General features: G+C 73.4%; 16 protein-coding genes (2 of these 16 running past the window's edge). 3 read left to right on the top strand and 13 right to left on the bottom strand.

The features are described 5' to 3' along the window. Positions 1-575 carry the beginning of an MFS transporter gene (locus tag OG242_RS16340; RefSeq protein ID WP_405898863.1) on the bottom strand. It extends 1,057 nt beyond the left edge of the window, so 575 of the gene's 1,632 nt are visible here — the first part of the coding sequence; it begins with the start codon at positions 573-575; its stop codon lies off the left edge, out of view. Between the two features lie 241 nt (positions 576-816). Here OG242_RS16340 and OG242_RS16335 point away from each other — a divergent pair, with 241 nt between their 5' ends. Both OG242_RS16335 and OG242_RS16330 read left to right on the top strand, forming a co-directional pair. Beyond that, positions 817-1,275 carry a hypothetical protein gene (locus tag OG242_RS16335; RefSeq protein WP_405898862.1) on the top strand — a complete coding sequence of 153 codons (459 nt, stop codon included), beginning with the start codon at positions 817-819 and terminating at the stop codon, positions 1,273-1,275. 59 nt (positions 1,276-1,334) lie between these two features. Next, positions 1,335-1,583, top strand: coding sequence for a hypothetical protein (locus OG242_RS16330; RefSeq protein ID WP_405898861.1), 249 nt, complete (start codon positions 1,335-1,337; stop codon positions 1,581-1,583). 12 nt (positions 1,584-1,595) lie between these two features. On the opposite strand, the gene OG242_RS16325 is transcribed toward OG242_RS16330, so the two are convergent. The 6 genes from OG242_RS16325 to OG242_RS16300 all read right to left on the bottom strand — a co-directional run bounded on the left by OG242_RS16325 (position 1,596) and on the right by OG242_RS16300 (position 5,678). Next, the gene (locus OG242_RS16325) at positions 1,596-1,901 is read right to left on the bottom strand and encodes a GNAT family N-acetyltransferase (RefSeq protein WP_405898860.1); all 306 of its coding nucleotides are present in this window, start codon (positions 1,899-1,901) and stop codon (positions 1,596-1,598) included. A 362-nt stretch (positions 1,902-2,263) separates the two neighbouring features. After that, positions 2,264-2,653, bottom strand: coding sequence for a hypothetical protein (locus tag OG242_RS16320; RefSeq protein ID WP_405898859.1), 390 nt, complete (start codon positions 2,651-2,653; stop codon positions 2,264-2,266). 122 nt (positions 2,654-2,775) lie between these two features. After that, on the bottom strand, positions 2,776-3,624 hold the full coding sequence (locus OG242_RS16315; RefSeq protein WP_405898858.1) for a helix-turn-helix domain-containing protein: 849 nt from the start codon (positions 3,622-3,624) through the stop codon (positions 2,776-2,778). Further along, positions 3,621-4,364 (bottom strand): DUF6879 family protein, encoded by a 744-nt coding sequence (locus tag OG242_RS16310; RefSeq protein ID WP_405898857.1) that lies wholly within the window; start codon positions 4,362-4,364, stop codon positions 3,621-3,623. Before OG242_RS16310 ends, OG242_RS16315 begins: the two co-directional genes overlap by 4 nt. 192 nt (positions 4,365-4,556) lie before the next feature. Then, positions 4,557-4,796: a DUF397 domain-containing protein gene (locus OG242_RS16305; protein ID WP_405898856.1), complete on the bottom strand. Its 240-nt coding sequence runs from the start codon at positions 4,794-4,796 to the stop codon at positions 4,557-4,559. Positions 4,797-4,817: 21 nt separating this feature from the next. Beyond that, positions 4,818-5,678, bottom strand: coding sequence for a helix-turn-helix domain-containing protein (locus OG242_RS16300; protein ID WP_405898855.1), 861 nt, complete (start codon positions 5,676-5,678; stop codon positions 4,818-4,820). Between the two features lie 535 nt (positions 5,679-6,213). Here OG242_RS16300 and OG242_RS16295 point away from each other — a divergent pair. After that, on the top strand, positions 6,214-6,648 hold the full coding sequence (locus tag OG242_RS16295) for an ATP-binding protein (RefSeq protein ID WP_405898854.1): 435 nt from the start codon (positions 6,214-6,216) through the stop codon (positions 6,646-6,648). 314 nt (positions 6,649-6,962) lie between these two features. Here the strand turns inward: OG242_RS16295 and OG242_RS16290 are convergent, their stop codons facing one another. The 6 genes from OG242_RS16290 to OG242_RS16265 all read right to left on the bottom strand — a co-directional run. Further along, positions 6,963-8,558 (bottom strand): AMP-binding protein, encoded by a 1,596-nt coding sequence (locus OG242_RS16290; protein WP_405898853.1) that lies wholly within the window; start codon positions 8,556-8,558, stop codon positions 6,963-6,965. Positions 8,559-8,601: 43 nt separating this feature from the next. Next, positions 8,602-24,996, bottom strand: a complete 16,395-nt coding sequence (locus tag OG242_RS16285) for an SDR family NAD(P)-dependent oxidoreductase (RefSeq protein WP_405898852.1) — start codon at positions 24,994-24,996, stop codon at positions 8,602-8,604. Between the two features lie 110 nt (positions 24,997-25,106). Continuing rightward, positions 25,107-29,975 carry a type I polyketide synthase gene (locus tag OG242_RS16280; protein ID WP_405898851.1) on the bottom strand — a complete coding sequence of 1,623 codons (4,869 nt, stop codon included), beginning with the start codon at positions 29,973-29,975 and terminating at the stop codon, positions 25,107-25,109. A 32-nt stretch (positions 29,976-30,007) separates the two neighbouring features. Next, the gene (locus OG242_RS16275; protein ID WP_405898850.1) at positions 30,008-33,361 is read right to left on the bottom strand and encodes a type I polyketide synthase; all 3,354 of its coding nucleotides are present in this window, start codon (positions 33,359-33,361) and stop codon (positions 30,008-30,010) included. Positions 33,362-33,601: 240 nt separating this feature from the next. Beyond that, entirely contained in the window at positions 33,602-43,942 is a 10,341-nt protein-coding gene (locus OG242_RS16270; protein WP_405898849.1) for an SDR family NAD(P)-dependent oxidoreductase, read from the bottom strand. 26 nt (positions 43,943-43,968) lie between these two features. Beyond that, positions 43,969-57,671, bottom strand: partial view of an SDR family NAD(P)-dependent oxidoreductase gene (locus OG242_RS16265; RefSeq protein WP_405901629.1) — the 3' portion only. 2,518 nt of this gene lie beyond the right edge of the window; only the last 13,703 of its 16,221 coding nucleotides appear in the window; its start codon lies beyond the right edge, outside the window; its stop codon occupies positions 43,969-43,971.

Here is a 57,671-nt window from a genome sequence, read left to right as displayed (position 1 = left end):
AGCAGCAGCACCATCACGGGCACGTTGATCAGGAACACCGACCCCCACCAGAACCCGGCCAGCAGCGCCCCGCTGACCACGGGCCCGAGCGCCGCCCCCGCGGCCATGCCCGTCGACCACACCGCGATGGCGGTACGCCGCTGGCTCTGCTCCCGGAACAGGTTCCGGATCAGCGCGAGCGTGGAAGGCATCAGCGTCGCCCCGCCGATGCCCTGGAACGCCCGGGCGCTGATCACCATCTCCGGGCTGTTGGCGTACGCGGCGAGCAGCGAACCGGCGCCGAAGACCACGGCCCCGATCAGCAGCAGCCGCCGTCGCCCGATGCGGTCACCGAGGGCGCCCATGGTGAGCAGGACGCCGGCGAGCACGAATCCGTAGATGTCGATCATCCACAACTGCTGGCTGCCGGACGGCCGCAGCTCCTCGCTGATGGACGGGATCGCGAAGTAGAGGACGGTCAGGTCCATGGAGACGAGCAGCACGGGCAGGAGCAGAACGCCGAGGGCGATCCATTCCTTCCGGCCCGCTCTGGCCTCCGGTCCGGTAGGTGCGTTCTCGCTCTGGGAGCTGGTCATGGAGACGGTCCAATGCTGGGGGGACGGGACGTACGTATCAGTGAACGGAAGTACTGGCGCGTAGGGGCCCCGCGCGCAAGGGAACAGGGGTGCAAACAGGGCCCCGAATAGGGGTGGGTGACGGCCGTGCCCGGGTAGGAAGGGCGCCTGCGGCTGTGTGCTGTAATCGGCGCCGGCATGCGGATGAGGGGGTACGGGGATGGGTGTCCGGGGTGCACGTGCGGCGGGGGCGGTGCTCGTGGTGGCGGCGATCCTGCCGGCGGCGTGGTTCGGTGGTGACGGTGATGCCGGCGAGGACCGCACCACGGCCGCGGTCGAGGCCGCGCGGGCCTACCAGCAGGCCCAGTTGGACATGGACTGGGAAACCGCGTGCGAGGCCATCACCGACCGCCTGCGGCGGCGGGACTGGGAGGCCGACACGATCGCCGAGTGCGTCGCCGTCAGGGGCATTCCCCGGATGAACGACGGCTCGGGCGCCAGGGTGACCACGGGCGAGCCGATCGACCTCCCGGCATCCGGCGTCCACCCTGCGGGCATCGGCCTGCGGGTTTCCCTGGGCCCCATAGGGAACGGCGTGTTCATCGAAACGGCACACCGCGTCGTGCCCGGCGAAGACGGCACCTGGCTGATCGACCAGTCGGTCAACCTTCCCGAAGGCACGGACACGGAGGCGGTACGGAAGGCGCTCACGCGCAAGTAGTCCGGCTCGGCGCGTGGCGGCCACCGAGCATCGGGCACCGGGCCTGCCATGCTCGAAGCATGTCGACCAGGAAGACGCCCATCACGGTCCGGGAGGAACTGGCGGGCTCGTGCAAGGAGCCCGCCGACCCCAGCCACCCTCCCGGCGTTGCCCAGCAGGACGCGATGAGCCGACTGCGCGCGTTGGCCGCCCGTCTCCAGGACGAGTACGGCCCTGTCACGGCCGAAGAGCAGCAGGCGGCCCTGGACCGCATCGCCGCCATCGACCGTTGGCACGACGAACAGCACGCGGCTTCGGGTGCTGTGTGAGCCGTGGCCGAGTCAGGCCCGGTGGAAGGGCTTTCCCACGAGGCGCATCGCGCGCGCGTTCGGAGTGAAGCCCAGCGATGCGTACAGCGGCCCTCCCTCGTCGCTGGCCGTCAGGTTCAGCAGCGTGCAGCCCTGCCCGGTCAGCCAGTCCACGAGCGCCCGGGTGACGGCGCGGCCGTAGCCGCGCCGCCGGAAGCGTTGCCCGGTGGCAACGGTCTGGATCTGGCCGAAGACCCCGGCGTGATCGGGGCCCGGCAGCCCTTGGTGGACCACGCCCATCGCACATGCCGCGAGACCGCCCTCCGGAGCGTCGACCACGAACGCGGCGACCCGGGCCCCGCCCAGGTGTCGGCGCAGGTGCTCGACGAGCTGGCTCCCGCCACGGACCGCTGGTGTCGGCTCCCACCATGTCGGCGTGGATACGAGCCAGTTCCTCGGCGTCGTCCGGAGAGGCCGGTCGTACGTTCACGAGGCAACCTCCGCGAGGCGATCACCGAGTTCGCCGGCAGTCGGCCGGTCGGCTGCCCATGGACGCTTCGAGGTATGGGCAGTACGCGAACATCGACATTGCATAGCCTTCAACGTCCACGCACGTCGGTCTCACCGATCTGCCTTCGACGAGGCGGAGCGCCCCGGCGGTCGACGGGGACGCTCCGCCGGTGCGCACGGCCATTAAGGGATCACCGGTCGCCGTCGCTCGGGGCCGGGGAGCAGTTCCACTCCGCGACCACGCCGGTCTCCCGGTAGGCGGAGAGCGCTCCGACGTCGAGGCTGCCGTCGGCGACGGTGAACCAGATCTCCGGCAGTGGGCCGTACGCCTCCTCGTACGCACCCACCCAGGCGATCGGACCATGCCCGGACGTCTCGGCATGAATCAGCTCCCGACCCGCGTGCTCGGCTGTGAACGCGCGGTGTGCCTCCGGGTCCTGAGCCAGTTGGTGCCACGCGGCGTCGATCGCCGTGCTGAACATCTCCGGAGCCGACTGCCCGGCGTCGAATCGGCGAGCTGTGATGGCGAAGAACTTGCCCAGTTCCTCCAGTCGCACGCCGGCTTCCGTCGCTGTGCTCATGCGTTCCTCCTGTTGGTCGATGACCTCGGCCCCGACACCACGTTGCGTGTCGACGTGGGCCGCCTGCGTAATCAAGATCGGGCAGGAAGAGGGGAAGCAGCAAAGAAATTTCTCGGTATTTCTCAGATCCAGCCTTCGGCCACCGTCGTGAGCAGCTGTCTGGCTTCGGCGTCATACAGCGCGCTCTGCGCCAGCAGGTCGAAGACCTTCCGGTACTGGGCCACTTCTTCGGGCAGCGCCAGCCGCAGCTCGGCACTGACGACCTCGACGATCACCTGATGGTCGTCGAAGACCCAGAAGCCGTGTACGGGCGAGACGGGAAGCCGGGTCCTCAGGGGAACGATGCCGAGCCGCACGGCGGGCAGGGTGCTCGCGGAGACCAAGCGGTCGATCTGTGCGCGCATCACCGGGGCAGGCGCCAGCCCGTACAGCAGCGCCGCCTCCGTCAGCAGGATGTGCCAGCGTTTACGGCCGGGCGAGTACAGCACTTCCTGCCGGGCCAGCCGTGCCGCGACGGCGGCGTCCGTGTCGGGCCGGCTTCCGTTCAAGCGGGCGTGCTCGCGGAACCGGGCGGCGGCGTAGTCGGCCGTCTGCAAGAGACCGGGAACCCAGCACGGTTCGAACGCGCGAACGGTCTTGGCGGCGGCTTCCGTCTCCGCCCACGACCGCTGGACCGCTGCGTGGCCCTCCCGCAACTGCCGACGCCACTCCGCGTACCGGCTGTCCAGATCGCGCAACAGCAGGTGAAGCTCGGCTGCTGCCTCGGGGACACCACAAGCGGCCGTCCAGGCCGTTATGTCGCCGACCGTCGGGGCCTGGCGGCCGAGCTGAATCTTGGAGATCTTGCTCGGCGGCCAGCCGAGACGCTTTGCCAGCGTGCGCCCGTCGACGCCGGCAGCCGTACGGATGGCACGCAGGCGTCCGCCCAGTTCCTCTCGGGCTTCATGGACGCCCTGTCGTGCAGTGCTCAACGCGGCGGATGCTCCTTGACGAACTCCCGGAAAGGCTGGGCGTGGTGGAAGGCCGCGTCGAGCCAGCGGGCGTGCTCCACGACGACTGCGGGATCGGTGATGATCTCCGCCCCGAGGAGATGGCCCTCGTCGGTGAAGTGGAGGACTGCGAGAGTGCTGGAGTCGAACAGCCAGAAGTCCCGGTCAGGCAGCACGAACCGGTTGGCGGTCTCCCGGTTCAGATATCGGATGTCCTCCCCCGCTGCGGTGTTGCTCTCCGCGAGGTGAAGCTCATACCGCAGGTAGTCCGTCAGCTCCGGCGGCACGACGCGGACCCGGGCCACGGTCTTACCGGCCGTCGTCTGCTCGCGCATGGTGCCGAGCCACGGGGAGAACCAGGCGAGATCGACCTCTTCGCCATCGAGGAACTGCGTGAAGGACTCACGCTCGTTCTCGATGTCGTAGTGCGTACGGGTCTCCAGCCGACGGGCCGTGTGCTCGAAGGTGGTGAACAGCTCATCGAACGCGGCGCCGCTGACGAGCCCGGTGTTGCCCTCCGCGCGCTTCGGAGCGAACCGCTCCAACAGCTCTCGGGGCACTTCGAGAACATCCTCGTCGTCGGCCATGTCCCGCACGTCTCCGTACGCCTGGTCATCAGGGTCGAGCTTCCAACCTTGGACGACCACGGTACCCCGGTCGGTCTCGTAGACCGACGGGCATCCGCCGCCGCCGCTGGTGCTGCCGATGAACCGTAACCTCATGGCGTTCTCCTCAGAGAAGGAATTTCTCTGGGTTTCTCCCCCTGCAACGGTGTCCAGATAGCCCGATTCCCGCCAACCGTTCACGCACACATGGCCGCCCAACCCTGGAGGGCACGGCAGTGGCTACGACATACCGGCGGGAGTCAGAGACAGGCCAGGGGCGTGAGTCGGCGCACGGGACACGTCAAGGATCTACCGCTGCCGCGCACCATGGACCCCTGGTCCACCAACCGACGGTGCGGAATCCTTCGCCCCGACCACGAACGCAGACCAACTGGCCCTTGTGAACGCCACCACAGGGCCGCAAGCGACCTTGCTGTCCCTCACCGGCACGTACCCAGGGACGCCGTCGGCCACCTCGACGCAGTCGCCACCCTGGCCGCTGTAGCTGCTCGTGCGCCACACTGCGGCCTCAAGACTGGGGGTGTTCATCCCTCACTACCTTTCCTGGTGTCACGTCCGTGACAGCTCCTGCCGCGCCTTGCTGATCACATCAAGGCTGTCTCTGGGACTCAACGCGATGGATCGCAAGGAGTCGAAGATAAGCGTATATTCGTTCGTTTCCTCCGGAGTCTCCATGTAGAGCGTCCCGGTCCGATGTTCGACGCAGACGACCTCGGAGAACGACGGAGTAGGAAAGCCGAAGAGGACGAACGACCCGGCCAGGCCTGCGTGAGCGCCCGCACGGTCAGGAATGACCTGAACTTCAATGTTCGGCTGCTGCGCCATGGTCGCCAGGTGCTCCAACTGCGCACGCATCACTGCTGAACCGCCCACCTGAAGTCGGAGCGCCGCTTCACCCTCGATGACACACACCCGGGGCGGTTCGGGACGCTGAAGCACTTCCTGGCGCTTGATCCGGGCCATGACGAGCGCTTCGACCTCGTCATGCTCCAGCGTGGACGGAGCCGCGGAGATGACGGCCCGCGCATAGTCGGGCGTCTGCAACAGACCGGCGATCAGGCTGTTCTGGAACGACCTTACGTAGTCGGCCGTGCGTTCGTAGTCGATGAAGTCGGTGTACGAGGGACGCGCAAGCCCCGCACGTTGCACCCAGCCGGGTTCCCGACTTCGCTGCGCCAGCGCAACGGCCTCCTCGACCTGGGCCTCATCGGTCACTCCATAGAAGGACAACAGGTCACGCAATTCGCCGAGAGAGATCCCGAGACGCGCGTTCTCAATCCGATTGATCTTCGTTCGGTGGCACCCGATGCGTTCGGCCGCCATGTCCGGGGTCTTGCCCGCCCGCTCACGCAGGCCAACGAGCAGTGCGGCAAGGCGACGTCGGCGGACTGTCGGGCGGGACGCGGCCATAACTCCCCTTTGGTCTGGCGTAGATGGCGAGTGTAGCCACCAAAAAAGATCATGGAACTAGTTCCAAAGAGTCGCTTGCGAAATGCTCTTGTGCGGAGCACTCTTGCTCCAATGTCACCAAGCGTCTCCGCCTGAAGCGCTGCGTGACCAACGCTGCGCCCTCGCGCGCAGAAAAATGCCCCCGCGACCGCTGACTCGGTCCGGGGGCACGGCCAACGCTTCAAAGGAGCGCCAGCATGTTCAACTCTATGCGCCGAGCATTAGTTCGGGTGCTCGGACACCGAGTCTGCCGGCCTGAGGGGTACGAAACAGCGCCCCCGACCGCGCTACCCGCCTGTGAGACACCTGCCCCGCGCCGATGGGTGTTGACGCGCACCGCAGGGGACGTGCGTCTGTGGCTACGCCCAGCTGAGGGCCCGTTCTCCCAGGCCGCGTACGACCGCTGGGTGCGGGCCGAGAGTCGTTGGAGGAGGGAGCGGTATCGGGCGCTCTGGGCCGCGGGGCCGAGCGTCTTCTACGGCTCGGGGGTGCGCTGGTGAGCGGTACTTCGAGTGCCCCGGTGGTCCGGCGCTGGAGCCGACATCCTCGCTGTGTCAGTAGGGCTCGTGCGGAGCTACTGGTCGCGCTGGAGGTCTGGGGACTTGCCCCGCTGGCCGACTCGGCGACCCTTGTCCTCTCGGAGTTGCTGACCAATGCCGGCCGGCACGCCCGCGTTCCACCGGGCCGCTTGATCGAAACCCGCTTCCAGGCAGTACGGGGCGGTCTGCGCATCGAGGTCCACGACGCCGCCGGGGCCCCGCCTCAGAAGCGCGATCCGGACGTGGACGCGTGCGACGGGAGAGGACTCCTCCTGGTCACCTCACTGACCGACAGCTGGGGCTTCGGAGAGCGCAACGGCCCCGGCAAGGTCGTCTGGGCGGAACTGGGCACCTGCGAAGCCCCGGGTGAAGGTGATGGGGATGCCCCGTAGGTTCCACGCATGCGCCGTCGTGGTGCGGCGGGGGGACCTGGTTCTCGTGCGGGGGCAGTGGCTCACCGTGCGGGGATCACGCCTGGACAGGTTCGCGACGGGTGGCGTTGTGGTGGTTCTCAGCTTCGAGTCGGGCCGCCCTTTGCGCCTCCCGGTCTTCATGCGGCTGGCCGTCGCGCGGTGAGCAGGGCCGTCCGTGTCGCACGGCGCCCGTGACGGCATCGACGACCCTCGGAGTCGTATCAGCGCGTCACGAAAGCGGGGTGCCGCCGACCTCCCGGGCCGGCGGCACCCCGTGAACAGGGAGACGGCCCCTACCCCTCCTCCGCCACCAGCGCCGCCAGGGCCCGCCTGTCCGTCTTGCCGTTCGGGGTGAGGGGGAGGGACGGGGTCAGGGAGACCCTGCGGGGGACCATGTAGTCGGGGAGGGTCTTCTTGCAGAAGGCGCTCAGGGCCACCGGCTGGGCGTCGAAGTCGCGGCCCGGGACGACGTACGCGTACAGCTCCGGGTCCTCGCCGGGGCGCGGGCGGACCACGACCGCCGCCGCCTCCACGCCGGGGAACTCCAGGAGCCGGCGCTCGATCTCGCCCAGTTCGACGCGGTTGCCGCGCATCTTGACCTGGAGGTCGGAGCGGCCGACGAAGTACAGCTCGCCGCTCTCGCCCCGGTACGCCAGGTCGCTCGACTTGTAGACGAGCTGGCCGGAGCGGGGGTTGAGGGGGTCCGGGACGAGGACGGACCTGGTGGCCTCCGGGTCGTCCCAGTAGCCGGTGAAGAGGGACGGGCCTCGCAGGTGGATCTCGCCCACCTCGCCCGGCTCGTCGACCGGCCGGCCCTCCTCGTCGAGCAGCAGCATCTCCGCGCCCGGGTAGGCGAAGCCGATGGAGAGCTTGTCGATGTTCTCGGGCAGCGGGTTCGGCACATCGGTGAGGGAGAACGCCATCGCCTCGGTCGGGCCGAAGCAGTTCACCACCCGGACCCGGTCCAGCAGCGTTTGCAGTTGACGCAGTTCGGGAAGCGGGAACGCCTCACCGGAGAACAGCACCCCGCGGATCTGCCCGGACAGGGCCGCGAGCCCCGCCGCCTCGTGGCGCAGCACCGGCCGCCAGATGGACGGCACCCCGTCGACCTGCGTGGCCCCCGTGTCCGCGAGGAACCGCAGGAACCGGCGTGGCCAGTGCATGAGTTCGCGCGGTACGGGAATGAGCTGCGCGCCCGAGCCCAGGGCGAGTCCGATGTCGAGCAGCGCGAAGTCGAACTGGAGCGGGGACGTCGTCGCCAGCCGGTCCTGCGGCGTGACGATGGAGTGCCGCAGCATGCCCCGGTAGAACGACAGCACCCCGCGGTGGCTCATCACGACGCCCTTGGGGCGGCCCGTGGTGCCCGAGGTGAAGATCATGTACGCGGCGTCGGTGGTGACGGCCTCGCGGCGGTGCCGGGTGCGCGCCACCGGGACGCGCTCCACGGTCACCCCGTCCGGGCCGAAACGGGCCGTGCCGACGGCCGACGGGATGCCGTCGCGGGTGCCCTTCACCGTCTGGAGGTGCAGGGCCGGTTCCGCCGTGTCGATGATCGTACGGAGGCGGGGGTCGGGGACGTCGGGGCTCACCGGGATGAAGGTGAGCCCGAGCATCGAGCAGGCCAGCAGCGCGGCCACGGCCGCCGCGGAGTTGTCGGACTCCAGGACGACCCGGTCACCGATGTCGAGGCCGAGCGAGTCCAGGGTGACCGCGTAGTCGTGCGCCCTGCGCTCCAGTTGGCGGTAGCTGAGAACGCGGTGCGAGCCGTCCTCCGCCGCCTCCCAGGCCGCCGGGCTGTCCGGGGCGGTGCGGGCCGCCGCCAGCATGAATTCGTGGATGCGCTCGGCCGGCGCGCCGACCGCCGCCGGGTGCTCCGTGCTCAGGCTCATCGGCCCGCCTCCTGCGCTCGTCGGGGTGTGTGGCGTTCAACAGTCACGAGGAGATCCGCTCCTTGAGGTCCTTCAGCCAGCCGTCGATGACGGGGGCCGTCGTGTCGACGTGCTGCTCGACGATGGTGAAATGCGTGCCGGGCACGGTCGCCACGGTCTCGGCGCCCTTCCAGTCGGCCTGCCAGCCGCCCTCCCCGACACCGGCGCGCTCGCCCGCCTCGAAGAGGTCCCCGGCCCGGACGAACAGCACCGGCGCCTCGATGTCGGCCTGCGTGAACTGCGGCAGCAGCTCCACGTACCGGCCCATCGCGGAGAGTTCGGCGCTGCTGAACGAGCCGAGGGTGGCCGCCTTGTCGGGGACGGCGGACGCCATCTGGTCGAAGATCGCGTCGTTCGCCGCGCCCATGTAGTACGTGTCAAGCAGGACGAGCCCGGCCGGCCGCACCCCGTGCACCCGCTCCAGGCGGGCGACGGTTGCGTGGGCGAGGAGCCCGCCGGAGGAGAAGCCGAGCAGCACGAACGGCTCCCCGTCGGCGGTACGCAGCACCGCCTCGGCGAGGACGTCGACGGCCGCGTCGAACGACTCCGGCAGCGACTCGCCCCGGGCGAAACCGGGGGTCGGGATTCCGGACACCGGCACCGACAGCCGGGCCGCGAGCCGCGCGTGCTGGTGCACACCGCCCGCCACGGTCGGGGTGCTCAGGCAGATCAGCCGGGGCACCGGGACCTCGGCCTTGGCCCGTGCCCCGTACGAGACCGCCTCGGGCAGCACGTCCAGGTCGGCGGCCGTGGCGAACGCGGGCCGCAGCGCCGCCACCGAACGCAGCATCGCAAGGCCGGGCTTGATGTTCCCCGCCATGATCGCGTCCAGGAACAGCCCGTACAGGGTGTCGTCGAGCGGACTCGCGGACTCCGGGGCGGCCGTGGCACCCGGACCCGGCTCTCCGCCTTCGGCGCCCAGCCGGCCGGCGACGAGCCGGGCCAGCTCCAGCGGGTTCCTGCTGTCGAAGACCACCATGGTCGGCAGCGCCAGCCCGGAGGCCGCGTTGAGCCGGTTACGGAGTTCGACGGCGGTCAGCGAGTCGAACCCCGCCTCCAGGAAGCCCGCTTCGGCGTCCACCGCACCCGCCTCCGCATGCCCCAGGACCTCCGCCGCGTGGTTCAGCACCTCGTCGAGCACGGCCCTGACCCGGGCCGCCTCGTCCAGCCCGCGCACCTTCTGCACGAGCCCGCCGGCCTCGCGGACGACGGCGGCCGCCCCGGCGCGCCGGCGCCCGGCGGGTGCCAGGGCCCGCAGCAGCGCGGGCACCTCGTCGGTGCGGGCGCGCAGCGCGGCCAGGTCGACGCGGAGCGGGACGAGCGCCGGGGCGTCGGCGGCGACCGCCGCGTCGAACAGCCACAGGCCCTCCTCCTCGGTGAGCGCCGGGGTCCCGGTGCGCCGCATCCGCTGGAGGTCCGCCTCACCGAGCCACTGGCTGAGCCCGGTCTCGGTGGCCCAGAGCCCGAACGCCATGGAGGTGGCGGCCAGACCCTGGGAGCGGCGGTGGGCGGCGAGGGCGTCCAGGAAGACGTTGGCCGCCGCGTAGTTGCCCTGGCCGGCGGCCATGACGAGCCCGCCCGCCGACGAGAACAGCGCGAACGCGGACAGGTCGAGGTGGGCGGTCAGTTCGTGCAGGTGCCAGGCGGCGTCCGCCTTGGCCCGCAGGACGTGGTCGACCTGCTCGCGGGTGAGCGCCCCGACGAGCCCGTTGTGCGCGACACCGGCGGCGTGGACGACACCGCGCAGCGGGTGGTCCGGGCCGATGCCCGCGATGAGCGCGGCGACGGCCGCCCGGTCGGAGACGTCGCACGCGGCGATCTCCACCTGGGCGCCGAGCGCGGCCAGTTCGTCGCGGAGCCCGGCCGCGTTGGGCGCGCCGAGCCCGCGCCGCCCGGCGAGCACGAGGTGGCGCACACCGTGTTCGGTCACCAGGTGCCGGGCGACGATCGCGCCGAGGCCACCGGTGCCGCCGGTGATCAGGACGGTGCCCTCGGTGTCCCAGGGGGTTTCGCCGCCGGGCGCCGAGGACCGGGCCAGCCGGGGAGCGAGGACCTTGTCGCGGCGTACGGCCAATTCGGGTTCGTCCGTGGCGAGGGCCGCGGCGAGCGCGCGGGGCGAGGGTTCGCCCTCCTCCAGGTCGAGGAGCACGAACCGGCCCGGGTTCTCCGCCTGCGCCGCGCGCACCAGCCCCCAGACGGGGGCCTGCCGTACGTCGACCGGGTCGCCGTCCGCGACGGCCGCCGCGGCCCGGGTCACCAGCACCAGACGCGACCGCGCGAACCGGGGCTCGGCGAGCCACTGCTGCACGGCGGCCAGGGCCCCGTCCACGGCGGTACGCGTCCCGGCCGGGACCTCGTGCTCGGTGCCGGCGCCGTCCGCGTCGGCGAGGACGGGCAGCAGCACCGCCTCGGGTACGGCGTCGCCCAGCGCGTCGAGCCCCGCGACCACCGGCATGCCGGCGACCACCAGACCGGGGCCGGCGACCGCCCAGTCACCGCGCCGCCCGCCGCCGCCGACCGGCTGCCACTCGACGGAGAGCAGGGCCTCCCGGAACCCGCCGCCGCCCAGCTGCCGCGCGGCCACCGGACGCAGTTGGAGCGCCTCCACCGAGGCCACCGGCGCCCCGGCCGGGTCGCTCAGGTCGAGGCGTACCGCGTTGCGCACGCCCTCGACCTGTGCGAGCCGGACCCGTACGGCGGTCGCGGACGCGGCGTGCAGGGTGACCCCGGTCCAGGAGAAGGGGAGCAGCGCCTGCCCCTCGTCCTCCTCGGCCCCGAGCCCGCCGAAGCCGAGCGCGTGCATGGAGGCGTCGAGCAGGGCCGGGTGCAGGCCGAAGCGTCCGGCGTCCGGGTGCGCCTGCTCGGGCAGCGCGATCTCCGCGTACAGCGCGTCGCCGTGCCGCCAGGCCGCTGTCAGGCCCTGGAACACCGGGCCGTACCCGAACCCGCGCTCCTGAAGCCCGTCGTACAGGCCGTCCGCGTCCAGCTCCTCCGCGCCGGCGGGCGGCCATGCGGTGAGGTCGGAGGCGGCGGTGTTCCCCGTCCCGGGGGCCAGCACACCTTCGGCATGCCGGGTCCACGGCTCGTCCGGGTGATTCTCGGGCCGCGAGTAGACGCGGATCGCGCGCCGGGCCTGTGCCTCGGGCTCACCGACGACGACCTGGAGCGAGACCCCACCGCGCTCCGGCAGCACCAGCGGCGCGTACAGCGTCAGCTCCTCCACCAGTGCACAGCCGACGTGGTCGGCGGCCTGGAGAGCCAGCTCCACGAAGCCGGTGCCGGGGAGCAGGATGCTGCCGTGCACCGCGTGGTCGGCCACCCAGGGCTGGGTGTCCAGCGAGACGCGGGCGGTGAGTGTCACGGCCTCGGAGTCGGGCGACGCCACGACCGCCGCGAGCAACGGGTGGTCGAACGCGTCCTGCCCGACGGCCACCGCGTCGGTGGCCGGCTTGGCCGCGTCCACCCAGTAGCGGGTGCGCTGGAAGGGGTACGTGGGCAACTCGACCCGGCGCGCCCCCGTACCGGCGTAGTAGGCCTCCCAGTCGACCCGCGCCCCGTCCGCGTAGAGCCGCCCCAGGGCCGTGACCAGCGCCTCGGGCTCGGGACGGTTCCTGCGTACGGACGGTACGAGTACGGCCGTGCCGCCCTCGCCCCGGTCCAGGACCTGCTGGGCGAGGCCGGTCAGGATGCCGTCGGGCCCGATCTCCAGGAACCGGGTGACGCCCTGCGCCTCCAGCGCATCGACGGCGGCCACGAAGCGGACGGGCCGGCGGACCTGGTCGACCCAGTACTCCGGGGACTGCCAGTCGGTGGACGGCGCGCCGGTGACGGTGGAGACGACCGGGGTGCGGGGCTCGTGGAACGTCAACTGCGCTGTCACCGCGCGGAAGTCGTCGAGCATCGGGTCCATGAGGGAGGAGTGGAAGGCGTGCGAGACGGGAAGGCGGCTGGTCTTGCGGCCCAGTGCGGCGAAGTGCTCGCCGACCGCCAGCGCCTCGGACTCCACACCTGAGACGACGATCGCCTGCGGGCCGTTGACGGCCGCGATGCCCACCCCGTCCGTGAGGAGGGGAACCACCTCTTCCTCGGTCGCCTGCACGGCGACCATCGCGCCACCGGTCGGAAGCGCCTGCATCAGCCGGCCCCGGCTCACGACCAGCTTCGCCGCGTCCGCGAGGGACAGCACCCCGGCGATGTGCGCGGCAGCGATCTCACCGATCGAGTGACCCGCGACCACGTCTGGGGTGACGCCCCACGCCTCGATCAGCCGGAACAACGCGACCTCGAAGGCGAACAGCGCGGGCTGGGTGTACGAAGTCGCGTTCAGCGCCTCCGCGTCTTCCCCCCACACCACCTCACGCAACCCACGATCAAGGTGCGCGTCCACCTCCGCACACACCGCGTCAAACGCCCCCGCGAACACCGGGAACGCCGCATACAACTCACGCCCCATCCCCAGCCGCTGCGCACCCTGCCCCGTGAACAGGAACGCCGACCTTCCGCTCCTCCGTGCCTGGCCGCTCGCGACGGCGGGGGCGTTGCGGCCCTGTGCCAGGGCGGTCAGGCCGCGCAGCAGTTCCTCGGTGTCCGTGCCGAGGACGACGGCCCGGTGCGGGAAGGCGGTGCGGGTGGCGACCAGCGACAGGCCCAGGTCGGCCGGGGTGAGCGTCGGCTCGTCCGTGACCCGGGCCAGCAGGCGTTCGGCCTGTGCGGCGAGGGCCTGCGGGCTCTTCCCCGACAGCACCAGCGGAAACACCGGGAGTCCGCCGTCGCCGGCGGACTCGGCCGCGAGCTCCGGCGCCTCCTCGACGATCACATGCGCGTTCGTCCCGCTGATCCCGAAGGAGGAGACGCCGGCCCGGCGCGGCCGGTCGGTGGGCTGCCATTCCTGGGCCTCGGTGAGCAGTGCGACGTTTCCGGCCTCCCAGTCGACCTGGTCCGAGGGCGCGTCCACGTGCAGGGTCTTCGGCAGGACGCCGTGGCGCATGGCCATGACCATCTTCATGACGCCCGCGATGCCCGAAGCGGCCTGGGTGTGGCCCATGTTGGACTTGATGGACCCCAGCCACAGGGGCGCCTCGTCCGCGCGCCCCTGCCCGTAGGTGGCGAGCAGCGCCTGCGCCTCGATCGGGTCGCCCAGGGTCGTCCCGGTTCCGTGCGCCTCGACCGCGTCGACCTCCGCCGCCGTCAGGCCCGCGTTGGCCAGGGCCTGGCGGATCACGCGTTGCTGGGACGGGCCGTTGGGGGCGGTCATCCCGTTGCTGGCGCCGTCCTGGTTGAGCGCGGAGCCCCGGAGGACCGCGACCACCGGGTGGCCGTTGCGGCGCGCGTCGGACAGCCGCTCCAGGAGCAGGACACCAGCGCCCTCACCCCAGGCGACGCCGTCCGCCGACGCGGCGAAGGACTTGGACCGGCCGTCCGGGGCGAGCCCGCGCTGCCGGCTGAACTCGATGAACATGCCCGGCGTGCCCATGACGGCGACGCCGCCGGCCAGCGCGAGCGAGCACTCACCGGCGCGCACGGCCTGGGCCGCCATGTGCAGTGCGACCAGCGAGGACGAGCACGCGGTGTCGACGGTGACGGCCGGGCCCTCCAGGCCCAGCGTGTAGGCGGTGCGGCCGGAGACGAGGCTGCCGCCGCTGCTGGCCGCGGCCTCCACGCCGAGCGCGTAGTCGTGGTACATCACCCCGGCGAAGACACCGGTCGACGATCCCTTGAGCGTCGTCGGGTCGATCCCGGCCCGCTCGACCGCCTCCCAGGCCACCTCAAGCAGCAGCCGCTGCTGCGGGTCCATCATCAGCGCCTCGTTGGGGCTGATCCCGAAGAACACCGGGTCGAACTCGGGTGCGTCGTAGAGGAAGCCGCCCTCGCGCGCGTACGTCCGGCCGGGCGTCCCGGGCTCGGGGTCGTACACCTCCGCGTCCCAGCCGCGGTCGGCCGGGAAGTCGCCGATGGCGTCGACCCCGTCCGCGACGAGCCGCCACAGCTCCTCCGGCGTCGTGACCCCGCCCGGGTAGCGGCAGCCCATGCCGACGATGACCACCGGGTCGTCGTCCCCGCCGGCCCCGCCGCCCGCTGCCGGGGCGCGGGTGGGCGCGGGCAGGGCCCGGTCCGAGCCGGCCACCTCCTCGCCCATGTACGCCGCGACGGCGTCCGCGGTCGGGTAGTCGAAGATCAGCGTGGCGGGCAGCCGGAGGCCCGTCGCCGCGCCGAGCCGGTTGCGCAGCTCGACGGCCGCGAGCGAGTCGAAGCCCAGCTCGCTGAAGGCCCGCTCCGGCTCGACGGCGTCGGCCGACGCGTGGCCGAGGACCCCGGCCACGTGCGTGCGTACGAGATCGAGGAGCGCGGCAGCCCGTGCGGTGGCGTCCAGCCCCGCCAGCCGGGCGAGGAGCCCGTCACCCGCGTCGGTGGATTGCGCGGTCCTGCGTACGGGTACGCGGACCAGCCCCCTCAGCAGGGCCGGGAGTTCGGTGGCACGGTTGCGCAGGACGCTGGTGTCGACGCGGAGGGGGACGGTGGCCGCGAGACCCGACTCCAGGGCGGCGTCGAACAGGGCCAGGCCCTCCGCCTCGGACAGTGCGGGCAGCCCCTGGGCCGCCATGCGCTCCTCGGCCAGGCCCAGCATGTCGATGCTGGTCATCCCGGTGTCGACGCCCCAGAGCCCGAAGGCCATCGCGGTCGCCGGAAGGCCCTCGGCGTGACGTTTGGCGGCGAGTGCGTCGAGGAAGACGTTGGCCGCCGCGTAGTTGCCCTGCCCGGCCGCCAGGACCAGACCGCCGGCGGACGAGAACATCACGAACGCCGACAGGTCCAGGTCCCGGGTCAGCTCGTGCAGGTACCAGGCCGCGTCCACCTTCGGCCGCAGGACGGCACCCACGCGCTCGGGGGTCAGGGCGCCGACCACACCGTTGTCGACGACACCGGCGACGTGGACGACTCCGGAGAGCGGGTGCGCCGGGTCCACGGACGCGAGAGCGGCGGCCAACGAGTCCCGGTCCGCCACGTCGCAGGCCGCCACGGAGACCGCAGCGCCCAGCCCGGACAGCTCCGCGACGAGGTCGCCGACGCCGGGCGTGCTCGCGCCCCGGCGGCCCACCAGAAGCAGCTGCCGGACTCCGTGCTCGACGACCAGGTGCCGGGCCACCCGGGCGCCGAGGCCGCCGGTGCCACCGGTGATCAGGACGGTCCCGTCCGCGTCCCACACCGGTCCGGTCTCGTCGGAGGCGCCCGGCGCGGCGATCACCAGGCGCGGCACCCACACCTCGCCGTCGCGCACGAGCAGTTCCGGTTCGCCGAGAGCGGTCACCTGGTCCCAGGGCACGGACCCGTCGGAGTCGACGAGCACGAACCGGCCCGGGTTCTCCGCCTGCGCGGCCCGGACCAGGCCCCAGACCGGTGCCTGGCGCACATCGACCGGTTCACCGTCGGCCACGGCGACCGCGCCGCGCGTGGCGACCGCCAGCACCGCGCCCTCGGGCCGGTCCTCCGCCAGCCACTCCTGCACGGCCGCCAGGGCCTGGTTCACCAGCCCGTGCACGGCACCCGGCATGTCCGCGTCCAGGCCCCGCGTCCCACAGGTGAAGACGACCGGCGCGGGCGCGTCGGACGGCGTACGGGTGGGGGCCGCGGGCAGCTTGTTCCAGGCGATACGGAACAGGGAGTCGTTCCCGCCGGTGGCGAGCTGCTCCGTGGAGACGGGCCGGCCGACGACCGCGCCCACGGTCGCCACGGGGGCCCCGGTGGCGTCCGCTACCTGCAAGGACAGGCTCTCCGGGGTCGGCTGCGTGATCCGTACGCGGACGGCGGAGGCACCCGCCGCGTGCAGGGACACCTCGCGCCACACGAAGGGCAGCACGGTCTCGTCGCCGCCGGTGCCGTTGACGAGGGCCGCGTGCATGGCTGCGTCCAGAAGTGCCGGGTGCAGCCCGAACTTCTCGGCCTCCGCGTGCGCCTGCTCGGGCAGCGCGACCTCGGCGAACAGCACGTCACCCACGCGCCAGGCGGCCTTGAGCCCCTGGAACGTCGGCCCGTACCCGAACCCCCGCTCGCGCAAACCGTCGTACGCGCCCTCCAGGGGCAGTTCCTCCGCCCCGGCGGGCGGCCAGGCGGAGAGGTCGAACGCGGTGCTCTCCGTACCGGGCGCGAGTACGCCGTCGGCGTGCAGGGTCCACGGCAGGTCCGGGCGGTCCTCGGCGCGCGAGTACACGCTCACCGAGCGCCGGGCGGTCGCGTCGGCGGCACCGACGACCATCTGCACGATCACGGCACCGCGCGCGGGCAGGATGAGCGGCGCCTGCAGGGCCAGCTCCTCCAGGACCGCGCAGCCGACCTGGTCCCCGGCGCGGATCGCCAGCTCCACGAAGCCCGTGCCCGGCAGCAGGATGCTCCCGAGGACGTCGTGGTCGACGATCCAGCCGTGCGTACCGGCCGACAGCCGCCCGGTGAACGTCACCATGTCGGTGTCCGGCGACGGCACGACCGCCCCGAGCAGCGGGTGCCCGGCACCGGTCAGGCCGGCCGTCGCCATGCTGCTGCCGCCGCCGATCCAGGAGTTGGCGAGGTACTCCTCGGTGCCGACCCAGTAGCGGGTGCACTGGAAGGCGTACGTGGGCAGGTCGACGGTCCGCGCCCCGGCACCGGCGTAGAACGCCGCCCAGTCGACCCTGACGCCGTCGGCATACAGCCGGCCCAGGCCCGCGACCAGGGACTCGGCCTCGGGGCGCTTCTTGCGTACGAGCGGGGTGAAGGCGCTGGTGCCGTCGGCGGCGGAGGCCGCTCCCAGGACGGTGAGGACCGCGTCGGGGCCGATCTCGACGAACGTGCGCGCGCCGAACGCTTCGGCCGCGTTCACGGCGTCGGCGAAGCGGACAGGGCGGCGGACCTGGTCGACCCAGTACTCGGGGGACTGCCAGTCGGTGGACAGCTCGCCGCTGACCGTGGAGACGACCGGGATGCTCGGCTCGTTGAACGTCAACTCGCCGGCTATGGCCCGGAAGTCTCCGAGCATCGGGTCCATGAGCGAGGAGTGGAACGCGTGCGAGACGGGAAGGCGGCTGGTCTTGCGGCCGAGCGCGGCGAAGTGCTCGCCGATACCCACCGCTTCGGAGTCCACACCGGAAACGACCACGGACTGCGGCCCGTTGACGGCGGCGACGCCTACCCCGTCCGTGAGGAGCGGAAGCACCTCGTCCTCGGTCGCCTGCACGGCAACCATGGCGCCACCGGCCGGGAGCGCCTGCATCAACCGGCCACGGGCGACGACGAGACGGGCGGCATCCGCGAGTGACAGCACCCCGGCGATGTGCGCGGCGGCCAGCTCACCGATCGAGTGACCGACCACGACGTCGGGCTTGACGCCCCACGCCTCCACCAGCCGGAACAGGGAAACCTCGAACGCGAACAGTGCGGGCTGAGTGAAGCCCGTGGCGTTCAGCGCCTCCGCGTCATCCCCCCAAACGACGTCACGCAACGACGAACCAAGGTGCGCGTCCACCTCCGCACACACCGCGTCAAACGCCTCCGCGAACACCGGGAACGCCTCGTACAACTCACGGCCCATACCCAGCCGCTGCGCACCCTGTCCCGTGAACAGGAACGCCGATTTTCCGACCGTCCGCGTGGCCCCCCGCACCAGCCCCGGATGCTCCTCACCCGCCGCCAGCGCGGTCAGCGCGGCCGTACGGTCAGCGAAGACGACGGCCCGGTGCTCGAAGGCGGGCTTCGATGTCACCAGGGAGTGGCCGATGTCCTCGGCGCGGTGGCCGTCGGCCACGGTCAGCAGCTGCGACGCCTGACCTGCCAGTGCCTCCGCGCTCTTCGCGGACACCACCCAGGGGGTGACGGCCAAGTCGGTCCCGGCCTCGGTCGCGCTGGCCTCGGGGGCCTCCTCCACGATCACGTGGGCGTTCGTACCGCTGATACCGAAGGACGAGATGCCCGCGCGCCTCGGGTGGCCGGCCGGCGCCCACTCGCGGGCCTCCGTCAGAAGCTCCACGTCTCCGGCGGACCAGTCGATCTGGTCCGAGCGCTCCTCCGCGTGCAGGGACGGCGGCAGCACACCGTGCCGCATCGCCATGACCATCTTGATGATCCCCGCGACACCGGCGGCGGCCTGCGTGTGGCCCATGTTCGACTTGATGGAACCCAGCCACAGCGGCTGCCCGACCGGCCGGTCCTGCCCGTAGGTGGCGAGCAGCGCCTGCGCCTCGATCGGGTCGCCGAGGGTCGTGCCGGTGCCGTGGGCCTCGACCGCGTCGACCTCCGCAGCCGTCAGGCCCGCGTTGGCCAGGGCCTGGCGGATCACTCGCTGCTGCGAGGGGCCGTTCGGGGCGGTGAGGCCGTTGCTCGCGCCGTCCTGATTGAGGGCGGAGCCCCGGACCACGGCGAGGACCGGGTGCCCGTTGCGGCGCGCGTCCGACAGGCGTTCCAGGAGCAGCATGCCCGCGCCCTCGCCCCAGCCCGTGCCGTTGGCTCCGATGCCGAAGGACTTGCAGCGGCCGTCCGGAGCGAGGCCCCGCTGCCGGCTGAACTCGACGAAGACCTCGGGGGTCGCCATGATCGCGACACCGCCGGCGAGGGCGAGTGAGCACTCACCCGACCGCAGCGCCTGGGCCGCCATGTGCAGGGAGACCAGCGACGACGAGCACGCCGTGTCGACGGTGACGGCCGGTCCCTCCAGGCCGAACACGTACGAGACCCGGCCGGAGGCGATGGCTCCGGTGCTGTTGTTGGCCGCGTAGTCGTGGTACATCATCCCGGCGTAGCAGCCGGTCATGCTGCCCCGCAGGGTCTCGGGGTCGATGCCGGCCCGCTCGAACGCCTCCCAGGCCGTCTCCAGCAGCAGGAACTGCTGCGGGTCCATGATCGCGGCCTCGTTGGGGCTGATCCCGAAGAACGCGGGGTCGAACTCGCCCGCCTCGTGCAGGAACCCGCCCTCGTTGGCGTAACTGGTGTGCGGGCGTTCGGCGGTCGGGTCGTACACCCGGTCCAGGTCCCAGCCCCGGTTGGCGGGGAAGTCCGAGACCGCGTCCACACCGTCCGCGACGAGCCGCCACAGCTGCTCCGGGCTGCGTACCCCGCCCGGGTAGCGGCACGCCATGGAGACGATGACGATCGGGTCGTCGTCGTTCCCCGCTCCGGCACCGCTCACACCTCGGGCGGGGCTCACCTCGGCCATGGAGCCGGCGAGTTCGCCCAGCAGGTGCCGGGCCAGGGCGCGCGGGCTCGGGTAGTCGAAGGCGAGGGTCGCGGGCAGCCGGACCTCGGCGGCGGCGCTGACGGCGTTGCGGAACTCGACCGCCGTGAGCGAGTCGAAGCCCAGCTCGCTGAAGGCCCGGGTCTCGTCCACGGCGTCCGCGTCCGGGTAGCCGAGGGCCACCGCGACCTGGGTGCGGACCAGGTCGAGCAGGACGCGCTCCTGCTCCTCCCGGTCGAGCCCGGCCAGCCGGCCGCGCAGCGCCCCGGCCGCCTCCGGCGCGGAACCGGCGGTTCGCCGGGCCCGTACGCGTACGAGCTTCCGGAACAGCGGCGGCAGCGCTTCACCGGCCTCGGCGAGGGTGCGCACGTCGAGCCGGATCGGCAGGACGACGGGCGCGTCCACGGTCAGCGCACGGTCGAAGAGGTCCAGGCCGTACGCGGAAGTGAGGGCGCCGATGCCGGTGCGGCTCATGCGCTGGAGGTCTGCGTCGGTCAGGTTGCCGGACATCCCGCTCGCCCAGAGGCCCCAGGCGAGGGAGCGGGCAGGCAGGCCATGGGCGGTGCGGTGGGTGGCGAGGGCGTCGAGGAGGGCGTTGGCGGCGCCGTAGTTGCCCTGGCCGGGGACGCCCAGGACGCCGGTGGCGGAGGAGAACAGGACGAACGCCGACAGGCCCAGGTCCCGGGTCAGCTCGTGGAGGTGGAGCGCGGCGTCGGCCTTGGCGCGCAGGACGGTGTCCAGGCTCTCCGGGGTCAGCGACGCGATCAGCGTGTCGTCCAGGACACCGGCGAGGTGCACCACACCCGTGAGCGGCACTCCGTCGAGCGCGGCGGCCAGGGCGTCCCGGTCCGCGACATCGCAGGCGGAGACGGTGACCTCGGCGCCGAGCGCACGCAGTCCGGCGGACAGCTCCGCCGCACCGGGGGCGCCCGCGCCGCGCCGCGAGACCAGCAGCAGGCTGCGGACACCGTGGGCCTCGACGAGCCGGCGGGCCACCAGGCTGCCGAGTGCGCCGGTCGCCCCGGTGACGAGGACCGTGCCGGTGCCGAAGTCGGGGCTGACGCGCGTCTCGGGGTCGTCCGTGAGGCGGGCGAGGCGGGCGCCGTACACGGTCGTGCCGCGTACGAGGGCCTGGGACTCGCCGGTGGCGAGCGCGGCGGCGGCCTGTGCGTCGTCCGCGAGGTCGTCCAGGTCCGCGAGGACGACCCGCCCGGGGTGCTCGGCCTGCGCGGAGCGGACGAGGCCCCAGACGGCGGCTCCGGCCAGGTCGGTGACGTCCTCCTCGGGCCGGGCGACGGCACCGCTGGTGGCGACGAGCAGGCGGGAGCCCGTGAAGCGCTCGGCTCCGAGCCAATGCTGGAGTGCGGCAAGGACCTCGGTGGTGGCGGCCCGGACGGCTGCCGGGTCCGCGCCGGTGTGCCGGGACCGCAGGACGACGCTCTCGGGCACGGCCCCTTCGGAGCGCAGCTCTGTCCAGTCGACGGGCGTCGAAACCTGTTCACCCGCCGGGACTTCGATCCAGTCAAGGCCGAACAAGGACTCGTGCGCGACCGTGCGGGCGGCGGCGAGCTGTTCGGCGGAGACCTCGCGCAGGACGAGCGAGTCGACCGACAGCACGGGCCGGCCCGTCTCGTCGGCGACGGACAGGGCGACGGCACCCGCGCCGTCCGGGACGATCCGGACCCGCAGCCGCGCGGCCCCGGAGGCGTGCAGGCGTAGGCCGGTCCAGACGAACGGCAGCACCGGACCGCTCGCCTCCGCGAACAGGTCCGTGAAGACGGAGCCGTGCAGCGAGGCGTCGAGGAGCGCCGGGTGCAGCCCGAACTTCCCCGCGTCCGCCAGCGCCTTCTCGGGCAGCGCGACCTCGGCGCAGATCTCGGTCCCGGACCGCCAGGCGGCCGTCAGCCCCCGGAAGGCGGGCCCGTACGCGAGGCCGGCCCCGGCCAGGGACGCGTACACCCCGTCCGTGTCGATGGCCTCCGCGCCGGCGGGCGGCCAGGCGGCCAGGTCGAAGGGGGCCGGGTCCGTGGTGGTGGCCGCCAGGACCCCGGCCGCGTGAAGCGTCCAGGGCTGGTCGGGCTGGTCGTCGCGGCGCGAGTGAACGCTGAACGGGCGCCGCCCGGACGCGTCGGACGCGCCGACCTCCACCTGGAGCGCCACCGCACCGCGAGCGGGCAGCACCAGGGGGGCCTGGAGCATCAGCTCGTCGAGCGTTTCGCAGCCGACCTGGTCCCCCGCCCGGACCGCGAGTTCGACGAAACCGGTTCCGGGGAAGACCACGGAGTCGCCGACGACGTGATCCGCGAGCCAGGGCTGCGCGGACACGGAGATCCTGCCGGTGAGGACGACGCCGCCGGAGTCCGCGAGCGAGACGACCGCCCCGAGCAGCGGGTGCCCGGCCGCGGCGAGCCCGGCGGCGGAGACGTCGCCGGGGGCGTTGGTGCCCTCGACCCAGTAGCGGGTGCGCTGGAAGGCGTACGTGGGGAGCCCGGCCTTCTGCGTACCGGTGCCGGCGTAGAACGCCTCCCAGTCGACGGCGAGGCCGGTGGTGAACAGCCGTGCCAGGCCCGCGACCAGGGCCTCGGCCTCGCTGCGGTCCTTGCGTACCAGCGGGACACAGGTGGTGTTCTCGTCGGTGGCGGCGGCGGTCCCGAGAGCGGTCAGCACCGCGTCCGGGCCGATCTCGACGAACGTACGAACACCGAAGGCTTCGGCAGCGTTTACGGCTTCCGTGAAGCGGACAGGGCGGCGGACCTGGTCGACCCAGTACTCCGGGGACTGCCAGCCGGAGGCCGACGCGGCGCCGGTGACGGTGGAGATGACCGGGATGCTCGGCTCCTCGAACGTCAACTGCGAGGCAACCGCGCGGAACTCGTCGAGCATGGGGTCCATCAGCGAGGAATGGAACGCGTGCGAGACGGAAAGACGGCTCGTCTTCCGGCCCAGAGCGGCGAAGTGCTCGCCCACGGCCAGCGCCTCGGACTCCACACCTGAAACGACCACGGCGCTCGGGCCGTTGACGGCCGCGATGCCGACACCCTCGGTCAGCAGCGGCAGGACCTCTTCCTCGGTCGCCTGCACGGCAACCATCGCCCCGCCAGTGGGCAGCGCCTGCATCAGACGACCGCGCGCGACCACAAGCTTCGCGGCGTCCGCGAGTGAGAGCACCCCGGCGATGTGCGCGGCGGCCAGCTCACCGATCGAGTGACCGACCACGACGTCGGGCTTGACGCCCCACGCCTCCACCAGCCGGAACAGCGCCACCTCGAAAGCGAACAGCGCAGGCTGGGTGTACGAAGTCGCGTTGAGCGCCTCCGCCTCTTCCCCCCACACCACCTCACGCAACCCACGATCAAGGTGCGCGTCCACCTCCGCACACACCGCGTCAAACGCCTCAGCGAACACCGGAAAGGCTGAGTACAACTCACGCCCCATCCCCAGCCGCTGCGCCCCCTGCCCCGTGAACAGAAACGCTGTCTTCCCCTTCGCGGCGACGCCACGCACCACGGAAGGGTGGTTCTCCCCCTCGGTCAGAGCCGCGAGCCCGGTCAGGGCCGCCTCGCGGGTCTCCGCGAGCACCACCGCGCGGTGGTCGAGCGCCGCACGGGCGGTCGCCAGGGAGTACGTGAGATCGGCGTCGCTCCTCTCCGCGTCCGCCGTGACGTGGGCGTGGATGCGGCCGGCCTGCGCGGCGAGAGCCGTCGCGTCGCGACCGGAGAGCAGCCACGGCAGAACGGCCGGCAGCGGCGTGACGGAAGCCGCCGGCGCTTCGGTTTCGGGCGCCTCATCGGTCTCGATGGCCGGCTCCGCCGCCGGAGCCTCCTCCAGGATCACGTGCGCGTTCGTCCCGCTCACGCCGAAGGCCGAGACGCCAGCCCGGCGCGGGCGGTCCTCGGCACGCTCCCAGTCCCGGGTCTCGGTCAGCAGCCGCACCCGGCCCGCCGACCAGTCGACGTGGCTCGACGGCTCGTCCACGTGCAGGGTCTTGGGCAGCACGCCGTGGCGCAGCGCCTCGACCATCTTGATGATGGAGCCGACACCGGCGGCGGCCTGCGCGTGGCCCATGTTGGACTTGATGGACCCCAGCCACAGCGGCCGGTCCTCGTCGCGCCCCTGCCCGTAGGTGGCGAGCAGCGCCTGCGCCTCGATCGGGTCGCCGAGGGTCGTGCCGGTGCCGTGGCCCTCGACGGCGTCCACGTGGGTGGCGGACAGCTTGGCGTTGGCGAGTGCCTGGCGGATGACACGCTGCTGGGCGCGGCCGTTGGGGGCGGTGAGGCCGTTGCTGGCGCCGTCCTGGTTGACCGCGCTGCCGCGTACGACGGCGAGCACGGGGTGACCGTTGCGGCGGGCGTCCGCGAGGCGTTCGAGGACGAGCATGCCGGCGCCCTCGGACCAGCCGGTGCCGTCCGCCGCCTCCGCGAACGCCTTGCAGCGGCCGTCCGGGGCGAGCCCGCGCTGACGGCTGAAGGCGATGAACGGGGACGGGGTCGACATCACCATGACGCCGCCGGCCAGGGCGAGCGTGCACTCCCGCCGGCGCAGGGCGGTCGCCGCCAGGTGGAGCGAGACGAGCGACGAGGAGCAGGCGGTGTCGACGGTGACGGCCGGGCCTTCGAGGCCCAGGGTGTAGGAGATCCGGCCGGAGATGACGGCGGCCGCGTTACCGGTCGTCATGTACGCCTCGGCGACCTCGCCCGCCGCGCCGACGATGTACTCGTAGTCCTGGATGCCGGAGCCCGCGAACACGCCGACGGGCTTGCCGCGCAGCGACGACGGGTCGATCCCGGCCCGCTCGATCGCCTCCCAGGACACCTCCAGGAGCAGCCGCTGCTGGGGGTCCATGGTCAGGGCCTCGTTGGGGCTGATCCCGAAGAAGCCGGCGTCGAAGCCGGCGACGTCGCGGACGAACCCGCCCTCGTTCACGTAGCTGCTGCCGGAGGCGGTGTCGCCCTCGTCGCCGCGCAGCGCGTCGAGGTCCCAGCCCCGGTCGGTGGGGAAGGCGGAGATGGCGTCGCGGCCCTCCGAGACGAGCCGCCACAGCTCCTCGGGGGAGGAGACCCCGCCCGGGTAGCGGCAGCTCATCGCCACGACGGCGATGGGCTCGTGGTCCTGGTTCTCGGCCTCCTGGAGCCTGCGCCGCGTCTGGTGCAGATCCGCCGTGACCCGCTTGAGGTAGTCGAGAAGCCGTGCGTCGTCATTGGACATGTTGGGTCCCACCGAGTCCTTGTTCATGCCGGTTCATGCCGAGAGGTCGAGTCGGGTCGCAGATGCGGGACGGGGCCCGGTGCCGTCGCCGGCACCGGCCGCGCGGTCGGTCAGGTGAGGCCGAGTTCGTTGTCGATGAACGCGAAGACGTCGTCCGCGGACGCGGCTTCCAGCTGGTCTCCGACCTTCTGACCGCCGTCGCCGTTCTGCGCGTCGAGCGTTCCGGTCAGCCGGGTCAGCAGGGACTGCAGGCGGGCCGTGATCCTGGTGGCCTCGATGTCCTCGGCGGCGAGCGCCGAAGCGGCCTCCTCCAGGCGGTCGAGCTGGGCCAGTACGGGGAGTTCCCCGAGGCTGTCGTCCTGGCAGAGCTCCGACCACAGGTGGCCGGCCAGCGCGCCGGGGCTCGGGTGGTCGTAGATCATGCTGGTGGGCAGCGTGCGCCCGGTAGCGGCGACGAGCTTCGTGCGCAGGTCGACGGCGGCGACCGAGTCGAACCCGAGGTCCGTGAACCCCCGGTCCGCCCCGACCTCGGCCGGGTCGTCGTACCCGAGCAGCGCCGCGACATGCGTACGGACGAGGTCGAGCAGCGCGGACCGCTGCTCCGGTTCGGAGAGTCCCGCCAGCCGGTCCGTGAGCCCGGAGTCCCCGGCTCCGCCTTCGGCGCCACCGTCCGCGCCGATCGCGGCCCGCGCATCGGGCAGGGCGTCGAGAAGGGGGCGGGGGCGGGCGAGTACGTAGGTGGGGGCGAAGCGTTCCCAGTCGAACTCGGCGACCACCGCGTGCGAAGCGCCGCCCGTCAGGATGCGGCGCAGGGCGCCGATGGCGAGGGCGGGGTCCATCGCGGGGGCGCCCATGCGGCGCATGACAGCGGCCAGTTCGGCGTCGACCATTCCCCCGTTCCACGAACCCCATGCCACCGAAGTGGCGGAGAGACCGCGGGCGCGCCGGCTGTGCGCGAGCCCGTCGAGACTGGCGTTGGCGCTGCCGTACGCGGACTGGCCCGCACTGCCCCAGACGGCGGCGCCGGACGAGAACAGCACGAACGCGTCGAGCGGGGTGTCGCCGAGGAGTTCGTCCAGGTGACGGGCGCCGAGCACCTTGGCGTCGGCGACCTGGGCCAGCTCCGCGAGGGTCAGCTCACCGAGCGGGGCGATGCGCTGCGGCAGCCCGGCCGCGTGGAAGACGGCGGTGAGGTCCGTGAGGCCGGCGAGCAGGGTGCGTACGGCTTCGCGGTCGGCCATGTCGCAGGCCGCCACGGAGACGCGGGCCCCCATGGCCTCGATCTCCTCGGCCAGCTCCGCGACACCCGGGGCGTCCGGGCCGCGCCGCCCGGCGAGCACCACGTGTTCGGCACCGTCGGCGGCGAGCATCCGGGCCACATGGGCGCCGATCCCGCCGGTGCCTCCGGTGACGAGGACGGTGCCCCGGGCCTGCCGGGCCGCCGCCGGATCGGGCTGCGCGGGCCGGACCAGACGGCGGGCGTAGACACCTTGCGGGCGTACGGCGAGCTGGTCCTCGACGCTTCCCCGGGCGAGGGCGTCACAAACCCGGCGCAGGACCGCCTCACCGGTGTCTTGCGGCAGGTCGATCAGGCCGCCCCAGGTGTCCGGCGCCTCCAGCGCGAGCGCCGCACCGAGCCCCCACACAGCGGTCTGCTCGGGCCGCACGGCCGCGTCCCCGTCGTCGGTGGCCACCGCGCCCCGGGTGAGGCACCACACCGGAGCCGTCCACCCCAGGGCCGCCGTCTCACGCAACAGGGCGGTGGTGTCCGCGAGCCCCTGGGAGAGCACCGGGTGGTCCGGGTGCGGGGTGTTGTCGAGGGCGAGGAGGCTGACGACTCCGGCGGGGGCGGTGGACAGTGCGACGCCCTCGGTCAGGACGGGGTTCGCGCCCCGCTCCGCCAGTGCCCCGGCCAGCGCTTCCGCCAGGGCACGGCCCCCCGCCGCGTGTACGACGAGCCAGTCCCCGGTGAGCGGGGCGGACGGGGCGGGGTCCGCGACCGGCGCCCAGGAGACCCGGTAGCGCAGCGCGTCCACGGCCGACGCCTCGCGCCGCCCGGCGCGCCAGCTGGTGAGCGCGGGCAGCACGGGGGCCAGATCGGCGGGGTCGACACCGAGCCGCTCCGCGAGCCCGGCCGCGTCCTCCTGCTCCACGGACTCCCAGAAGCCGGCCTCACCGGGCTCCGAAGTGGCGGCCGTCGGGGCGGTCTCGGGCGCGGCGGCCCAGTAGGTGCGGTGCTGGAAGGCGTACGTGGGCAGGTCGACCCGGTGCGGGCGGTGGCCGGTCGCGGTGAAGCACGCGTCCCAGTCGACGGGCACGCCGCGGATGTGGGCGAGCGCGACGGCCTCCGTCAGCACCCGTGCCTCGTCGCGGTCCCGGCGCAGGGCGGCCGTGAAGACCGGCTGGTCGGTGCCTTCGTCGGCGCCGGTCAGGCAGTCGGGTCCGAGCGGGGTCAGGGCCGCGTCGGGGCCCAGTTCCAGGAAGGTGTGGACGCCCTTGGCGGCGAGCGCGCGCACGGCGTCGCTGAACCGGACGCCCGCGCGGACGTGCCGCACCCAGTAGTCCGCGCAGCCCAGTTCGTCGTCACCGGCGAGTTCACCGGTGACCGTGGAAACGACCGGGATGCGCGCGGTGGCGTACGAGATGCTCTCGGCGACCGCACGGAAGTCGTCGAGCATCGGCTCCATGAGCGGCGAGTGGAAGGCGTGCGACACGGCGAGCCGCTTGGTACGGCGGCCCTCGGCCGCGAAGTGGGCGGCGATGGCGAGCGCGTCGGTCTCGCCGCCGGAGACGATCACGGAACGCGGCCCGTTGAGCGCGGCGATCCCGGTCGCCGGGGTGAGCAGCGGTGTCACCTCGTCCTCGGACGCCTCCACGGCGACCATCGCTCCACCGCCCGGGAGCGCCTGCATCAGGCGGCCGCGGGCGGCGACCAGCCGGGCCGCGTCGTCCAGGGTGAGCACGCCCGCGACATGCGCGACGGCGAACTCGCCCACGGAGTGCCCGGCGAGGAAGTCGGGCCGGACGCCCCAGGACTCGACGAGCCGGTACAGCGCCACCTCGCACGCGAACAGGGCCGGCTGCGCGCACCCCGTGCCGTCGAGCAGCGCCCGGTCCTCGCCCCACATCGCCGCCCGCAACGAGGTGTCGAGGTGCGCGTCCAGCGCCTCCACCGCCTCGTCGAAGGCACGGGCGAACACCGGGTAGGCGGCGTGCAGTTCCCGGCCCATGCCGAGGCGCTGGGAACCCTGCCCGGTGAACAGCACGGCGCTCAGCGCGTCGGGCCGCGCGTCCCCGGTGACGGCCGCCTCGGCGGACCCGTCGGCGAGCGCGCGCAGCGCCCGTACGAGGTCGGTGCGACCGGCGGGCGCCTGTCCGTCGGCGACGACCACCGCGCGGTGTTCCAGGGCGGCCCGGGTGGTGGCCAGCGACCAGCCGGTGTCGGCCAGGGGCTCGGCCGGGCGGGCCTCCAGGTGGTCCGCCAGGCGGGCGGCCTGCGCGGCCAGCGCCTCGGGGCGGCGGGCGGAGAGGAGCACGGGGACGAAGCGGGGGGCGGGGCTCTGGTTCGTACGCTCCTCGTCGGTGCCCTGCGCCGTACCCTCCCCGCCGTCGGCGGAAACCGCCTCCGCCGGCGCTTCCTCCACGATCACGTGCACATTCGTGCCGCTCAGCCCGAACGACGACACCCCGGCCCGCTTGGCACGCCCCAGCTCCGGCCAGGCGACCGGCTCGGTCAGCAGCCGTACGCTGCCCGCGCTCCAGTCCACGTTGTGGCTCGGCTCGTCCACGTGCAGGGTGCGCGGCAGGACGCCCGCCTTCATCGCCTGCACCATCTTGATCACGCCACCGACGCCGGCGGCGGCCTGCGCGTGGCCGATGTTCGACTTGAACGAACCCAGCCACAGCGGCTGGCCGGCGGGCCGCTCGCGCCCGTAGGCGGCGATGAGGGCCTGCGCCTCGATCGGGTCGCCGAGGGTGGTGCCGGTGCCGTGCGCCTCGACGGCGTCCACGTCGGCGGGGGCGAGGTTGCCGGAGGCCAGGGCCTGCTGGATGACGCGCTGCTGCGAGGGGCCGTTCGGCGCGGTCAGCCCGTTGGACGCGCCGTCGGAGTTCATCGCGGAGCCGCGGATGACGGCGAGGACGGGGTGGCCGTTGCGGCGGGCGTCGGAGAGGCGCTCGACGAGGAGCATGCCCGCGCCCTCGGACCAGGTCGTGCCGTCGGCCGCCGCCGCGAAGGACTTGCAGCGGCCGTCGGGGGCGAGGCCCCGGTCCTGGCTGAAGCCCACGAAGGAGTCCGGGCTCGCCATGACGGTGACCCCGCCCGCGAGCGCCAGGGCGCATTCCCCGCTGCGCACCGACTGAACCGCGAGATGGAGGGCGACGAGCGAGGAGGAGCAGGCCGTGTCGACGGTGACCGCGGGGCCTTCGAGCCCCAGCGTGTAGGCGACGCGCCCGGAGGCGACGCTCGCCAGGCCGCCGGTACCGCCGCCGCCCGGGTAGTCGTGGTAGACCACCCCGGCGAACACACCGGTACGGCTGCCCTTCAGCGAGGTCGGGTCGATCCCGGCGCGCTCGATGACCTCCCAGGACACTTCGAGCAGCAGCCGCTGCTGCGGGTCGGTGTCCTTCGCCTCCCGCGGGCTGATCTTGAAGAAGTCCGCGTCGAACTCCCCCGCGTCGTGCAGGAAGCCCCCCTCACGGCAGTACGTCCTGCCGGGCGTCGACGGCTCGGGGTCGTACAGGGCGTCCATGTCCCAGCCACGGCCGTCCGGGAACAGCGACACGGCGTCCCGGCCCGCGTCCACCAGCTGCCACAGGTCATCGGGCGAGGTGATGCCACCGGGGAAGCGGCAGCCCATCGCCACGATCGCGACGGGCTCGCTGCCCCGCGCCTCGGCCTCCGACAACTGGCGTCGGGTGCGCTGGAGCTCGGCGGTGGCGCGCTTGAGATAGTCCCGTAGCTTGTCGTCGTTGCTCATCGAACCTCAACCAATCTGCAGCTGATCGCTGGCTAGGAGATGCCGAATTCGCTGTCGAGCACGTCGAACAGCTCCTCGTCGGTGACCGTTTCGAAGTCGGGCCCCTCGCCGGACGTCGCCGGGTCGCCCTGTGCGTCGCGCCACCGCCGCACGATCGCTTCCAGCCGGGCGGTGATCGCGTCCGCGCGGGCACTGACCGCCTCGGCGTCGCCGCCGGCGACGGGGAACCCGCCGAGCACGTCCTCGATCCGGTCCAGCTCGGCCAGCACGGCAGCAGCCGGGTCGCCGTCCCCCGCGCCGGTCTCGGAGTCCAGGCGCTCCGCCAGGAAGGCGGCGACGGCGCGCGGGGTCGGGTAGTCGAAGATCAGCGTGGCGGGCAGGTCGCAGGCGGACGCGGCGGTCAGCCGCTTGCGCAGCTCCACGGCGGCCAGCGAGTCGAAGCCCATGTCACGAAAGGCGAGGTCGGTCTCGACGACGCCCACGGAGGCGTGTCCGAGCACGGCTGCCACATGGGTCCGCACCAGCGCCAGCAGCACCCGTCCTGCCTCGGCCGCCCCGAGCCCTTCCAGTTCCGCCCGCAGACCGGCCGCCGCCTGCCGCGACTCCTCGGCGGTGGGCACGTCGTGCGCCACGTTCGGGACGGCGGTTCCGGTGGAACCGCTGCCCTCGACCCAGAAACGGGTGCGCTGGAAGGCGTACGTGGGCAGCTCGACGGTCCGCGCCCCGCTGCCGGCGAAGTACGCCTCCCAGTCGACCCGGACGCCCTGCGCGTACAGCCGTCCGACGGCTCCGACCAGGGATTCCGCCTCGGGCCGGCTCCTGCGCAGCAGCGGGACGAGCACGGTCTCTTCGTCGGTCACGGAGGCCGCGCCGAGAGCGGTGAGCACCGCGTCGGGGCCGATCTCGACGAACGTACGGGCTCCGAGGGCTTCGGCGGCGTTTACGGCGTCGGCGAAGCGGACAGGGCGGCGGACCTGGTCGACCCAGTAGTCCGGGTTCTGCCAGTCGGAGGCGGAGGCGGCGCCGGTGACGGTGGAGACGACCGGGATGCTCGGCTCGTTGAACGTCAACCCGCTGGTTGTGGCCCGGAAGTCGTCGAGCATCGGGTCCATGAGGGAGGAGTGGAAGGCGTGCGAGACGGGAAGGCGGCTGGTCTTGCGGCCGGCAGCCGCGAAGTGCTCGCCCACGGCCAGCACTTCCGCCTCAATGCCTGACAACACGACCGCCTGCGGGCCGTTGACGGCCGCGATGCCCACCCCGTCCGTGAGGAGGGGAAGCACCTCTTCCTCGGTCGCCTGCACGGCAACCATCGCGCCACCGGGGGGAAGCGCCTGCATCAGACGGCCACGCGCGACCACGAGCTTCGCGGCGTCCGCGAGTGAGAGCACCCCGGCAACGTGCGCGGCAGCCAGCTCACCGATCGAGTGACCGACCACGACATCAGCCTTGACGCCCCACGCCTCCACCAACCGGAACAACGCCACCTCGAAGGCGAACAGCGCAGGCTGGGTGTACGAAGTCGCGTTGAGCGCCTCCGCGTCTTCCCCCCACACCACCTCACGCAACCCCGTACCGAGATGCGCTTCTACCTCCGCACACACCGCGTCAAACGCCCCCGCGAACACCGGGAAGGCCGCATACAACTCACGCCCCATCCCCAGCCGCTGCGCACCCTGCCCCGTGAACAGAAACGCCGACTTGCCCGCCCGGCGGGCCCGGCCGACGGCCACCGCCGGGTGTTCGTTCCCCGCCGCGAGCGCGGCAAGCGCGTCCGCGCGGTCGGCCTGTGTCCGGCCGAGGACCACCGCCCGGTGGGTGAAGGCGGTCCGGGTGGTGGCCAGGGAGAGCCCGATGTCCGCCGCATCGGCCTCGGGCTCTCCCAGGGTCTGTTCCCGCAGGCAGGCGGCCTGAGCAGCGAGGGCCTGCCCGGACTTTGCCGACACCACCCAAGGAACCACGGGGAGCGCGGCCCGCACGGCCGTCTCCCCCGTCTCTTCCGGCGCCTCCTCGACGATCACATGCGCGTTCGTCCCACTGATCCCGAAGGAGGACACCCCGGCCCGCCGCACCGCACCGCCGGGCACCCAGGGGCGCGACTCGGCCAGCAGCTCGACCGCGCCCTCCGCCCAGTCCACCTGGTCCGAAGGCGTTTCGGCGTACAGGGACCTGGGAAGCACGCCGTGGCGCATGGCCATGACCATCTTGATGATCCCCGCGACACCCGCCGCCGCCTGGCTGTGGCCCATGTTCGACTTGATGGACCCCAGCCACAGGGGCCGGCCCTCGGGCCGCTCCCGTCCGTAGGTCTCCAGGAGCGCCTGCGCCTCGATCGGGTCGCCGAGGGTCGTACCGGTGCCGTGCGCCTCGACCGCGTCCACCTCCGCCGCCGTCAGGCCCGCGTCCTCCAGGGCGCGGCGGATGACGCGCTGCTGGGCGGGTCCGTTGGGGGCGGTGAGGCCGTTGCTGGCACCGTCCTGGTTGAGCGCCGAGCCCCGGACCACGGCGAGGACCGGGTGGCCGTTGCGGCGCGCGTCGGACAGCCGCTCCAGGACCAGGACACCGGCGCCCTCGGAGCAGGCGACGCCGTCGGCGGAGGCGGAGAAGGACTTGGAGCGCCCGTCGGACGCGAGGCCCTGCTGCGTGCTGAAGTACACGAACATGTCCGGGGTCGACATGACCGTCACGCCGCCCGCCAGGGCGAGTGAGCACTCACCCGCCCTCAGCGCCTGCGCCGCCAGGTGCAGCGCCACCAGCGAGGAGGAGCAGGCCGTGTCGACGCTGACCGCAGGTCCTTCGAGCCCCAGCGTGTAGGCGACCCGGCCGGACACCACACTGCCGGCCGTGGTGCTCCCGGGCTCCGCGCCGAGCGCGTAGTCGTGGTACATCACTCCGGCGAACACGCCCGTGGACGAGCCCTTGAGCGTCGTCGGGTCGATCCCGGACCGCTCGATCGCCTCCCAGGCCACCTCAAGCAGCAGCCGCTGCTGCGGGTCGGTCACCAGGGCCTCGTTGGGGCTGATCCCGAAGAACACCGGGTCGAACTCTGGTGCGTCGTAGAGGAAGCCGCCCTCGCGCGCGTACGTCTTGCCGGGCTTACCCGGCTCGGGGTCGTACACACCCTCGTCCCAGCCGCGGTCCGCGGGGAACTCCCCGATCGCGTCGACGCCGTCAGCGACCAGCTTCCACAGGGTCTCGGGGCTCGTGGCACCGCCCGGGTAGCGGCAGCCCATGCCGACGATGACCACCGGGTCGTCGTGGTGCGTGCCGCGACCGGACGGGCCCGCCTCTTCGAGACGGCGCTCGGTGTCCGCCAGCCGGCGGCGCACCTCCCGCAGGTCGGTCGTGGCCCGCTTCAGGTATTCGAGAAGTCGCTCTTCGTTGCTCACAGAGACCTACTCCCTCTGGCTCGACGATCCGTGGCGACTCACTCACGCGGCGTCCAACGTTGATCGGATTCGAACGCTACTGACGGCTCCGAGGGGCGGCCTACCCTTAACCCACCCCTGCCGAGGGCCCCTGTCCGGCGGGGGGCGAGCGCGCGAAAGGCCGGGGTGCGTGACGGCTGCCGTACAGCTGCCACGCACCCCGGCCGGGGCCCGTACCGCCTGGTGAGGCGGGACCGGGGGTCAGGGGGTCGCGGGGGTGCCGAGCTCGTTGTCGAGGATGTCGAACAGCTCATCCGCGGTGACCTCGCCGAGGTCCTGCGCCGTCTCGTCCGGCTGCGGTGCGTCGAGCCGGCCGGCCAGCTCCCTCAGGCGCTGGACGAACCGGGCGCGTTCGGGTCCGGCGGGCGGGGCTTCGGTGGTGAGCAGGGTCTCCAGCTTCTTGAGGTCCGCCTCCGCCCTGGACACCGGCGCGGCCGGGACCAGACGGGCGGCGATGTACGCGGCGACCTCCGCCGCGCTCGGGTAGTCGAAGATCAGCGTGGCGGGCAGCCGCACCCCGCTCACCGCGCTGAGCTGGTTGCGCAGTTCCACCGAGCCCAGGGAGTCGAAACCCAGCTCCCCGAACGCGCGGTCCGGTTCGACCGCCTCACCGGACGCGTGACCGAGTACGGCCGCCGCGTGCCCCCGTACGACGTCCAGGATGATCCCGGTCCGCTCCTCCTCGTCGCACCCCGCGACCCGCGCGGCCAGCCAGGCACCCTTGGGCGCACCGGCCGTGGACCGCTTGCGGGCGGGCGGGGCGATGGCGCGCAGGAGGGCGGGGAGTTCGTCGGTACGGGTGCGCAGGGCGCCCGGGTCGACCCGGAGCGGAACGGTGGCCGCGACACCCGACGTCAGGGCGGCGTCGAACAGGGCGAGGGCCTCCGCCTCGGACAGCGCGGGCATCCCCGCCCGGCGCATGCGCTCCAGGTCGGCGTCGGCCAGGTGGGACGCCATGCCGGTGTCCACGGCCCAGAGCCCGAAGGCCATGGAGGACGCCGCAAGGCCCTCGGCGTGACGTTTGGCGGCGAGTGCGTCGAGGAAGACGTTGGCCGCCGCGTAGTTGCCCTGCCCGGCCGCCAGGACCAGACCGCCGGCGGACGAGAACATCACGAACGCCGACAGGTCCAGGTCCCGGGTCAGCTCGTGCAGATGCCAGGCCGCGTCCGCCTTCGGGCGCAGCACCGCGTCCACCCGCTCGGGCGTCAGCGCACCCACCACACCGTTGTCCGCGACACCGGCGACGTGGACGACACCGGAGAGCGGGCGCGCCGGATCCACGGACGCGAGAACGGCGGCCAACGAGTCCCGGTCCGCCACGTCACAGGCCGCCACGGAGACCGATGCGCCCAGCCCGGACAGCTCCGCCACCAGGTCGGCCGCGCCGGGCGCGTCCGCACCCCGGCGGCCCACGAGGAGCAGGCTCCGCACTCCGTGCTCGACCACCAGGTGCCGGGCCACCCGGGCGCCAAGACCACCGGTGCCGCCCGTGATCAGGACGGTCCCGTCCGCGTCCCACACCGGACCGGCCTCGCCGCCCGGACCCGCCGGGACCAGGCGCGGCACCCGCACCTCGCCGTCGCGCACCAGCAACTCCGGCTCGCCCAGGGCGACCAGCCGACCCAGCGGAACCGAGTCGTCGGAGTCGATCAGGACGAACCGCCCCGGGTTCTCCGCCTGCGCGGCCCGGACCAGACCCCAGACGGGGGCCTGTCGCAGGTCCACCGGTCCGGCGGCCTCGGCATCGACCGCGCCACGGGTGAGGACCGCCAGGGCCGCGCCCTCTTCCCGCTCGTCGGACAGCCAATCCCGCACGGCCGCCAGAGCACGGCCCACCACGCCCCGTACGGCGCCCGGCACGTCCGCGTCCTTCTCCGCCGCCACCACGCACTCGTAAACAGCGGGTGTCGGCGCCTCGGACGCCTCGTCGCCCAGGGCCACCGGCTGCCAGTCCACCCGGAGCAGCGAGTCGGCGGTCCCCGGGCCGGACTGCTGGTCCCAGACGGGCCGGGACAGCAGGGACTCCACCGACAGCACCGGGTTGCCGTGCTCGTCGGCGACGGTCAGCGAGAGGCCGTCCTGGTGGGCGACGGGCCTGACCCGGACCCGGAGCGCCTTCGCCCCGGCCGCGTGCAGGGCGACGCCGTTCCAGGCGAAGGGGAGCAGCGTCTGCCCGCCGTCCTCACGCCCCGGGATGGCCAGCAGCCCGACGTGCATCGCCGCGTCGAGCAGGGCGGGGTGGAGGCCGAAGCGGGCGGCGTCCTCGTGGGCGGACTCGGGGAGGCGGACCTCGGCGTACAGCTCCTCGCCGAGGCTCCAGGCCGCGGTGAGGCCCTGGAACGCCGGTCCGTAGTGGTAGCCGGCCTCCGCGAGGTCCTGGTAGGCACTGTCTACGGCCAGCTCGTCGGCCCCGGCCGGCGGCCAGTCCACGTGCCCGTCCGGCCCGGCCTCGTCGGGTGCCGGGACCAGGACCCCTTCGGCGTGGCGGGTCCACGGCAGGTCCGGCTGGTCCTCGGCGCGCGAGTGGACCGCCACGGTCCGGCGCCCGGTCTCGTCCGCCGCCCCGACGGCCACCTGGACGGCGATGCCGCCGAGGGGTTGCAGGACGAGGGGCGCCTGCAGGGTCAGCTCCTCCAGCAGCCCGCAGTCGAGCAGTTCGCCCGCCCGGACGGCCAGTTCGACGAAGCCGGTGCCGGGCAGCAGGACGCTCCCGAGGACGTTGTGGTCGACGATCCAGCCGTGCGTCCCGGCGGACAGCCTGCCGGTGAGCACCGCACCGCCGTCGTCGGGCAGCACCACGGCCGCGCGGAGCACCGGGTGGTCGAGCGCGAGCTGCCCGGACGCGGCAGCGCCGCCCTGGGACGTGGGTGCTTCGAGCCAGTAGCGGCTGCGCTGGAAGGCGTACGTGGGCAGCTCGACGGTCCGCGCCCCGGCACCGGCGTAGAACGCCCGCCAGTCCACCTCCCCGCCGCCGACGAACACCCGCGCCAGGCCCCCGGCCAGGGACTCCGGCTCGGGGCGGTTCCTGCGGACGAGCGGGACGAACGCGCTGGTGTCCTCGGTGGCCGAGCCGGCCCCGAGGGCGGTGAGGATCGCGTCCGGGCCGATCTCCACGAACGTACGGGCCCCGAAGGCCTCGGCCGCGTTCACGGCGTCGGCGAAACGCACGGGCCGGCGGACCTGGTCGACCCAGTACTCGGGGGACTGCCAGTCGGAGGAGACGAGCCCGGTGACCGTGGAGACGACCGGGATGCTCGGTTCGCTGAACGTCAACTCGCTCACTACGGCCCGGAAGTCTCCGAGCATCGGGTCCATGAGCGAGGAGTGGAACGCGTGCGAGACGGGAAGGCGGCTGGTCTTGCGGCCCAGCGCGGCGAAGTGCTCGCCTATACCCACCGCCTCGGACTCCACACCCGAAACGACCACGGAACGCGGCCCGTTGACGGCGGCGACGCCCACCCCGTCCGTGAGGAGCGGAAGCACCTCGTCCTCGGTCGCCTGCACCGCGACCATCGCGCCACCGGCCGGGAGCGCCTGCATCAGGCGGCCTCGGGCAACGACCAGCTTCGCCGCGTCCGCGAGCGACAGAACCCCAGCGATGTGCGCGGCCGCCAGCTCACCGATCGAGTGACCGACCACGACATCCGGCTTGACCCCCCACGCCTCCACCAGCCGGAACAGAGCAACTTCGTATGCGAAGAGCGCGGGCTGAGTGGACCCGGTGGCGTTCAGCGCCTCCGCGTCTTCCCCCCACACCACGTCACGCAACCCCGAACCGAGATGCGCGTCTACCTCGCCGCACACCGCGTCAAACACCTCGGCGAACACGGGGGAGGTGTCATACAACCCGCGCCCCATCCCCAGCCGCTGAGCCCCCTGCCCCGTGAACAGGAACGCCGTCTTCCCCTTGGCCGCCGCACCCCGTACCAGCCCCGGGTGCTCCTCGCCCGCCGCGAGTGCGGCCAGCGCGTCCGTACGGTCTCCGAGGACCACCGCCCGGTGCTCGAACACCGAGCGCGAGGCCACCAACGAGTGACCGATGTCCTCGGCCCGGTGGTCACCGGCCACGGACAGCAGCCGCGCCGCCTGCTCCGCCAGGGCCTCGGGGGACTTCGCGGACACCACCCACGGAGCGACGGCCAGGCCGGCCCCGGGCTCGACCGCCGCAGCCCCTGGCGGCTCCTCCACGATCACGTGCGCGTTCGTCCCGCTCAGCCCGAACGACGACACCCCGGCCCGCCTCGGCCGCCCCGCCGGCGCCCACTCGCGGGCCTCCGTCAGAAGCTCCACGTCTCCGGCGGACCAGTCGATCTGGTCCGAGCGCTCCTCCGCGTGCAGGGACGGCGGCAGCACACCGTGCCGCATCGCCATGACCATCTTGATGATCCCCGCGACACCGGCGGCGGCCTGCGTGTGGCCCATGTTCGACTTGATGGAACCCAGCCACAGGGGCGCCTCGTCCGCGCGCCCCTGCCCGTAGGTGGCGAGCAGCGCCTGCGCCTCGATGGGGTCACCGAGCCGGGTGCCCGTGCCGTGCGCCTCGACCGCGTCGACCTCCCCAGCCGCCAGGCCCGCGTCGGACAGCGCCTGGCGGATCACGCGCTGCTGGGCGGGCCCGTTGGGGGCGGTGAGGCCGTTGCTCGCGCCGTCCTGGTTCAGGGCCGAGCCCCGGACCACCGCGAGCACGGGGTGGCCGTTGCGCCGGGCGTCCGACAGGCGCTCCAGGAGCAGCACACCCGCGCCCTCGCCCCAGCCCGTGCCGTCCGCGCCCGCGCCGAAGGACTTGCAGCGTCCGTCCGGCGAGAGCCCGCGCTGCTCGCTGAAGTACACGAGCATGTCCGGCGTCGACATCACCGTCACACCGCCCGCCAGGGCGAGTGAGCACTCACCCGCCCTCAGCGCCTGCGCCGCCGAGTGGAGCGCGACCAGGGAGGACGAGCAAGCCGTGTCGACGGTGACCGCCGGGCCTTCGAGACCGAGCGTGTAGGCGACCCGGCCGGACACCAGGCTTCCCGCCGTGCCACCCGCGTAATCGTGGTACATCACACCGGCGTAGACCCCGGCGCGACTGCCCTTGAGCGTCGTCGGGTCCACACCCGCGCGTTCGATCGCCTCCCAGGACACTTCGAGAAGCAGCCGCTGCTGCGGGTCCATGACCGCCGCCTCGCGCGGGCTGATCCCGAAGAACGCGGGGTCGAACTCGGCCGCGTCGTAGAGGAATCCACCGTCCCGGGCGTACGACTTGCCGGGCACGCCCGGTTCCGGGTCGTACACGTCCGGGTCCCAGCCCCGGTCGTCGGGGAGCGGGGCGATGGCGTCCACGCCGTCCGCGACCAGTCGCCACAGCTCGTCCGGGGTGGTCACACCGCCCGGGTAGCGGCAGGCCATGCCCACGATCACGACCGGGTCGTCGGCGCCCGCCCGGGCGATGGCGGGCACCTGTTCGCGCTCCGCGTCCGGGGTGCCGTCGATCAGCGTCAGGACGAACGCGGCGACGGCCTCGGCGGTCGGGTGGTCGAAGATCAGCGTCGCCGGGAGCCGCAGCCCGGTCTCGGTGTCGAGCCGGTTGCGGAGTTCGACGGCGGTCAGGGAGTCGAAGCCCAGCTCGTCGAAGGCGCGGCCCGGTTCGATGGCCTCGCCCGATGCGTGACCGAGGACGGCCGCGATCTTCGTACGGACCAGCTCCAGGACAGCCCGGGCGCGCTCGGCGCCGGTCAGACCTGCGAGCCGCGTCCGCAGCACCGGCGAACCACCACGCGCCGCGCGGCGTCCGGACGCCCGCACCAGCCCCCGCAGCAGGGCGGGCACCTCATCGGCGTGGGCGCGCAGGACCGCGAGGTCGAGGCGTACCGGCACCGAGGCCGCGATGCCCGACCCCAGGGCGGCGTCGAAGAGGGCGAGGCCCCGGTCGGCGGGGATCGCGGGGGTGCCGGCCTCGCGCATCCGGTCCAGCTCGGCCGCACCGAGCCCGGTGCCCATGCCCCCGGGGGTGTCCCAGAGCCCGAAGGCGAGGGAGGACGCCGGAAGGCCTTCGGCGTGACGTTTGGCGGCGAGCGCGTCGAGGAAGGCGTTGGCCGCCGCGTAGTTGGCCTGGCCCGTGGAGCCGAGGGTGCCCGCGATGGACGAGAACAGGACGAAGGCGGTGAGGTCCAGGTCCCGGGTCAGCTCATGCAGGTGCCAGGCGGCGTCCGCCTTGGGCGCGAAGACGCCCCGGAGGCGGTCGGCGCTCAGCGAACCGATCATCGCGTCGTCCAGGACGCCCGCCGCGTGGACGATGCCCCGCAGCGGGTGCGCCGGGTCGGCACCGGCCAGCAGCGCGGCCACGGCCTCCCGGTCGGCCACGTCGCAGGCGGCGAAGGACACGCGCGCGCCCGACTCGCCGAGTTCCGCCCGCAGTTCCTCGGCCCCGGGTGCCTGGGCGCCCCGGCGGCCGGCCAGCAGCAGGTGGCATACGCCGTGTTCGCTGACCAGGTGGCGGGCGACGAGCGCGCCGAGGCCGCCCGTTCCGCCGGTGATCAGCACGGTGCCTTCCGCGTCCCACACCGGTGCGGCCTCGGGGGACGCGGTGACCCGGGCCAGCCGGGGCGTCAGCGCCCGCCTGTCGCGTACGGCGGACTCCGGCTCCTCGCTGGGTCCGGTGTGCGGCAGCCCCTCGGGGGCGTCCGTGTCGAGCAGCACGAACCGGCCCGGGCTCTCCGCCTGCGCGGCCCGGACCAGGCCCCACACCGGGGCCTGCCGTACGTCGACCGCTTCGCCGTCCGCCGTGGCGACCGCGCCGCGTGTGACGACGAGCAGGGTGGCGGCGGCGAACCGCTGGTCCGCCAGCCACTGCCGTACGACATCCAGGACGTGCGCCGACACCGCGTGTGCGGCCGAGGGCACGTCGTCCCCCACAGCGGCCGGGGCGCAGTCCAGGACGACCGTGCCGGTCACGGGGCCCTCGGCGGGGACATCCTCCCAGCGCTGCCAGTCACCGGACGCGGGAGCGATCCCGGCGGGCTGCCAGACGACCCGGTACAGCGGATCCGTGGCCTTACCCGTACCGCCGGGCGTCGAATCCATTGCCCGGCCGACGACTCCGCCGACCGAGGCGACCGGGGCGCCCGCCCCGTCCGCGATTTCCAGGGCCAGGCTTTCCGGGGTGGGTCGCGAGATGCGGACCCGGGCCGTCGACGTGCCGTCCGCGTAGAGCCGCACGTCCTTCCAGACGAACGGCAGAACCGTTCCGCCGCCCTGCTCCCCGGCGCCATCAACGAGCGCGGCGTGCATCGAAGCGTCCAGCAGGGCGGGGTGCAGGCCGTAGTCGGCGGCCGGTACGTCGTCGTCGAGCGCGATCTCCGCGTACAGGTCGCCGTCGAGCCGCCAGGCCGCCGTCAGCCCCTGGAAGGCGGGGCCGTACGCGAGCCCCTGTTCGCGCAGGGTCTCGTACGCGCCGTCGAGCGCGACGGGCTCCGCGCCGGCGGGCGGCCAGGCTGACAGCTCGAAGGCGGGCGCCCCCGCGTCCTCGGCCAGCACACCTTCCGCGTGCAGCTGCCAGTCGCCATCGGCCACGTTCTCGTGCCGCGCGTACACGCCGACCGTGCGCCGGGCGGACTCGTCGGCCGCCCCCACGACGACCTGCACGGCGACGGCGCCGTCCTCGGGCAGGACGAGCGGCGCGTGCAGGGCCAGCTCCTCCAGGACCGCGCAGCCGACGTGGTCACCGGCGCGCACGGCGAGTTCGACGAACCCGGCACCGGGGAAGAGCACCGCATCCCGCACCACATGGTCCGCGAGCCACGGCTGAGCCGCCACGGCCAGCCGCCCGCTCAGCACCGCGCCCCCGGAGTCGGCCAGGGTGACCACGGAACCGAGCAGCGGGTGCGGGTGCGGCGTGCTCCCCGGCTTCACCGCGTCGAGCCAGAACCGGGTGCGCTGGAAGGGGTACGTGGGAAGGTCGACCCTCGCCGCACCCGTACCCGCGAAGAACGCCTCCCAATCGACCCGCACCCCGTCCGCGTACAGCCGGCCGAGCCCGCCGACCAGCGACTCGGGCTCGGGGCGGTTCCTGCGTACGAGCGGAACGAAGGCGGTGTTCTCGCCGGCGGCGGACGCGGTTCCGAGGGCGGTGAGAATCGCGTCGGGGCCGATCTCGACGAACGTACGAGCACCGAAGACCTCGGCCGCGTTCACGGCATCCGCGAAACGGACAGGGCGACGGACCTGGTCGACCCAGTACTCCGGGGACTGCCAATCGGCGGACAGCGCGCCGGTCACCGTGGAGACAACGGGAATGCGCGGCTCGGAGAACGTCAACCGTGCTGTGACGGACCGGAACTCGTCGAGCATCGGCTCCATCAGCGAGGAGTGGAACGCGTGCGAGACGGGAAGGCGGCTCGTCTTCCGGCCCAGAGCCGAGAAGTGTTCGCCGATACCCACCGCCTCTGACTCCACACCCGAAACCACCACGGACTGCGACCCGTTGACCGCCGCGATGGACACGCCGTCGGTCAGGAGCGGCAGCACCTCTTCCTCGGCCGCCTGCACGGCAACCATCGCGCCACCGGCGGGAAGCGCCTGCATCAGACGACCGCGCGCGACCACGAGCTTCGCGGCGTCCGCGAGTGAGAGCACCCCGGCGATGTGCGCGGCGGCCAGCTCACCGATCGAGTGACCGACCACGACGTCGGGCTTGACGCCCCACGCCTCCACCAGCCGGAACAGCGCCACCTCGAAGGCGAACAGCGCAGGCTGGGTGTACGAAGTCGCGTTGAGCGCCTCCGCCTCTTCCCCCCACACCACCTCACGCAACCCACGATCAAGGTGCGCGTCTACCTCCGCACACACCGCGTCAAACGCCTCAGCGAACACCGGAAAGGCCGCATACAACTCACGCCCCATACCCAGCCGCTGCGCCCCCTGCCCCGTGAACAGAAGCGCCGACTTCCCGACCGCCCGCGTGACCCCCTGCACCAGCCCCGGGTGCTCCTCGCCCGCCGCCAGCGCGGCCAGCGCGCCCGTACGGTCTCCGAGCACCACCGCACGGTGGCTGAACGCAGTACGCGTGGTGGCCAGGGAACGCCCGACGTCCTCGGCCCGGTGGTCACCGGCCACGGGCAGCAGCCGCGACGCCTGCTCCGCCAGCGCGCCCGGGGTCTTCGCGGACAGCACCCAGGGCGTGAGCGCCAGGTCCGCCCCCGCCTCGCCGCCCGCAGGGGCCTCCGGCGCCTCCTGCACGATCACGTGCGCGTTCGTCCCGCTCAGCCCGAAGGAGGACACGCCGGCCCGTCGCGGCCGCCCTGTCCGCGCCCACTCCCGGTTCTCCGTGAGCAGTTCCACGTCACCCGCCGACCAGTCCACCTGGTCCGACGGCGCATCGACATGGAGGGACTGGGGAAGGACGCCGTGGCGCATGGCCATGACCATCTTGATGATGCCCGCGACACCGGCGGCGGCCTGCGTGTGGCCGAAGTTCGACTTCACCGACCCCAGCCACAGCGGCCGGTCCGCCGGCCTGCCCTGGCCGTAGGTGGCGAGCAGCGCCTGCGCCTCGATCGGGTCACCGAGCCGGGTACCCGTGCCGTGCGCCTCGACGGCATCGACCTCGGCGGCCGACAGACCCGCGTCCTTGAGGGCGTTGCGGATGACGCGCTGCTGGGCGGGCCCGTTCGGCACGGTCATCGCGGCCGAGGCGCCGTCCTGGTTGACCGCCGAGCCGCTGACGAGGGCGAGCACGGGGTGCCCGTTGCGCCGGGCGTCCGACAGGCGTTCCAGGAGCAGTACACCCGCGCCCTCGCCCCAGCCCGTGCCGTCGGCCGCCGCCGCGAACGGCTTGCAGCGGCCGTCCGGGGCGAGGCCGCGCTGCCCGCTGAAGTACACGAGCATGTCCGGCGTCGACATGACCGTCACACCGCCCGCCAGGGCGAGTGAGCACTCACCCGACCGCAGCGCCTGCGCCGCCGTGTGCAGCGCGACCAGCGAGGAGGAGCAGGCGGTGTCGATGGTCACCGCCGGGCCCTCCAGACCGAGCGTGTAAGCGACGCGGCCGGAGACGAAGCTTCCCGCCGCGCCGTCCGCGTAATCGTGGTACATCACACCGGCGTAGACCCCGGTGCGGCTGCCCTTGAGCGTCGTCGGATCGACACCCGCGCGTTCGATCGCCTCCCAGGACACCTCCAGGAGCAGCCGCTGCTGCGGGTCCATGGCCAGCGCCTCGCGCGGGCTGATCCCGAAGAAGTCCGGGTCGAACTCCGCCGCGTCGTAGAGGAACGCGCCGTCCCGGGCGTACGACTTGCCGGGCAGCCCCGGCTCGGGGTCGTACACGTCCGGGTCCCAGCCCCGGTCGGCCGGGAAGCCGGACACCGCGTCGACGCCCCCGGCCACCAGCCGCCACAGGTCCTCCGGCGTGCCGGCCCCGCCGGGGTAGCGGCACGCCATGGCGACGATCGCGATCGGGTCGTTGCTCGCCGCGGTGAGCCGGGCGTTCTCCTCGCGCAGCCGCTCGTTGTCCGTGAGCGACTTACGGAGCGCCGCCACGACCTGTTCCATCGATGTGCTGGTCACGTCATCCTCATCATCCAGCGTCGGGATCAGCTGAGTTCGCCGCCGGCCAGGGCGGCTCGTACGAGGTCGTCCACGGCCATCTCCTCGATGGCCTGCCCCGGTTCTTCGGTCGTGGCCTCGGCGGCCGGGCCGGGTTCGGTCCCCGCCAGGCCGAGCAGCGTGTCGAGCAGCCCCGCCTCGCGCAGCCGGGCGGTCGGGATCGACAGCAGGGCACGCCGGACGGCCTCGTCGTCGATGCCGTCGGTGTCCGCCGCCGGCTCGGGTGCCAAGCCCTCGCGCAGGAATCCGGCCAGCGCGGCCGAGTTGGGGTAGTCGAACATCAGAGTGGCGGGCAGCCGCAGCCCGGTCGCCTTCTGGAGCCGGTTGCGCAGCTCGATCGCGCCGAGGGAGTCGAGGCCCAGTTCGGTGAAGCCCCGGTCGGCGGCGACCCCGGCCGGATCGCCGTGGCCGAGCACGGCGGCGGCGTGGCCGCGTACCAGCTCCTCCAGATACCGGTCCTGCTCGGCCCCGGTGGGCAGACCGGCCAGCTTGGCGCGTACGAGGGAGCCCCCGCTGGCGCCCGCACCGGCGGCCGGTACGGCGGCGGGCCTGGGCCCCTTGCGGGCGGGCACTCCGGCCAGGCCGCGCAGCAGCGCCGGGATCTCGTCGGCCCGTTCACTCAGGGCGGCCCGGTCGAGCCTGACCGGTGCGAGCAGCGCCGCGTCCTGGGCCATCGCCGCGTCGAACAGCGCGAGCCCGTCGGGGAACGACAGCTCCAGGACCCCGGAGCGGCCCATGCGGCGCAGGTCCGCGTCGGTGAGTTCGGGTCCTTCCCCGACCGTGCCCTCCCACAAACCCCACGCGAGCGAGGTCGCGGCGAGCCCGGCGGCCTTGCGCTCGGCAGCGAGTGCGTCGAGGAAGACGTTGGCCGCCGCGTAGGTGGCCTGTCCGGCGGGAAGGATCTGGCCGCCCGCCGAGGAGTACAGGACGAACGCCGTCAGATCCAGGTTCCGGGTCAGCTCGTGCAGGTGCCAGGCGGCGTCCACCTTGGGCCGCAGCACCTTGCCGACCTGCTCCAGGGTGACCGCCCCGACCAGCGCGTTGTCCATGACCCCGGCCGCGTGCACGACCCCGGTCAGCGGGTGCCCGTCCGGGATGTCGTCGAGCAGTGCGGCGAGCGCGTACCGGTCGGCGGCGTCCACGGCGACGATCCGCACCGATTCCGCACCGGCCCCGGTGAGTTCGGCGTGCAGCTGCGCGGCGCCCGGCGCGTCCGTGCCGCGCCGGCTGGTGAGGACCAGGTGGCGCACTCCCTGCTCGGCGACCAGGTGCCGGGCCAGCACCGAACCCAGCAGACCGGTGCCGCCGGTGATCAGTACGGTGCCGTCCTCGCGCCACACGGTCGCCGCGCCGCCACCCGTGGCGGGGGCGTAGCGGGGGACCAGGACCTTGCCGCCGCGTACGGCGATCTCGGTCTCGGCCGTTGCCAGGGCGGTGGGCAGGGCCGTCCGGGACTCGGGCGCCGCGTCGAGGTCGACGACGGTGAACCGTCCCGGGTTCTCGGCCTGCGCCGCGCGCAGCACCCCCCACAGCGGTGCCTGTACGCAGTCCACCTCGTCCCCGTCGCCCGCGACGACGCTGTTGCGGGTGACGAGCACCAGCCGCGTGTCCGCGAACCGGGCCTCGGACAGCCACTGGCCGAGCGTGTCGAGGAGCCGCCCGACGGACGTACGGACCTGTTCGGGCACACCGCCCGTGGTGCCGAAGACATCGGAGACGTCCGGCGCGGTCAGCAGCACCGTGCCCGGAACCCCGGGCTCCGCCAGGGCGTCGGTGAGTGTGGGAACCGACCGGATGCCCGGCAGCGCGCTGCCGACGACCAGCCAGTCCTCGGTGCCGCCGACCGTTCCGCCGGACTGCGGTGCCTGCCAGTCGATACGGAACAGCTCGGCGCCCTCGGCGTTCCCGTCGCCCGACAGCTGGGCGGCGGACACCTCGCGCACCACCAGCGACTCGACGGTGGCCACGGGCTCGCCGGTCGGTGCGGTGATCCGCAGCGCGACGGCGTCCGGGCCCGGCTTCGTCAGCCGTACGCGCAGGGCGGTGGCGCCGGTGGCGTGCAGGGTGACCCCGTTCCAGGCGAACGGCAGGGCCGCCCGGACGGGTCCTTCGTGGTCCCCGTCGAAGACGCGCTCCACGTGCAGCGCCGCGTCGAGCAGCGCCGGATGCAGGGCGAACGCCGCGGCCTCGGTGCGGGCGTGCTCGGGCAGTCCGATCTCCGCGAACAGCTCGTCCCCGCGCCGCCAGGCGGCCGTGAGCCCCTGGAACACCGGCCCGTACCCGTACCCGAGCCCGGCCAGGTCCTCGTACATCCCGCTGACGTCCACCGCCCGCGCCCCGGCCGGCGGCCAGGACTCCAGGTCCGGTACGACGGGCGCGGGCTCGACGGCCAGCACACCCCGGGCGTTACGGGTCCATGGCGCGTCGGCCGGCAGCTCCTCGGCGCGCGAGTACACGACGACATCGCGTCGCCCCGCCTCGTCCGCCTCGCCCACGGTGACCTGGACGGCGACGCCGCCCTTGGCCGGCAGCAGCAGCGGCGTCTCCTGCGTCAGCTCCTCCAGCTGCGCGCACCCGGCCTCGTGCCCGGCCCTCAGCGCCATCTCGATGTACGCGGTGCCGGGCAGCAGCACGCTGCCGTGCACGGCGTGGTCCGCGAGCCACGGATGCGTGGCGACGGACAGCCGGCCGGTGAGCACCGGGGCCCCGGTCTCCGCCGAGACGACCACCGCGCTGAGCAGCGGGTGCCCGGCGGGCAGCTGGCCGAGCCCGGCCGCGTCCCCGACGGCTGCGGGCGCGTCGAGCCAGTAGCGGGTGCGGAGGAAGGGGTACGTGGGAAGGGCGACCTTGCGCGCCTCCGTACCCGCGTGGACCGCCTCCCAATCCACGTCCCCACCCCGCGCCCAGACCGCACCGACACCGGACAGGGCCTCGCGGGCCTCGTCGCGGTCCTTGCGTACGAGGGGGATGAAGGCTGTGGTGTCGTCGGTGACCGAGCCCGCGCCGAGGGCGGTAAGGACCGCGTCCGGGCCGATCTCGACGAACGTACGAGCACCGAAGGCCTCGACGGCGACCACGGCGTCCGCGAAACGGACGGCCTGACGTACCTGGTCGACCCAGTAGTCCGGGGACTGCCAATCGGCGGACAGCGCGCCGGTCACCGTGGAGACGACCGGGACGCTCGGCTCGTTGAAGGTCAACTGCGAAGCTACCGCCCGGAAGGCATCCAGCATCGGGTCCATCAGCGAGGAATGGAACGCGTGCGAGACGGAAAGACGACTGGTCTTCCGGCCCAGAGCCGAGAAGTGCTCGCCGATGCCCACCACCTCGTCCGCCAACCCCGAAACGACCACGGATCGAGGACCGTTGACGGCTGCGACGCCTACCCCGTCCGTGAGGAGCGGAAGCACCTCTTCCTCGGTCGCCTGCACCGCGACCATCGCGCCACCGGCCGGAAGGGCCTGCATGAGACGACCCCGGGCGACGACCAACTTGGCCGCGTCCGCAAGAGAGAGCACCCCGGCGATGTGCGCGGCGGCCAGCTCACCGATCGAGTGACCGACCACGACGTCGGGCTTGACGCCCCACGCCTCCACCAGCCGGAACAGCGCCACCTCGAAGGCGAACAGCGCAGGCTGGGTGTACGAAGTCGCGTTGAGCGCCTCCGCCTCTTCCCCCCACACCACCTCACGCAACCCACGATCAAGGTGCGCGTCCACCTCCGCACACACCGCGTCAAACGCCCCCGCGAACACCGGAAAGGCCGCATACAACTCACGCCCCATCCCCAGCCGCTGAGCCCCCTGCCCCGTGAACAGGAACGCCGTCTTCCCCTTGGTCACCGCACCCCGAACACCCTCACCACCCACGAAGGCACCCAGCTCACGCAGCGCGCTCTCCCTGTCCGTGGCCAGGACCACGCCTCGGTGCTCAAGATCCGCCCGGCCGGCGGCCAGGGTGTGGGCGATGTCGCGGAGGTCCAGTTCAGGGGCTGCGAGCAGGCAGTCGCGGAGAGCGGCGGCCTGGCGGGCGGGGGCCTCGGGGTCCGACCCGGACAGCAACAGAGGCACCGCCCGGACCAGGTCCGGTCGCGGCTCCTCCGCCGGGCGGACCGGCTGCGGCGCCTCCTCCACGATCAGGTGGGCGTTCGTCCCGCTGAGCCCGAAGGAGGAGACGGTCGCGCGGCGCGGCCGGCCCTCGCGGCGCGGCCACGGCCGGGCCTCGGTCAGCAGCCGTACGTGTCCGGCCTCCCAGTCCACCTCGGGCGAGGGCTCGTCGACGTGCAGGGTCTTGGGCATCAGGCCGTTGCGCAGGGCCATGACGGACTTGATGACTCCGCTGACGCCGGCCGCCGCCTGGGCGTGGCCGATGTTCGACTTGATGGAGCCGAGCCACACCGGGTCCTCGGCGGTCCGCCCCTGGCCGTAGGTGGCAAGAAGGGCCTGCGCCTCGATCGGGTCGCCGAGCCGGGTGCCGGTGCCGTGGCCCTCCACGAGGTCCACATCGGCGGTCGTGAGGCCGCTCGCGGCCAGGGCGCGCTGGATGACGCGCTGCTGCGAGGGGCCGTTCGGGGCGGTGAGCCCGTTGCTCGCGCCGTCCTGGTTGATGGCGGAGCCCCGGATGACGGCGAGGACGTCGTGGCCGAGGCGCTCCGCGTCGGACAGCCGCTCGACGAGGAGCAGGCCGACGCCTTCCGCCCAGCCCGTGCCGTCGGCGCCGCCCGCGAACGCCTTGCAGCGGCCGTCGGCGGCGAGCCCGCGCTGCTGCGCGAACTCCACGTAGATCTCGGGCGTCGACATCACGGTGACACCGCCCGCGAGCGCCATGCCAACCTCGCCGCGCCGCAGCGCCTGGCAGGCCATGTGCAGGGCGACCAGCGACGAGGAGCACGCCGTGTCCACGCTGACGGCGGGCCCTTCCAGGCCCAGGGTGTAGGCGACCCGGCCGGTGAGGATCGAGGCCGCGGTGCCGTTGCCGAGGTAGCCGGCGACGTCGTCGGGGATGTGCTGGAGGCGCGAGGCGTAGTCGTGGTACATCACCCCGGCGTAGACCCCGGTCTGGCTGCCGCGCATGGCCGTCGGGTCGATGCCCGCGTCCTCGAACGCCTCCCACGCCGACTGGAGCAGCAGCCGCTGCTGCGGGTCCATGGCGACGGCCTCACGCGGGCTGATCCCGAAGAACGCCGGATCGAACTCGGCGGCGTCGTAGAGGAAGCCGCCTTCCCGCGCGTAGGTCTTCCCATGCAGGCCGGGCTCGGGGTCGTAGATGCCGTCCGTGTCCCACCCTCGGTCGGCGGGGAAACCGGCGACGGCGTCGCGCCCCTCGGCGACCAGCTTCCACAGGTCCCCGGCGTTGCGGACCCCGCCGGGGAACCGGCAGCTGATGCCGACGATCGCGATGGGCTCGTCATCGGAGAGCGCGCTCACCGGCACCGCCTCGGCGGCCGTCTCTCCCTGCGCACCGCCGAGTTCGCCGTCCAGGTAGTCCGCGACGGCCCGGGTGTTCGGGTAGTCGAAGACGAGCGTGACGGGCAGCCGGAGGCCGGTGGCGGCGTTGAGCGCGTTACGCAGTTCCACCGCAGCCAGCGAGTCGAAACCGAGCTCCTTGAACGCGCGGTCGATGCCGACGGTGTCCGCGGACTCATGGCCCAGGACCGCCGCGACCTGCCCGGCCACCAGCTCGCGCAGTGTCCGGGCGCGCTCGTCGGCGGTGAGGGACGACAGCCGGCGGGCCAGCGTGTCGACGGCCGGTGCGGCGGCTGCCGTACGGCGGAGCGCGGGCCGGGCGGCGGCGGCCGCGGCGGACCGCAGCAGCGGCGGCACGTCGGAGCCGCGTGCGTGCAGGGCCGTCGCGTCCACGAGGAGCGGTGCGACCAGGGCGTGCCGGGTGCGCAGCCCCTCGTCGAACAGGGCGATGCCCCGGTCGGCGGGCAGGGCGGGCAGCCCGAGCCGGTTCATCTTCTCGACGTCGGCGTCGGTGAGTTCGCCGCCGAGCCCGGTGTTCACGGCCCACAGCCCGTACGCGAGTGAGGTGGCGGGCAGTCCGAGGGTGTGCCGGTGGGCGGCGAGGGCGTCCAGGAACACGTTGGCCGCCGCATAGTTGCCCTGCCCGGCGGGAAGGACGAGCCCTCCGGCGGAGGAGAACATCACGAACGCCGACAGGTCCAGGCCCGCCGTGAGCTCGTGCAGGTGCCACGCCGCGTCCGCCTTGGGCCGCAGCACGGTGTCCAGGCTCTCCGGCGTGAGCGCCCCGATCAGGCCCGGGTCGACCACGCCGGCCGCGTGCACGACCCCGCCCAGCGGGTGCGCCTGCGGCACGGCGTCGAGGACACCGGCCAGCGCTTCCCGGTCCGAAACATCGCAGGCGGCGATCCGGACATCCGCCGCCCCCGCCTCCAGGAGCCGGTCGCGCAGCTCGGCCGCGCCGGGCGCGTCGAGGCCCCTGCGGCTGGTGAGCACCAGGTGGCGGACGCCGTGGCGCTCGACGAGGTGCTGGGCGACCCGTGCGCCGAGTCCTCCCGTGCCACCGGTGACCAGGACGGTCCGCTCGCCGTCCCAGGGCGCGTCGGCCTCGGGCACGGCGGTCCGGACGAGCCGGGGGATGAGGAAGCGGGCGTCGCGCCGGGCGAGTTCGGGCTCCCCCTGGGCGAGGGCGGCACCGGCGACGGACGGGAAGTCCTCCGCGTCCAGGTCGTCGCCCGGGTCCACGTCCAGCAGGACGATCCGGCCCGGGTTCTCCGCCTGGGCCGCCCGGACGATCCCCCACACGGGGGCCTGGGTCAGGTCGGGGGCGGTGGTCCGGTCGGTGGTCACGGCACCCCGGGTCACGACGACCAGGGTGGTGGACTCGAACCGCTCGTCGGTCAGCCAGGACTGCAGCAGGTCGAGCACGTACGAGGTGGTGGTGCGGGTGGCCTCCGGCACCGGCCAGCCGCCCGGGGTGGGGCGGCAGGCCAGCACGACGGCCGACGGCTCGCAGAGGATCGCGAACCCGTACTCGTCGAGCACGGCGGCCGACGACGGAAGCGGCTCGGCCGGCTGCCGGAGCGGCGTCCACTCGATGTGGTGCAGGGCGTCCGACAGGGGCCCGTCCGCCGGAGCGAGCTGGTCGGCGGAGACCGGGCGGCAGATCAGCGACGACACGGTCATCACGGGGCTGCCGGTCTCGTCGGCGACGACCATCGCCGACTCCTCCGCGCCCCGGATGCGCCGCACGTACACCCGCAGCGCGGCTGCGCCCGTCGCGTGCAGGGACACCCCGCTCCAGGCGAACGGCAGCAGGGCCTCGGTGCCGCCCTCGCCCTGGTCCACCAGGACGTCCACATGCATGGCGGTGTCCAGGAGCGCCGGGTGCAGCCCGTAGCCGGCGGCCTCCGCACGTACGGACTCGGGCAGCGCGACCTCCGCGAACAGCTCGTCGCCGCGCCGCCAGGCCGCCGTCAGCCCCTGGAACGCGGGGCCGTACCCGTAACCGCGCTCACTCAACCGCGCGTACGCGCCCTCGACCTCCACGGGGGTGGCGCCGCGCGGCGGCCACTGCGTGAGGTCGGCGCCGGGCACCTCGGGCGGTGCGCCGGTGGCGAGGAAGCCGGTGGCGTGCCGGGTCCAGGCGTCCTCGGGTGCGCCGTCGAGGCGCGAGTGGATGTGCAGGGGGCGGCGGCCCGAGGCGTCGGGGGCACCGGCGGCGACGCGCAGGGACGCGCCACCGTGCTCGGGGAGGACGAGCGGCGCCTCCAGGGTCAGTTCCTCCAGCAGGTCGCAGCCGACCTGGTCCCCGAGGCGCACGGCCAGCTCGACGAACCCGGTACCGGGCAGCAGGACCGCCCCGTGCACCCCGTGGTCCGCCACCCAGGGCTGCCCGGCGGCCGAGAGCCGGCCGGTGAGGACGACCGACCCCGACTCGGGCGCGAACACGGCGGCGCTGAGCACCGGGTGCTCCACGGCATCCAGCCCGGCCGACCCCACATCACCCGTCTTCGCGGTGACGTCGAGCCAGTAGCGCTTGCGCTGGAAGGCGTACGTGGGCAGGTCGACGAGGCGTCCGGTCGCGCCCAGGAGCGCGCCCCAGTCCACCTCGGCACCCCGCGCCCACGCCGCCCCGAGGCCGCTCAGGGCCTCGCGGGCCTCGTCGCGGTCCTTGCGTACGAGGGGGATGAAGGCTGTGGTGTCGTCGGTGACCGAGCCCGCGCCGAGGGCGGTCAGGACCGCGTCCGGGCCGATCTCGACGAACGTACGAGCACCGAAGGCCTCGACGGCGACCACGGCGTCCGCGAAACGGACCGCCTGACGTACCTGGTCGACCCAGTAGTCCGGGGACTGCCAATCGGCGGACAGCGCGCCGGTCACCGTGGAGACGACCGGGACGCTCGGCTCGTTGAACGTCAACCCGCTGGTTGTGGCCCGGAAGTCGTCGAGCATCGGGTCCATCAGCGAGGAATGGAACGCGTGCGAGACGGGAAGGCGGCTCGTCTTCCGGCCGGCAGCCGCGAAGTGCTCGCCCACGGCCAGCGCCTCGTGCTCCACACCTGAAACGACCACGGAACGCGGTCCGTTCACCGCTGCGATGGACACCCCATCGGTCAGCAGCGGCAGAACCTCTTCCTCACTGGCCTGCACGGCAACCATCGCCCCGCCGGTGGGAAGCGCCTGCATCAGACGACCGCGCGCGACCACAAGCTTCGCGGCGTCCACGAGAGAGAGCACCCCGGCAACGTGCGCGGCAGCCAGCTCACCGATCGAGTGACCGACCACGACATCCGGCTTGACGCCCCACGCCTCCACCAGCCGGAACAACGCCACCTCGAAAGCGAACAGCGCAGGCTGAGTGAACGCAGTGCTGTTCAGAGCCTCCGCGTCCTCCCCCCACACCACCTCACGCAACCCACGATCAAGGTGCGTGTCTACCTCCGCACACACCGCGTCAAACGCTTCCGCGAACACCGGGAACGCGTCGTACAGTTCACGCCCCATACCCAGCCGCTGCGCCCCCTGCCCCGTGAACAGGAACGCCGTCTTCGCCTCCTGCACGCTGTCCGCACCGGCCAGCAGCTCCAGCGCACCGGCGAGTTCCGCACGGTCGGCGCCCAGCGCGAGCGCGCGGTGCTCCAGGGCTGCACGGCCGGTGGCCAGGGTGAGGGAGGCGGCGGCCAGGTCCTCGTCGGAGAGGCGGGCCATCCCGTCGTGCAGGCGCTCGGCCTGGGCCCTCAGCGCCTCCGGGGTGGCACCCGAGACCGGCCAGGCGAGCAGCACGGGGGCCTCGCCGGCCGTCGCCGCCGTCGCCTCCTCCTGCGCCTCCTCGATGATCACGTGCGCGTTCGTCCCGCTGATACCGAAGGACGAGATGCCCGCGCGCCTCGGGCGGCCCGTCGGCGCCCACTCCCGGGCCTCCGTGAGCAGTTCCACGTCACCGGCGGACCAGTCCACCTGGTCCGACGGGGTTTCCGCGTACAGGGACTTGGGAAGCACGCCATGGCGCATGGCCATGACCATCTTGATGATCCCCGCGACACCGGCGGCGGCCTGCGTGTGACCCATGTTCGACTTGATGGACCCCAGCCACAGCGGCTGTCCCTCGGGCCGCTCCCGTCCGTAGGTCTCCAGGAGCGCCTGCGCCTCGATGGGGTCACCGAGCCGGGTGCCCGTGCCGTGCGCCTCCACGACGTCGACCTCGGCGGCCGACAGACCGGCGTTGGCCAGCGCGCCACGGATGACGCGCTGCTGGGCAGGGCCGTTCGGAGCGGTGAGGCCGTTGCTCGCGCCGTCCTGGTTGAGCGCGGAGCCACGGACCACGGCGAGCACGCGGTGGCCGTTGCGCCGCGCGTCGGACAGCCGCTCCAGGAGCAGCACACCCGCGCCCTCGCCCCACCCCGTACCGTCCGCGCCCGCGCCGAAGGACTTGCAGCGGCCGTCCGAGGAGAGGCCGCGCTGGCGGGCCATGTCGAGGAAGGTGTCGGGCGTGGACATGATCGTCACACCGCCGGCGAGGGCGAGTGAGCACTCACCCGCACGCAGCGCACGGGCCGCCATGTGCAGCGCGACCAGCGACGACGAGCACGCCGTGTCCACACTGACCGCCGGCCCCTCGAGCCCCAGCGTGTAGGCGACCCGACCGGACACCACGCTCGCGAGGCTGCCGTTGCCGTGGTAGCCGGCCACGTCGTCGGGAAGCGGACCCAGCCGCAGGCCCCAGTCGTGGTACATCACCCCGGCGAACACGCCGGTCGAGCTGCCCTTCACCGAGCGCGGGTCGATCCCCGCACGCTCGAAGGTCTCCCAGGCGACCTCGAGAAGGAGCCGCTGCTGCGGGTCCATGGCCTGCGCCTCGCGCGGGCTGATCCCGAAGAAGGCCGGGTCGAACCGGGCGGCTTCGTAAAGGAACGCGCCCTCCGTGGAGTACGTGCGTCCCGGCTTTCCGATCTCCGGGTCGTACAGGTCGGTGTCCCAGCCCCGGTCGGTGGGAAAGGGCCCGATGGCGTCGGAGCCCTCGGCGACGAGCTGCCACAGCTCCTCGGGCGAGGACACGCCGCCCGGGTAGCGGCAGGCCATGGAGACGATGACGATCGGGTCGTCGTCCGTGGCACCGGTACGCGCCACCGGCGCCACCGGTCCGGCGGCCGTCGCCTCGCCCACGAGCTTCGTCACCAGGTGCTCGGCCAGGGCCGTGGCCGTGGGGTAGTCGAAGGTCAGGGTCGCGCTGAGCCGGAGGCCGGTCGCGGCGGCGAGCCGGTTGCGCAGCTCCACGGCGGCCAGCGAGTCGAAGCCGGTCTCCATGAAGGCGCGGGTGGCGCTCACCTCGTCGGCGCTCTGGTAGCCGAGGACAGCGGCCGTCTCGGTGCGCACCATCCGCAGGACGTGCGCCACCCGGTCGGCGGCGCCCAGCTCCGCGAGTCGCGCCGCGAGCGGAGCGGCCCCGGCAGCGGGTGCCCCGGCCGACTGTGCGGCGGGGACCGTACGGGGACGTACCAGGGCGCGCAGCAGGGTGGGCGTGCCGTCCGTGCGGTTGCGTACGGCGCGCTGGTTGACGCGTACGGGGACCACGGCCGGCTCGAAGGTGGTGGCCAGGGCCTTGTCGAGCTGGGCGAGGTTCTCGTCGAAGGACAGCGAGTCCAGGCCGAGGCGTTCGATGCGGGTCAGCGCGGCGGCGTCGAGCGTCGCGCCCATCCCGCCACCCCCGGCCCACAGCCCCCACGCGAGCGAGGTCACGACCTGCCCGGCCGCTGCCCGGCGGGCGGCCAGGGCGTCCAGGAAGAGGTTGGCGGCGGCGTAGTTGCCCTGCCCGGCGCCGTCCAGAACGGTCGAGGCTGAGGAGAAGAGGACGAACGCGGCAAGGTCGAGGTCCGCCGTCAGCTCGTGCAGGTGCCAGCCGGCGTCCACCTTGGGCCGCAGCACGGTGTCGACCCGTTCGGCGGTGAGGTGGCCGACCAGGCCGTCGTCGATGACGCCCGCCGCGTGCACCACGGCGCGCAGTGGGTGCGCTGCCGGAATGGCGGAGAGCAGGGCGGCCAGAGCGTCCCGGTCCGCGACATCGGTGGCGCTGACGGTGACCTCCGCGCCCAACTCGGTCAGGTCGGCGAGGAGTTCGCGGGCGCCGGGGGCGTCCGTGCCGCGCCTGCTGGTGAGGATCAGGTGGCGTACGCCGTGCTCGCGGACCAGGTGGCGGGCGAGTTCGGCGCCGACACCGCCCGTGCCGCCGGTCAGGAGCACGGTGCCGTTCGCGTCCCAGGGCGTGGGGCGCTCCTCGTCGAGCACGGGCACGGCGGCCAGCCGGGGGACGTACAAGCGGTCGCCGCGCAGCGCCGTTTCGGGCTCGGACGACGCGGCCAGGGCACGGCCCAGGTGGTCCGCACCCGCGTCGTCGGTGTCGACGAGCAGGAAGCGGCCCGGGTTCTCCGCCTCCGCCGACCGCACGAGGCCCCAGACGGGCGCCTGGCCGAGGTCCGCATCGGTGCCGGGTACAGCGGCCCCGCCCCGCGTGACGACGGCGAGCTTCGACCCGGCGTACCGGTCGTCCGCGAGCCATGCCTGTACGGCGGCGAGCGCGTCGGCGACGACGGCACGCACGGCGGCGGGCACATCGCCGTCCGGGGTGGGCAGGACGCGGTGGACGACGACAGGCGGGACTTCCTCGCCCAGCTCCTCGCCAAACACGCCGAACCCGGCTTCACCCGAAGGGAGTTCCAGCGCGTCCCACCGCACGGCGAGCAGCGGGTCCGAGCGGTCGGTGGCCAGCTGGTCGGCGGTGACGGCGCGCAGCAGCAGGGACTCGACGCGGGCGACGGGGGCGCCGGCCGCGTCGGCGACCGTCACGTCCAGCTCGGCGGAACCGCGTGCGGCGATGCGTACGCGCACGGCGGACGCCCCGGCCGCGTACAGGACGGCCCTGTTCCAGGAGAACGGGATCCAGGTTCCCTCGGGCCGGTTGCCGGCCGTGGCGAGGGCGTGGTCGGCGGGGTGCAGGGCGGCGTCCAGCAGCGCCGGGTGCAGCCCGTAGCCGGGTGCGTCGGCCCGTACGTGCTCCGGGAGCTCGACGTCGGCGTACACCTCTCCGTCGAGCAGCCAGGCGGCGCGTACCCCGTGGAAGGCGGGCCCGTAGCCGTAGCCCTCGTCGGCCATGTCGGCGTACAGGGTGCTGACGTCGAGCGGGACGGCACCGGCCGGCGGCCAGGCGCCGGACAGCGCGGCGGTGTCCGGCGCGGGCGCGGCCGGGGACAGGACACCGGTGGCGTGCCGGGTCCAGGCGTCCTCGGAGGTTTCCGCACCGTCCGGACGGGAGAAGCACTCGACGCTCCGGCGACCGGACGCGTCGGCCGGAGCCACGACGACCTGGAGATCCACCCCACCCGTCAGGGGCAGCACCAGCGGTGCCTGGAGGGTCAGCTCCTCGACGAGCCCGCAGCCGGTCTCCGTGGCGGCGCGCAGGGCGAGTTCGACCAGGGCCGTGCCCGGAAGCAGGGTGACCCCGGCGATCGTGTGGTCGGCGGTCCACGGGTGGGTACGCGGCGACACGCGTCCCGTGAGCACGGTGGTGCCGGTCCCGGCGAGGTCGCCGGCCGAGGTCAGGACCGGGTGCTGCGAGGCGAGCCGGCCGAGCCCGGTGGCGGCGGCGGACGGCTCGGGGCTCAGCCAGTAGCGCCGGGTACGGAAGGCGTACGTGGGCAGCTCGACGCGGCGCGTGGCGCGGCCCGCGTACAAGGCGTCCCAGTCGATGCGCGCGCCCCGGGCCTGTGCGAGCCCTGCGGCGCCCAGCGCCTCGCGGACCTCGTCCTTCCCGGCGCGAAGCAGCGGGGCGAAGAAGGTGTCGGACTCGCGTTCTTCGGGAAGACAGCCCTGCCCGAGGGCGCTGAGGACACCGTCCGGGCCCAGCTCCAGGAAGGTGCGGGCACCGCCCTGCCCGACGAGCCAGTCCATGGTGTCCGCGAAGCGCACGGCGCTGCTGACGTGACCGGTCCAGTAGTCCGGCGAGCACAGCTCCTCGGCGGTCGCGAGGCGTCCGGTGACGGTGGAGACGAGCGGAATCCGGGGCGCGGAGTAGGTCAGGACGCCGGCGATCCGGCGGAACTCCTCCAGCATCGGCGCCATGAGCGGCGAGTGGAAGGCGTGGCTGACCTGGAGCCGCTTGGTCTTGCGGCCCTGCGCGGCGAACCGCTCGGCCAGCGCGACGGTGGCCTCCTCGTCACCGGAGAGCACGAGGG

Origin of the sequence: Streptomyces sp. NBC_00727, from assembly GCF_045161745.1 — a bacterium.
Taxonomy (GTDB): domain Bacteria; phylum Actinomycetota; class Actinomycetes; order Streptomycetales; family Streptomycetaceae; genus Streptomyces.
The sequence above is the reverse complement of the archived record's forward strand: the minus strand, read 5'-3'. Positions and strand labels throughout refer to the sequence as shown.

What these genes read in the sequence shown, in the direction of transcription:
- OG242_RS16330 (WP_405898861.1), top strand. Translation starts at nt 1,335, where the DNA reads ATGTCGACCAGGAAGACGCCCATCACGGTCCGGGAGGAACTGGCGGGC.
- OG242_RS16320 (WP_405898859.1), bottom strand. Translation starts at nt 2,653, where the DNA reads ATGAGCACAGCGACGGAAGCCGGCGTGCGACTGGAGGAACTGGGCAAG.
- OG242_RS16310 (WP_405898857.1), bottom strand. Translation starts at nt 4,364, where the DNA reads ATGAGGTTACGGTTCATCGGCAGCACCAGCGGCGGCGGCGGATGCCCG.
- OG242_RS16305 (WP_405898856.1), bottom strand. Translation starts at nt 4,796, where the DNA reads ATGAACACCCCCAGTCTTGAGGCCGCAGTGTGGCGCACGAGCAGCTAC.
- OG242_RS16300 (WP_405898855.1), bottom strand. Translation starts at nt 5,678, where the DNA reads ATGGCCGCGTCCCGCCCGACAGTCCGCCGACGTCGCCTTGCCGCACTG.
- OG242_RS16290 (WP_405898853.1), bottom strand. Translation starts at nt 8,558, where the DNA reads ATGAGCCTGAGCACGGAGCACCCGGCGGCGGTCGGCGCGCCGGCCGAG.
- OG242_RS16285 (WP_405898852.1), bottom strand. Translation starts at nt 24,996, where the DNA reads ATGTCCAATGACGACGCACGGCTTCTCGACTACCTCAAGCGGGTCACG.
- OG242_RS16280 (WP_405898851.1), bottom strand. Translation starts at nt 29,975, where the DNA reads ATGAGCAACGACGACAAGCTACGGGACTATCTCAAGCGCGCCACCGCC.